Genomic DNA, 54,702 nt, shown 5'->3' with positions numbered 1-54,702 from the left:
AAGGCGTGAACACCTGGATACCGGCCCGTCGGAGGCGGCTGTCACCCACACGAGGGGTGATGGCCGTCTTCGGCACTTTGCGTGAGCACCGCCCGTTCCACGAGTAGCCAGCACCGACAGGAGTGATCGATGACCACAGTCGACAGCCAGCTCGTTGTCCGTACCGCCGCAGGATCCGTCCGAGGCCGCCGCGAGGAGGACCTGACGGTCTTCCGCGGCGTCCCCTTCGCCGCGCCCCCGGTGGGCGAGGCCCGCTTCCAGGCCCCACGCCCGCCCCGGCCGTGGGACGGCGTCCGGGACGCGTACGCCTTCGGACCGCCGCCCCCGCAGGACGCCGGCATCCAGGGGCGCATGGGAGTTCTCGACGGGCCGACGGGCGACGACTGGCTGACGGTGAACGTCTGGACCCCGGAGGCGGACGCCGCCGCCCGGCGCCCGGTGATGGTCTGGATCTACGGCGGCGCCTACAAGCTCGGCCACTCCGGCAGCCCCGGCTACGACGCGCAGCACATAGCCCGCACCGGCGACCTGGTCGTCGTCACCCTCAACTACCGCGTCGGCATAGAGGGCTTCGCCCGAATCGAGGGGGCTCCGGCCAACCGGGGGCTGCTCGACCAGGTGGCGGCGCTGGAGTGGGTGCGGGACAACATCGCGGCGTTCGGCGGCGACCCCGGCCAGGTCACCGTCTTCGGCGAGTCGGCGGGCGGCGGTTCGGTGGCGGCGCTGCTGGCGATGCCCGGCGCGCGGGGCCTGTTCGGGCGGGCGGTCGCGCAGAGCGTGCCCGGCACGTTCTTCTCCGACGAGCTCGCCCGTGACCTCGCGACCGCCATCGCCGCGGAGGCGGGCCTGCGCCCGACGGCCGCCGACCTGGCCGCCGTGGACCCGCGCACCCTGCCCGAGGCCGGAGCGGCGCTCGGCGCCAAGATGGGGCAGCGCGTGGACCGCTGGGGCCGGGCGGCCCCCACGGTCACCCCCTTCTCCCCGGTCGTCGACGGCGAGATCCTGCCGACCACCCCCTGGCGGGCGCTCGCCGAGGGAGCCGCGCGTGACATCGACCTCCTCGTCGGGCACAACGCGCAGGAGTGGCGCCTGTTCATGGTCCTGGGCGGGCTGCGGGACAAGGTGACGGAAGAACAGGCGTCGGGTGTGCTGCGCCTGTTCGGCCCGGGCGGAGGGGAGGCCGCCGAGCGGGCCTACCGCGCCGCCTTCCCGGAGGCGGGCCCGGCCGATCTCTTCGAGCGCGTCCAGTCGGACTGGCTGTTCCACATACCCTCCCTGCGGCTGGCGGAGGCACAGCTGGCGGGCGGCGGCCGGGCGCACGTCTACGAACTGACCTGGCAGGCCCCCGGCGCCGGCGGCACCCTCGGTGCCTGCCACGGCCTGGACATCCCGCTGCTGTTCGGCACCTACGAGGCGGACCTGGGGAACCTGCTGTTCGCGGGCGCGGAGGTGACGGACGAGGCCCGAGCCCTGTCGGAGACCTTCCGCACGTCCTGGACGTCCTTCGCCCGGACCGGCGACCCGGGCTGGCCGGCGTACGACAGCGCGGAGCGGCTGGTCCGGCTGCTGGACGCACAGCCGAGGACGGCCCCCTACCCGGAGGAGACCTCCCGACAGCTGTGGGAGGGCTACGACTTCCCGCCGCTGCCGCTGCTCGGGTGACGGCTCTCGAGAAGAGCCTTGACCTCAAGCCGGGTTGAGTTCCTACGGTCGGTCTCGTCGAAACAGCTGAAGCAGAGACGGAGGGACCGGCCGTGGAGTACTCGCACAACGACGCCGAGCTGATCCAGCAACCCATCGGCTACTGGAGCTGGGCCGCCTACAACGCGGTCGTCACCCGCATCCGGGCCGCCCTCGCCGGGATCGGCGCCACCCAGCCACAGTGGTGGGTCCTCGCGCAGGTGGCACGAGCCGACACCGTCAGAACGCGGGACGAGGTGTCCCGCCTCCTCCAGAACTACCTCGGCACGGGCTCGGAATCCATGGAGGAGGAGATGGACAGGACCATCGTCCTGGGCTGGATCACCGAGGACTCGGAGGGGCGCCTGGGCATCACGGCCGAGGGCAGGGAGTTCTACGCCAGGGCCGCGGCCCTCCAGGACGAGCTGTGGGCGGAGCGGCACGCGGGCATCTCCGACGAGGAGTACCGGACCACCCTCAAGGTGCTGCAGCGATTCATCCACAACACGGGCGGGCACGCCTGGCACCAATAGGTTCCCGTCACCCCGCCTCACCCCGCATCAGGCGCTGCGGGCGAGTAGTTGTACCTCGCGGAACTGGCGGTGGTCGGTGGGTTCGGGTTCGCGGAGTGTTCGGGCGACCTCGGTCAGGCCGGAGGTGCGGAGGATCGCGGTGAGGTGGTCGGGGGACCAGCGGTAGGCCGTGGCCACCCTGTGGTCGTAGGACTGGGTGGGGAGGGCGGGATCGTCGGTGGCCAGGAAGCTGAGCAGCAGATGGCCGCCGGGGGCCAGGACCCGGTGGAACTCCGCGATGACGGCGGGGAGTTCGGGCGGTGGGGTGTGGATGATGGAGGCCCGCGAGAGGATTCCGCCCAGCGTGCCGTCCGCGAGGTCCAGCGCGGCCATCGATCCGGTGTCGAAGCGCAGACCGGGGTGGGCCTCACGGGCCAGCCCGATCATCGCCGGAGAGGCGTCGACGCCGAACGCCTTCAGGCCCAGCCCGGCCAGGTGGGCGGTGATATGGCCGGGACCGCACCCCAGGTCCGCGACCTGGCCGTCGCCGCCGGCACGGACGATCTCGGCGAAGGCGCCCAGGAACGCGCGCTCCAGCGGGCGGTCGCGCAGGGTGTCACGGAACTGCTCCGCGTAGACGGGGGCGATGGCGTCGTACGCCTCACGCGTGGCATCGAGGGAATCGGGTTCGGCCATGGCGTACATGATTGCCGGATCGGGATCTAGAGGTTGCCGAGTGGCTCGATGTCGACCTTCACCGGGGTGCCCCAGATGCGGAGGACCTCGTAGTCGGTGAACTCGTGGACCAGGCGGTAGGCCATCGCGGGGCGGGATCCGCGTCGTTGGGCCGCGAGGTACAGCTCGGCCTCCTGGCGGTCGCGCCTCGGGGTGCCGCAGAGCTGCCACTCCTGGCCGTTCCAGAGTTCCGGCAGCCAGCGCTGCTGGGGCTGGGGGCGGTCGGCGCGGGTGCCGTAGCGGGAGAGCGAGGGGGTCGGGGTGGGGGGTGGGCCCTGGGGGGCGGGGCCGTTGAACTCCGACCGGCGGGCCGACCGGCGGCGGGTCTCGCACAGCAGGCAGAGGTCGGGGGCGGCCTCGTCCACGGGGCCGTTGGGGTGCTCGGCGCAGCGGGTGGTGGGCGCGGTGCCGGTGACGCTTTCGTCCAGCAGCTCCAGGGCACGCCGTAGATCGGCCTTGACCTCGTGCAACCGCGCGTCGGGGGTGTCGGCGGTGAGGGCGTCACCGTGCTCCCCGAGAACCCGGAGGGCACGGCCGAGAGCGGTGAGCTGGGCGTGGTTCATGGCAACCAGGGTAGGGCGGGGCGCCGGAGCGGTGGCTCTCGGCCAAGTTGGGCGCCGCCGGCTGTGATTGTTGACGATTTTGATGACGATCGGGGAGGGGTGGTGATAGCAAAGGGCTTCGGCAAGAGCCGCCTACTGATGAGACGGAAGTGACGCGAGTGAAGCGCAGAACTGTGGTCAAGGGGCTGGGGCTGAGCGCTGCGGCGGCCACCGTGCCCACCGTCGGGGCCGCCACTGTCGCCAGGGCCGCCACCGGATCGTCCTCCCTGGTCTTCGACCCGTCCGCGTACACCGAGCAGACGATCGCCATCAAGGACACCACCGGCACCGTCCACAGCGTGACCTACCGCTTCCACAAGGTCGCGAGCTATGTGGCCGCCCCGGTGGACCCGACCTACCAGTCCCTGAACATCAGCGTCCCGGTGGCGATCGACGGCACGGCCGTGGACGCCTCCGACGCGCCGGTCCTCCTCGCCAACCAGGTCGGCGGTTACCTGCCGTCGTCCGTGGCGAACGCCACCGGGATCGGCGCGACCGGCATGGGCGGCGGCACCAGCCGGCAGGGCCTGGCGCTCGCCGCCGGGTACGTCGTGGTCGAGCCCGGGGCGCGCGGCCGTAGCCTCGTCGACGCGAACGGCACGTACTACGGCACCGCGCCCGCCGCGATCGTCGACCTCAAGGCGGCGGTGCGCTATCTCAAGGCCAACCAGGGCCGGGTGCCCGGGAACACGGCACGGATCGTCTCCTCCGGGGTCAGCGCGGGCGGCGCGCTCTCCGCGCTCCTCGGTGCCTCCGGCGACAGCCCGCTCTACGAGCCCTACCTGGAGGAGATCGGCGCGGCCGACGCGAGTGACGCGATCTTCGCCAGCGGCGACTGGTGCCCCATCACGGACCTGGAGCACGCCGACGCCGCCTACGAGTGGAACTGGGGCGCCAGCCCACTGCCCTCGGGCGCGACGGTGGACGCGGCGATCTCCGCCGACCTGAAGGCGCAGTACACCGACTACCTCGCCGCCCTCCGGCTGCGGGCCCCGGGCTACGGCACCCTCACCGCCCGCAACCTGGACACGTACATCCTGGAGACCTTCATCCAGCCGTCCGCGACGACGTACCTGGCCGCGCTGACGGAGGACGCCCGCGCCGCCTATCTCGCCGCGAACCCCTTCATCACCTGGTCGGGCGGGCGGGCCGGCTTCACCTGGGCGGACTTCCTCACCCATGTCGGCGCGCGCAAGAAGAACGCCCCGTCGTTCGACGCGTTCGACCTGTCCACGCCCGAGTGCAACCTCTACGGCACCGGCACCACCAGGGCCCGTCACTTCACCCTGTACAGCCTCCGTCACGAGGCCGGGAGCAGCGCCCGGCTGGACGCCGACATCCCGGCCAAGCTCGCGCTGATGAACCCGATGCATCACCTCGGCGGCCGGGCCAACCCGCATCGCGCCCGGCACTGGTGGATACGCGTCGGCACCAAGGACAGCGACACCTCCCTGTCCGTCGTCGCCAACCTCGCCACCCGGCTCACCGGTCTCGGCGACCAAGTGAACACGTCCTACTACTGGGACGCGGGCCACGGCGCGGACCTGGACCCGGCCGACTTCGTCAGCTGGATCGGGAAGGTGTCGGGCTACCGGAAGCGGCGGTAGCCGTCACGCGGTCGGTGACGCCGAAGACGTACGTCGCCGCGAAGCCGACCGCGTACCCCGTCAGCAGCCCGCCGGCGTAGATCGCGGCCGTGGTGCCCAGGCCCCTGTTGCCGGCCAGCAGCGGGAACAGGGCCCAGCCGGACGGGCCGATGGCCGTCGCGCCGACCCGGTCGCCGAGCATCGCGAAGAAGCCGACGAAGGCTCCGCCGGCCGCGCCGCCCACGCAGGCGGTGAGGAAGGGACGCCCGAGGGGGAGGGAGACGCCGTAGACGAGGGGCTCGCCGACGCCGAGGAGGCCGGCCGGGAGCGCCGAGCGGATCGTCGTACGCATCGAGGCGGAGTGGCGGAGCCGGATGTACACCGCCACCGCCGCGCCCACCTGGCCCGCGCCCGCCATCGCCAGGACCGGGAGCAGGACCGTGTAGCCCTGCTGTTCGATGAGGGTGGTGTGGATGGGGATGAGGGCCTGGTGGAGGCCGAGCATCACCAGAGGGAGGAAGAGGCCGCCCAGGACCAGGCCCGCGAAGGCGCCGGTCGTCGTCAGCAGCCAGTTCGCGGCCGCGCCGATCGCCGTGGAGACGGCTCCGGCCGCGTACATGATGCCGTAGAGCGTGGCCAGGCCGGTGACGAGGACGGTGACGGTGGGAGTGAGGAGGACGTCCAGGGCGTCCGGGACCCGGCCCCGGCACCAGCGTTCGACGCGGGTCGCGAGCAGGGCGGCGGCGAGGGCGCCGAGGACGCCGCCCTGGCCGGGGGCGAGGGCCACGCCGAACGCCGTCACCTTCGCGACCCCCGGATACACGACGATCGCCGCGACCGCGCCGCCCAGGACCGGCGTGCCGCCGAACTCCTTCGCCGTGTTGTGGCCGACGAAGACGGCGATCAGCGACATGAACGCGGAGGCGAGGGCGGCGAGGGCGGGGGTGAGGCCCGGCAGCAGGCCGGCGTTCAGCAGCAGGCCGTTGAGCCCGGCGAGGACCCCGCAGCCGATCAGGGCGGGGATGAGGGGGACGAACACGGCGGCGACACGGCGGAGGGCCGTTCGCACGGAAGTGGCAGGTTCCCGTGAGGTGATCAGCTTCTCGAAGTCCGCCGTCACCCTCGTCACGACCCCCGGGCCGAGCACCACCTGGTACGTGCCGTCGGCGACCACCACCCCCAGCACGCCGGGCAGCGCCCGCAGTGCCTGTTCGTCGGCCCGGGACGGGTCGGCCAGGCCCAGCCGGAGCCGGGTCATGCAGTGGGCGACGGAGGTGACGTTGGCGGGGCCGCCGACGAGGGGGAGGATCGCGGCGGCGAGACGGTGGGAGCCCGAGGAGGAGGTCTGCACCCGTCGAGCGTGCGGCTCAGTGCCCCGCAGCGGCGAGCGCGGCACGCAGATGACCGCCGGACTCCTCCAGAAGGCGGGCGGCGGTTGCCCCGTCCACCCCGGCGAGCAGCACCAGGACGGCGTTCTTCACCTCGCCGTCGGTGGCCGTGAGGGCCGACTCGACCTTCCGGTCGTCCGCCCCGGTCGCCAGCGAGACGATCCGCCGGGAACGGGCGCGCAGTTTCTCGTTGGAGGCGCGGACGTCGACCATCAGGTTCCCGTAGGTCTTGCCCAGCCGGATCATCGTGATCGTCGACAGCATGTTGAGCACCAGCTTCTGCGCGGTGCCGGCCTTGAGCCGGGTGGAGCCGGTGAGCAGTTCGGGGCCGACGACGACCTCGATGCCGTGCTCGGCGGCGGCCGCCAGCGCGCTGCCCGCGTTGCAGGCGAGGCCGACGGTCAGCGCGCCCCGGGCACGGGCGTACTCCACCGCGCCGATCGCGTACGGCGTGCGGCCGGAGGCGGAGACGCCGACCACGGTGTCGTCGGGGGTGAGGGCGAGGGCCTCCAGGTCGGCGACGGCCAGTTCCCGGGAGTCCTCGGCGCCCTCGACCGACGTGACCATGGCGGCGGGCCCGCCCGCGAGGACGCCGACGACCTGCCCGGGGGCGGTGTTGAAGGTCGGCGGGCACTCGGAGGCGTCGAGCACGCCGAGCCGTCCGGCGGTGCCGGCGCCCGCGTAGACCAGGCGCCCGCCGCGCGCCATCCGTTCCGCGATGGCGTCGATGGCGGCGGCGATCCGCGGGAGCTGCGCGGCGACGGCGGAGGGTACGGCGGAGTCCTCGCCGTTCATGAGCCGGGCGAGGTCGAGGGTGGGGAGGCGGTCGATGTCGGCGAGGTCGGGTCTGAAGGCCTCGGTGGTCAGCGATTCGAGCTGGGAGAGGAGATCACGGGAGGTCATGGGTGGCTCTTTCCAATTCCAACGCGGTCCAGTGCAGACACCTACTGGTTACTGGTCTACCTGTGCCGATGGGCCAGCGCCTCGTACGACGCGGCCAGCGCGGGACCCGCCCGTTCGTAGGTCCGCTGGGCGACCCCCACGAACAGACAGTCCACCACCAGCAGCTGTCCCGTCCGGGACGACATCGCCGCCGGCCTCAGCTCGCTCTCCCGGGCGGTGGACGTGGTCAGCACATGGTCGGCGTACTGCGTCACCGCGCTTTCCGGCCGCCCGGTGATCGCGACGGTCGTGGCCCCGCGTTCGAACGCCACCCGCAGCGGCTCGATGACGTCCCTCGTGGACCCGGAGTGGGTGATGGCCACGGCGAGATCGCCGGCGGCGAGCTGCACGGCGTTGGTCACCGCGAGATGGGTGTCGACGTGGGCGTGCGCGATGAGCCCGATCCGCAGCAGCTTCTGGGTGAGGTCCTGGGCGACGAGGCCGGAGGCGCCGATGCCGTACACGTCGATGCGCCGGGCGCCGGCCGCCGCGGTGACCGCCGCCTCCAGCTGGACGGTGTCGAGGGCGGCGGCGGTGTCGGCGAGGGTCTGCTGCTCGTCGTAGGCGAGTTTCGCGACGACGTCCGGGAGGGAGTCGTCGACGGCGATGTCCGTGGTGAGGGCGGGTGCCCGGCCGGAGCGCTGCTGGGCGGCGAGGCCGGCCAGGGCGAGGCGGAGGTCGCGGTAGCCGGGGTAGCCGAGGACGCGGGCGGTGCGCACGACGGTCGCCTCGCTGGTGCCGGTGCGTTCGGCGAGGCCGGTGACGGTGAGGGCGGCGCAGCCCGCGGGGTCGCCGGCGACCGCTTCGGCGACGCGCTGCATGGAGCGGGTCATCGTCGGTGTGAGGGTACGGATCTTCGAAGCGAGGGCGGCGGGTGTCGGCCTGGTGAAACTTTCCTTCGCTTTCCGGGGCACAGGTGAAAGGTATTTTCGGCCTGGAGTGCGGTCAAGGGTGCGCACAATGGGTGCATGGATCCCGTCAGTGACCCCGTCAGCCCCCTGGAGCAGGCTCTGCACGCCGCCCGCGCCCTCGTCCTCGCCGATCTCGCCGCGGGGGAGGTGGCCGTCGCGGACGTGGTGTCCCTGGTCGAGGACTCCGTCGTGCAGCGGCGCTGGTGGGTGGAGCAGTGGCCGGAGGGCGCGGAGTTCGTGGCCGGGCTGGTGGCGCAGGATGTGCAGGACGCCCTGCTGGAGCGGTACGGGCGCTGGCCGCTGTGCCCGGTCTGCGGTTCGGGCGACCCGCACGCGCTCGACGTCGAGCCGGAACTGGGCCCGGATCCGCAGTGGGTGTGCCACAAGGCGGGGGTGCGGGTCGCGGCGGTGGGCGCGCTGGGCCCGGTGACCGGAGGCGGCTCCCCGTCGTGACGGTCTATATCGATCCGCCGAACTGGCCGGGCCACGGCCGGATGTGGTCCCACCTGGTCAGCGATGTGTCGTACGACGAACTGCACGCGTTCGCCGAGGGGCTGGGTGTGCCCGCGCGCGCGTTCGAGCGGGATCACTACGACGTCCCGTCGCATCGCTATGCCGACGTGGTCGCCGCCGGGGCGGTCGAGGTGAGCAGCCGCGAGGTGGTGCGGCTGCTGCACGGCGCGGGACTGCGGCGGCGCAAGGGCAGCGTCAGTCCATGAGCAGGGCGAGCTCGCCGCGCAGGTTGTAGCGGGCGGTCGCCTCCCACTCCTCCTTGCCGTACGGCGTCCTGAACAGCCGTGGCAGGTCGAGGAGTTGCCGCAGGATCGCGGCGCGGCCGGCGCGGAAGGCGTCGTTCGGGACGAAGTGGTACTCCTCGCGGACGGCGGCGGTGTAGGCGGCGTACGCGGACGGCGGCGCGGCGAGGATCGCGAGGTCGGCGTCGCACAGGACCTGGCCGTCGCGGTCGTCGTCGGCGGGGGCGTGGGTGACGGTGAGCCGGACCAGCCGGGCCACCTCGGCGGTCCGCGCGTCCGGCACGCCGGCCTCGGACAGCGCGCGCTCGGCGAGCCGGGCGGAGCGCTCCTCGTTCTCGGAGCGGTCGGGGTTGTACACGGCGTCGTGGAACCAGGCGGCGAGGCGTACGGCGGCGGGGTCGTCCGCGTGCTCCTCCAGTACGTCGACGTGGTCGAGGACCGCGGTGAGGTGGACCAGCGTGTGGTACCGCCGCTGGGGCTCCTGCCAGCGGGCGAGGAGGTTGTCGACGTAGGGGGCGGGGTCGGGGCCGGCACTGTCCGGGCCGCCCCGGGCCGCTTCCAGGGTGCGGGTGAATCGGGTGCGCAGGGCGTCGGGATCGGCCATGCGTACATTCTCCCTCGCGCTCCCTCCCGTCACGCCGGCCCGGCCCCGAACGACCGGGACGTCGCCGAGCGCGCCGACTGGACGAACGCGCAGGTCGTCGACGAGCTGGAGCGCGGGATGACGCCGGCCGGGCCGGTGATCGCCGGGGCGGGCGGGGCGCTGGACGGGATCGCGCTGGGGGTGGGGGTCCCCCCACGCCTTTGAGGCAGTGGGGGAGGGCGCACGCCGGTGATGTGCGCGAGGCGCTCGGCGAGCCGGGCGCGGCACGAACGCCCGCGCGTTACATCGGCGACGCCCTCACGCTCGTACGGCTGTATGCGGGGCGTCCGACGGCGGGGGCGGCGGGGCAGGGCGTAGTCTTAAATTGGACTAGACCTGTCGGGCCCTCGGGCCCTAGACCTGTAGGGCCTTCGGGCCCGAGCCGCCGAGACTCAGACGAAGATGAATGGGGTCCCATGAGCAAGCGTGCAGTCCTGGAGGTGATCGCCCTCGACGTCGAGGACGCGGTCGCCGCCCAGGCCGGAGGCGCGGACCGCCTCGAGCTGGTCACCGACATGGCGGCCGACGGGCTCACCCCGTCGGCCCGGACCTTCGCCGGGATCAGCGCCGCCGTCGACATCTCGCTGCGCGTGATGCTGCGGCTGACGGACGGGTTCGCGGCCGGTGACCTGGACGGGCTGGTGCGGGCCGCCCGGGAGCTGCGGGCCGCCGGGGCCGAGGAGTTCGTGCTCGGGTTCCTCGACACCGGCGGCGGCGTCGATCTGCGCGCCGTGGAACGGGTGGTGGGGGAGCTGGACGGCTGCGCCTGGACCTTCCACCGGGCGATCGACCGGGCCGCGGACCGGGACGCGCTGCGCAAGCAGCTCGACGGGCTGCCCGGCCTGGACACCTACCTCACGGCGGGCTCGGCGGCAGGCGTCGACGAGGGACTGCCGACGCTGCTCGCCGAGGCGGCGCGGAGCGGGGAACCGGGCTACGAGCAGCAGCTCCTGGTGGGCGGCGGCCTGCGCCTCGACCACGTCCCGCGACTGCGCGCCGCCGGCCTGAACGCCTTCCACATCGGCGGCGCGGCCCGCCCGGAAGGCTGGACCACACCGGTCTCGACGGACGCGGTGGCACGGTGGCGGGCGGCGCTCGACGCGGGGTGAGTTCCCGTCCGCGGGGCGGGTCGCCCGGGCCGCCGCGCGGCGGGAGCGCTCGTCAGCGCACCGGGAAGCCGAAGGAGTAGCCCTGCTCCTTGAGCCGGGGGAGGATCCGGCGCAGGGCCTCGACGGTCTGGGAGCGGTCGCCGCCCGCGTCGTGGAAGAGGAGCGTCGGCCCGTTGGGCAGCTCCCGCTCGACGGTGGCGACGATGGCGTCCGCGCCCGGCCGCTCGAAGTCCTTGGTGTCCACGTTCCAGCCCAGCGGGCGCATGCCCCGGGAGGCGGCCAGCTTGCGGCTGTAGGGGGTGAAGGCCCCGCCGGGCGCCCGGTAGTACATCGGCCGTACGCCCCCGGACGCCTCGGTGATCATGCGTTCGGCGTCGAGTATCTGCTGCGACTGGTAGGCCTGGGACTTGGTGTCCATGGTGGTGTCGTGCGACACCGAGTGGTCGCACAGCCGGTGCCCGGCCGCGACCACCTTCTTCACGAGGTCCGGGTGCGCCTGCGCCTGCGTCCCCACCATGCAGAACGTGGCCTTCACCCCGTACTCCCGCAGCACGTCGAGCATCTGAGGGGTCCACACGGGGTCGGGGCCGTCGTCGATGGTGATGTTGACGCCGCGCGCCCCCTTGTCCGAGGCGTGCACGATGGTCACGTCCACCGGCTTGACGCTTGGCGTGGCCGACGCGGTCGCCCGGGGCGACGAGCCGCCCACGGCACCGGCCTGCGCGGTCCACACCGAGGCACCGGCGGCCAGCAGCGTCACCCCGAGCGCCGCCCCGACCAGCTTGCCGTACCAGCCCCGCCCGCTGTGCCGTGCCATGTCCGCCCCACTCTCCCGCAGTTGCTCGCCGAACCCTGGTCGTCTTCCGACCACATGGCAGGACGAGCAAAAGAGGCTGCGGGATGCGTCCGTTACCGATCAAGGACAATTCCGGGGGACTTCGCGGACAACCCGGCGAGCGGTGGCTGCGTCCGCCGCCGCGGTTACGCCAGCTGCTTCGGCAACGGCGCGGTGTGGGTGATGGTCAGGCCGGAGACCGCTCGGGTCAGGGAGACATAGAGGCGGCGCAGGCCGGTGCGTTCGTCGGGTTCGCCGTCCACCACCGCCTGCGGCTCGTCCAGGACGACGTAGTCGTACTCCAGGCCCTTGGCGAGCGACGCCGGGACCAGGGTGAGGCGGGTCTCGGCGGTGGTCTCCTCGCCGGGGGCCAGGTACGGGATGCCCGCCGCCGTCAGCGCCTCGGTCAGCTCCGGGACGCGGGCGTCGGCCGCGATCAGGCCCGTCGAGCCCTCGTGGCGCAGCAACTCCGCACAGGCGGCGACCACTTCGGTGGCGTCGGCGACCGGGCGCACGGCGAAGAAGCCCGGGTTGTCACGGATCGACGCGACCGGTGTGAGGCCCGGGGCGATGTGCGGAAGGAGACGGGAGGCGTACGTGATCACGTCCGTCGGGACGCGGAAACCGGCCGTCAGCTCCTCGACCACGCCGTCCGTCTTGCCCAGGTGGGCCAGCGCCTCGCCCCAACTCCGCGTCGCCCAAGGCGTGGTGCCCTGCGCCAGATCGCCGAGGACGGTCGCGGAACCGGTCGTGCAGCGGCGGCCGACGGCGCGGTACTGCATCGGGGAGAGATCCTGCGCCTCGTCGAGGACGACATGCCCGAGCGAGTGCGTGCGCTCCACGACGTCCCGTGTCTCGTCGATCAACACCGCGTCCGCAGCGGACCACTTGGCCGACTTCACGCTTCTGACCGGCTTCGCCCACAGGATCGTCTTGCGCTCCTCCTCGTCGAGGAGGCCCTCCGCGTGGACGGCGAGGAACTCCGCGTCCGTGAGCAGCCGCAGGACCAGCTTCGCCGGGTCGACGGCCGGCCAGATCGCCTTCACGGCCGCCTTCACCGCGGTGTTGCGTGCGACCGAGTCCTGCACCCGGTCGTCCGGCGCCTCCCCCGCCCGCTCCATCTGCACCAGCACGGCGTGCGAGATGCGCTGCGGCAGGGCGTCCCGGGCGGCGCCGTAGCGGATGTCCCGGTCGAGCAACTCCCGGACGATGGACTCGAGTTCGTACGCGGGTACGCGCCAGCGACGGGAGCCGCGCACGACGACCACCGGCTCGGTGGGCAGCACGACATGCGAGTAGACCGCCCTCCTCACCACCTCCGCCATCCTCGCGTCGCCCTTGACGACCGCCGCGGCGGCGTCGTCCGCGCCCGTCACCTCCACATGCCCCACGAGGTCGTCGACCGTCGCCTGTCGGACAGTCAACTCGCCCAGGGCCGGGAGAACTTGCTCGATGTAGTGCAGGAACGACCGGTTCGGCCCGATGACGAGCGTGCCGGTGCGCGCCAGCCGCTCGCGATGGGCGTACAGCAAATAGGCGACCCGGTGCAGACCCACGGCGGTCTTCCCGGTCCCCGGCCCGCCCTGCACACACACGGTCGCGCCCAGCTCGCCGCGGACGATCTCGTCCTGCTCCGGCTGGATGGTGGCGACGATGTCCCGCATCGGACCCACACGGGGCCGCTCGATCTCCCGCTGGAGCAGCTTGCTGGTGCGGGCGCTCTCCCCCGGGTCGGAGAGGTGCTCGTCCTCGTACGCGGTGAGGTCGCCGCCGGTGTAACCGAAGCGGCGCCGCAGCCCGACGTCCATCGGGTCCTTCTTCGACGCCCGGTAGAACGGCTGCGACACCGGCGCCCGCCAGTCGATCACCATCGGATCGCCCTCGCCGTCGTGCACATGCCGCCGCCCGATGTAGAACTGCTCCCCCTCGGCGCCCTCCGCCCGCTCCGCGCCGGGGGCGTGCAGGTAGTCGAGCCGGCCGAAGAACAGCGGGGTGTCGCTGAGGTCGGCCAGCGCCTTGACGCGCTCGTCGATCTGCCGGGCGAGCACCTCGGCGTTCACCCAGTTCGCGGTGACGTCACGGATGTCGAGCGACTCGACGTCCTCCCGCATGGCCCGCAGGGCGGCCCGGGAGGACAGCAGATGGGTGCGTTCGCGATCAAGGGGGTTGTCGTGGGCGTGCGTGGACAAGGGGGTGCCTCCGGGCTGCCTGCTGAAGGGTGGCTACGGCGATGCCGTCCGGTTTCCGTCCGGACGGCGGCACTCCGAGGGGGAGGCGGGCAAGAGCGGAGATTGTATGTGAGCGGGGGAAGAGACCGCGAACCGTTTTCCGCCCCCTAGGGGAGGCTCCACCCGCCGGGTGTACTCAAGTAGTACACAAGGTCGGGACCTGGGACCGATGCCCCCTTTACGCCCGTGGACGCACCATGGAGACATGAGTGCAGCGACCTTCACCCCGGCCCCCGGTCGCCCGTCCGGCGCGACCCCCCTGTCCGACGTCCACCGCCACCCCTTCGGCGACGCCCTGCGCGCGATCCGGGTCTTCGCGGGCGCCGCCTTCGACGTCGTCATACTCGGCGAGTACGGCGAGGAAGCCGGCGTCCGCCGTAAGTGACCGGTCAGCTCTCCGCGAGGAGTTCGTCCGCGTCCATGATCCGGTACGCGTACCCCTGTTCAGCAAGGAAGCGCTGGCGGTGGGCGGCGAAGTCCTGGTCGATGGTGTCCCGGGCGACGACCGAGTAGAAGTGCGCCTGATGGCCGTCGGACTTGGGCCGCAGCACCCGGCCGAGCCGCTGGGCCTCCTCCTGCCGGGAGCCGAAGGTGCCGGAGACCTGGATGGCGACCGTCGCCTCCGGAAGATCGATGGAGAAGTTGGCGACCTTCGACACGACCAGGACGCTGATCTCGCCCTCCCGGAAGGCGTCGAAGAGTTTCTCGCGCTGGGTGTTCGAGGTCTCGCCCTTGATCACGGGCGCGTTCAGATGCTCACCCAGTTCGTCGAGCTGGTCGATGTACTGGCCGATGACCAGGATCTGCTGGCCCGCGAAGCGGCGCACGATCGCCTCCGTGACCTTCCGCTTCGTCGCGGTCGTCGCACAGAAGCGGTACTTCTCCTCCGCCTCGGCGGTCGCGTACGCGAGCCGCTCGGAGTCGGTCAGGTTGACCCGTACCTCCACACAGTCCGCCGGCGCGATGTACCCCTGCGCCTCGATCTCCTTCCACGGCGCGTCGAACCGCTTGGGCCCGATGAGCGAGAACACGTCCGACTCCCGCCCGTCCTCCCGCACGAGCGTCGCCGTCAGCCCGAGCCGCCGCCGCGCCTGCAGATCGGCCGTGAACTTGAACACTGGCGCGGGCAGCAGATGCACCTCGTCGTAGACGATCAGACCCCAGTCCCGGGAGTCGAACAGCTCCAGGTGCGGGTAGACACCCTTCCGCTTCGTCGTCAGGACCTGGTACGTCGCGATCGTGACCGGCCGGATCTCCTTCCTCGTCCCGCTGTACTCACCGATCTCCTCCTCGGTCAGCGAGGTCCGCTTCACCAGCTCGTGCTTCCACTGCCGCGCCGAGACCGTGTTCGTCACGAGGATGAGCGTCGTCGACTTGGCCTGGGCCATGGAACCGGCCCCGACCAGCGTCTTCCCGGCCCCGCACGGGAGGACGACCACCCCGCTCCCGCCGTGCCAGAAGTTCTCCACCGCCTGCTTCTGGTACGGCCGCAGCGCCCAGCCGTCCTCGGCGAGCTCGATCGGATGCGCCTCGCCGTCGACATACCCCGCGAGATCCTCGGCCGGCCAGCCCAGCTTCAGCAGCGTCTGCTTGATCTGCCCGCGCTCGGAAGGGTGCACGAGGACCGTGTCCGGGTCGATCCGGGCGCCCACCAGCGGCGCGATCCGCTTGCTGCGCAGGATCTCCTCGAGAACCGGCCGGTCGGTGGTGGTCAGGACGAGCCCGTGGGTGGGGTGCTTGCTGAGCGTCAGCCGCCCGTAGCGGTCCATCGTCTCCGCGATGTCGACCAGCAGCGCGTGCGGCACCGGGTAGCGGCTGTACTTCACGAGCGCGTCCACGACCTGCTCGGCGTCATGGCCCGCCGCCCGCGCGTTCCACAGCCCCAGCGGCGTCACCCGGTAGGTGTGGATGTGCTCGGGCGCCCGCTCCAGTTCGGCGAACGGCGCGATGACCCGACGGCACTCGCCGGCCAGCTCGTGGTCCACTTCGAGGAGCAGGGTCTTGTCGGACTGGACGATTAGGCAGGACACGCATACCTCCGCGTATAGGGATTGTCACAGTGACAGACACCACACCTGCCACGGCTCGGGCCATGCCCCGTGCCCGCCGCCGGAGGGGCGTACCGGCCGACGCGCCGGGGATGCGCGCCGCTATCTATGGTCGCCTATCGCGTGAAACGGCCTGCAATGCATCCTGACCAGGCTCGCCGAGCTGGACGTACGTGATCGTGTTCTTCAAGATCGACCGGCTCGCACGCTCGACGGGTCGACTTCGCGGAGATCATGCGACTCGCCGGGCACCAGACCCGTCGCGCTCGCGTCGGCGACGGAGCCCCTCGACCTTACGTCCGCCATGGGCCGGGCCATGGCGAAGGTGATCGCCGTCTTTGGCGAGCTGGAGTCCGACACCAACAGTATGCGGGTGTCCAGCGCGCACGAGCACCTGCGCCGTGAGGGCCGCTACACCGGCGGCCGGGTTCCGTACGGGTACATGGTCGTCCCCAACCCGAACAGGGCGGGCAGGATTCTCCCGGTCAACGAGGACGAGGCCAAGACGATCAGGAGGAACGTGGCAGGTTCTCGCCAAGAGTTCGTTTATACAGATCATCAACGTGCCCGCCTGCCTCGCCCGCTGCCTCACCTTCCACCTGCCCGACACTGGCCCTGGAGCGAGGACTTCAGCCAGCTGTTCCGCGCAGTGCACGCACCACATGTGGAAAAGGTGGGCAGACAGGGCCCTTTCTGACTCGCCAACGTAGGAGATGGGTTGCAGCAGCACCCGAATCAAGGCATGCCAACTGCCCCGGTACCATCGGCACCGGGGTTCTGATCAGGGCTTTCGTGACTGGACCACCCGGAATGCTGTCCAGGCTGAGGGTGGTCCGGTCTTGTGCGCTACTCCGCGGTGACCCCTCTGTGTTCGGCCCACGCCTGGCATGCGTCGACCATGGCCTTCAACCAGTCCAAGTCGGGCTTCCGGTCGACAGCGGCCCGGTACATCCGCAGGTTGGCGGCAGCGAAGGCATCGACCGCCTGCGGGGCCGCTTCACGCCATGCGGGCAACCGCTCTGCCCACTTCTCGGCACTGCCCGGGGTGTGCTCGGCCGCAACGAGCTGGAGCACCAGGAGGGCAGGATCGATGAACCCCGCGCCCCGGGTCGGCCACGCCCAATCCACGGCCCACACTCGCCGCTTCACCACGATGAAGTTGCTCGGATTGATGTCCGTGTAGAGAAGCGAGTCACCCCGGAACAGCTCGGCCTCCGAGCTGGCCGAGGCGAACCGGTCCCATCGCGTCTCGGTCCAGTCCTGGGCGATCTGGGGGAGGGGCAGCCGACCGATCTCGCCGATCGCGTCGACCACCAGGGCAAGGTCAGGCGAGTCCGGCGCGAAGTCGGACGACCGGCCGTCGACCACTTCGAAGCCCAGAACCAACCAGTCTTCGCCATCCACATCCCACAGCAGAGGCGGTGAGATATGCCCGAGGTAGGCGTTGATCCGCCTCTCCCTGATGAGGGACTCCCGCCGACCGCCCGACCGGTTGCGCATCGCCTTGACGAAGAAGGGGCCCTTGGCGCAGTCGACCACGGCCGTCAGATCAGAGCTGTAGCCGCGCTCGGTCCGGCGGATCGCGGCCACGGAGCCCGTGTGCTCCTCGATCAAGGGGAGGATCGCGGATTCGGGAAGATCGGTGTCCATGTTTCCGTGGTCCGTTCAGTTCCTCGGGGTGCACTCACTTCCGGGTGTCCCCGGAGAGCATTCGTCGTCGGTATCGGGGGTACAGGAGCGAGCGTCGTCGTTGTCCGGGCCGCAGGGGCTGTCCGGGCCGCAGTTGCGGGAGCCGCCGACGTTGCGCCCCGCTCGAATCGTCGCGTTGGCCTGTGCGATCTCGGGGCCGCTGAGGATAGCGCCCAGGGGCGCGTCCTGGACGTTTCCCACGCTCAGCCACGTGGAGAACACGCACGGGGACACCGAGCCGTTCGGACCGATCGACGCGCGCCCGTCCCCGCATCGCCCGCAGAGTCCGTCCGTGCAGGGCTCCTGTCCGTTCGCCCCGCGCCCGAAGGGCCGGACGTGATCGACGCGAACGTTTCGCACGCCCAGGGCCGCGAGCTCCCGCTTGATCTCCTCTCCGGTGTCGGACGGATCGGAGACGATCACGGACACTCGGAGCGGGATGTTTTCCGTCACCGCTTTCACGATGTTCGCTCGGGTGCGGGCGTGACTGTTCCGCCCGGTAAACGCGTTGTGCGCGTCCTCCTGGCCGTAGTACGACGTGGCCAGGCTGACGTGCTCCCGCCGGAGCAGGCTCCACCAGTTCTCGTTCAGGTGGACCATGTTGCTGTACACCTCGACCGCTAGGCCGAGCTCCAGCGCGTGCGCGATCAGGGTTGGCGCGTCGGGGTGCATGGTTACCTCACCCCCGGTGAACTGCACTAGGGGGACGCCGGCCTCGCCGGCTTCGTCGAGTACGCGCGTCCAATCCGCGGTGGTCATCGAGCCGTGCGTTCCGTCCGGGCCGGACTCGTTGTGGCAGTGGCCACAGGCGAGCTGACACTTCCGGGTGAGGTCCAGCCACACAAGACCGGGCGTGCCCGTCTCCACGGTGATCGGCGCCTCTGCGACGACAGTCATGTGCTTCCCTCTCGTTCGTCGTTTCCGATTCGAGGTGTTGCGTATTGCGCCCCGCTCCGGGCGGAGCATGCGCGGTCTGACCGCCAAGAGCGGGAATTCAACGGACGGGCCACTGCCCCCAGTCAGGGAATGGCTTGGACCTCGTCCGTCCGACACAGGAGGCGTTGCGGAAGGCCGGCCCCGAACGGGGACGGGGAGGCCCAGGCTTTGGCACCCCGTTCGGGGCGGCCGGTCTACTGACTGATACCGAGGGCCATGCCGATCACGAGGCCAGGCGACCCGCTGATCACGACGATGAACAGCCTTTGTACCGGCCGAGGGCGCGCATCACAGACCATCCCTGCTGTTGGCGTTCTTGATGGCCAGGTGGACGCTCAGTTCCTCACGAGCTGTCGGCGCCACCACGTTGTGCGGCCGGGCGTCCCACTCGACGCCGCCACTGATGGGCCTTATCTGCACCCGGGCGCCGACCTCGCCCATGACGACGCCGATACGCCCATTGGCCATGTCCTTCGCCAGTTCACCGATGCCTGGTCTGGTCTGCTGATTGCTCGCCATACGCACGAGCATCCTGCCGCTCATCAGGACGTCGGAACCTCCGACAAACCCCACTTCGGGACGTCCCGCGTCGGGTAGAACGTCCCTAGTGCCGTCCCCGAATGTTGGGAGAGATTGGGATGCCGAACGAGAGGCTACGTGCTGCCATGGCGGCCGGCGGCTGGACGTACGCCGCCTTCGCGGACAAGGTCGAAGTCGATCAAAAGTCCGTCGAACGATGGGTCAATTTGGGGCGTACACCGCGCCGTGCTACGGCCATGGTGGCAGCGGAAACGCTAGGAGAAGACGTGCACGCTCTATGGCCCGTGCTACGGCAGGCACGCCCTGCCCGCGCTGTCAGTCCGGAACTTGTAGCTCTCTACGACCAGCGGGCGGACATCCCCGTCTCCACCTTCGTGGACATGCTCGCCCAGGCGCACGAGCACATCGACGTGTTGGTGTATGCCGCCGTCTTCCTGCACGAGGCGTACCCGCGGCTCAACGACCTGCTGCGAGAGCGAGCTGCCGACGGGTGCGCGGTCCGTGTCGCGATCGGCGATCCGGACAGCCTGAATGTCCAACAGCGCGGCACGGAGGAGAAGTTCGGCCACGGGATCGAGTCCCGCTGCCGACTTGCCCTCATGCACTATCGCCCACTTGCCGGGGTATCCGGCATCGAGGTGCGGACCCACGCGACCACGCTCTACAACTCGATCTATCGTGCGGACGACCAGGCGTTGGTCAATGCCCACGTCTGGGGCGTGAACGCCTACGGTGCTCCCGTGTGGCATCTTCGGCGCAGCGGAGACGGCGGCATGTTCGACACCTACGCCAGCAGCTTCGACGCGGTGTGGGAGACCGCCACGCCGGTAACAGAAGGGTGACCATGGCACGGACCGAGTACTACGACGACCCGGCGGCACCGGAGCCGAACAGCTTGGTGGTCGCCGCGTCCGCCGTGGTTACCGACGACGAAGGTCGCGTGCTCCTTCAGCGCCGCCGGGACAATGATCTCTGGGCGCTTCCCGGTGGTGGCATGGAGATGGCCGACTCACTCCCGGGAACGGCTGTGCGCGAGGTGAAGGAGGAAACGGGTCTGGACGTAGAGATCACTGGGCTTGTGGGCACGTACACCGACCCTCGCCACGTCATCGCCTACTCGGACGGCGAGGTGCGCAGACAGTTCAACGTCTGCTTCACCGTCCGCATGGTCGGCGGCCGACTCGCGATCTCGGACGAGTCCACAGAGCTTCGGTTCGTCCAGCCGGAAGAGATCGATCAACTACCGATGCACCACACACAGCGGCTCCGGATCCGTCACTTCCTGGAGCACCGTGATCGGCCCTATCTCGGCTGACTCGAGCTCACTCACGGGCCAGCAGCCCGACGTGAGATGACGAGGGAGGCGAGGCGCGCCTTACGAAACCTGTGGCACCGAGGGAGGGAGGCCGCCCGCGCCGTTTCGGAGCCTCTCTGCCCCTTGCCCTGCGGGCACGCGGGCCTGCACGGCGTCCTGGTGGGGCCCGCCAGAATCGGGCCGGTCACGCCGTTGTGGGCGCCAGTCCTTGCGGCGAAGCCCTGTTGAGTTTGACGGCACCTCTGACGGCAACGACGGCACATAGCCCCACGCGATCGCTGACTTGGACCATCAGACCGAGAGGCCGCTGGCACTCCTCACGGGGTAGCGCCCGATCCTAGGGATCAGAAGGTTGAAGGCTCGAACGCTGCCAACCGCGTGGTCATTCTGAGACTGGCGGTGCCCCCTGGAAGGCGTGCCGGGGCCCACTGCTGTCCGTCGCCTTGGATCGATGGCCGGATTCCCGGCTCGCAGTCAGGCCGGGAGTATGGGTGGTCGGTGTCGTGTCGCGTGCCTCGGCCGTAGGGTCGGTTTTTGGTGGGGAACTGACGTTCTTGCGTCGAAAGCGTGACCTTTCTGGGGGGTGCTCGTTTCCCACGGTGACAGGATCTTGGGGTGGGGCCGGGCGGGGGTGACGGGGTGGGTGAGCTGAGGAGCATCGCGGCGCCGTTCGTCGCGTGCGGTCCGTCCGGTGTGGCCGTGCGGACCCGTCTCAAGCAGCTGACGCCGGGCGAGGAGAAGGTGCTGCGTCTGGTGGGCGCGCATCTGGGGTCGCTGGCCTCGAAGGACCTCAAGGCCCGGTGCCGGGACGGCCTGGAGCATTCCGGTGAGGCGTGGGCGGTGCGCAAGCGGGAGCTGACGCCGCTGTCGTCGTCGCGGTGGGCGGGCAGTATCACCAGGGCCACGCACGATCAGTGGGCGCTGGCCCGCCGTGGCCAGTCGGCGCACATCCAGCACCTGGAAGCCGGCATCCGCACCATCGAGGACCGGCTGTCCCAACCGGTGGGGCGGAAGGGGACCCGTAAAGCGCCCGGGGGCTACCGGTCGCGGCGGGAGTGGCATGCGAAGTCGCGGCGGCTGCGGGTGCTTCAGGACCGACTGGCTGCCGCGTGGGCCGACCGTGAGGCCGGCATGGTGCACGTCGTGCGGGGCGGGAAGCGGCTGGCTCGCGCCCGCCACCACCTGGACGCCGCCCAGCTCACGAAGTCCGCGTGGCGTGGGCAGTGGGAGGCGGAGCGCTGGTTCTGCCAGGCCGACGGCGAGTCCGGCAAGCGCTACGGCAACGAGACCATCCGTATCAGCCCGGACGGGGTGGTGAGCCTCAAGCTCCCGGCCCCGCTCGCGTATCTGGCGAACGCCCCGCACGGCCGCTACGTCCTCGCGAGCAGGGTCGTGTTCGCGCACCGGGGCGGCGAGTGGGCGGACCGGGTCGCAGCCAACCGGGCGGTTGCCTACCGCATCCACTACGACACCGGCCGGGACCGCTGGTACCTGACCGCCTCCTGGCAGATCCCGCCCACCCCCGCCCTCCCCATCGCGGCCGCGCTCACCCACGGCGTGATCGGGGTCGACATGAACGCCGACCACCTGGCTGCCTGGCGCCTCGACAGCCACGGCAATCCGACCGGCAGCCCGCGCCGCTTCTTCTACGACCTGACCGGCACCGCCCAGCACCGTGACGCCCAGGTACGCCACGCCCTCACCCGGCTGCTGCACTGGACCCGAACGTGCGGTGTGAAGGCGGTCGCGGTGGAGGACCTGGACTTCGGTGCGGAGAAGACCCGGGAGAAGCACGGCCGCAGGAAACGCTTCCGGCAGGTCATTTCCGGCATGCCGACCGGGAAGCTTCGCGCCCGGCTCGCCTCGATGGCGGACCAGACGGGTATCGCGGTCATCGCCGTCGACCCGGCCTACACCAGCCGCTGGGGCGCCCAGCACTGGCGGAAGCCCCTGACCAGCACGGTTCGCAAGACCACTCGCCACGATGCTGCTGCCGTGGCGATCGGAAGGCGCGCCCAGGGACACCCGATCCGGCGACGGACGACACCGCCCCCACAGCACCGGAGTGATGCGGTGGGGCATCGGACCGTCCAGGCCGGACCAGGCGTTCCCGAGCGTGAGGGAACCCGCCCCCGCATCCCCGGACCACGGACACGATCTGTGCCGCCCGGACGCGGAGCGAAAGCGGGCAACCAGAACGCCCAACACCGTCCGGGGCGTTCGGCCGAGCACGAGACCTGGCAACAGGACTCACTCCCGCTCAGCCTCTAGGAACGGTCAAACGTCCAGTGTGCCGCATCCCGCAGGCAACCCCGAGCCCGTCTCGGATGTCTTGTCCCCCGGAAGCCGCGCAGCGCGCGCGGCTGGGTGAGGAGCTCACGTGACTTCGGTACGCGTCTGGGGACCCGGTGTCGGGGCCGTGGTGGTGCTGGTGGCGACCGGGGCGTGGGCGCGCGGGTCGACGGGCGCGGAGGTGGACTCCGGGCTGTGGGCGAAGGTACGGCCCGCCGTCGAGGCACGGCTGGTGGCGCAGGCCAAGGGGGACGGGTACGGGGAGAGCGAGCCCGCGCTGAAGGCGCGGTGGTTCTGCCGGGCGGACGCGCTGGAGCTGGCGGAGAGCGGAGACCGGGTTCGGGCCGGCGTCGACACGCTGTGCGTGGAGTACGGGGTGCGCGAGGGCGCCCTCGTCATGTGCGGCGGCGCGCACTTCCCGCAGGTGGTGCGGCTCGAGCGGGACACGGAGAGCGGCGACTACCGCGTCGTCACGCAGGAGGAGCCGCCGGACGGCGCGGGCTACGCCTCCTGGGAGAACGACCACTTCGGCGTCTTCGCCCGCTCCCGGCTCGACGGCGACACGGATCAGTCCGACCTCGACACGAAGGCCCGCGACCACTTCGGCCTGCCGACGGACGCACCGGTGGGCGACTGCTAGTCCTCTAGTCCTCCGCCAGCTCCGCCACCCCCGTGATGCGGTGCAGCGGGTAGGTGCGGACCTCGTCCGCCGTGTGGTCGTACGCCGTCACGAAGCCGCCCTCGACCCGCACCGGGGCGATGACGCGCTGGCTGGCCGTGCCCTCGGCGTTGACGTAGCCGATCCACAGGGCCTCGCCGGTGAGGACGGCGGCCTGCACGGTGGCGAGGGTCTCGGCGGAGGCGGTGCGGGGGAGCGCGCCGGGGGTGAGCGGCGAGGTCTCGCTGGGTTTGCGGGGGGTCGTGGAGGCGAGGTCGCCGGCGCGGATGGCGCGGATCGCGGCCGACAGGAGCGTGGTGTCCGGGACCGGCGGGCCGTCCGGCACCGGTGCGGGGGGCGTGCGGGGCGGGCTGCGGTGGGCGTGGGCGCGGGTGATCAGGACATCGCCCTCGGCGGACTCGGCGGCCGGTGCGTAGCCCATCGCGCGCAGTCCTTCGAGCAGGGCCGCCGGGTCGGCCTGGGCCGCCAGCACGGTCGGGGCGAGCCGGCGCAGCCGCAGGCCGGCGGAGCGTTTGTCGGCGAGGATCTCGTTCAGGATCGTGTCGTCGTCGCAGCGGACGTACGCCGAGGCCGCGCCCACCCGCAGATGGCCGTGCCGGCGCGCCACGTCGTCGATCAGGTAGGTGAGCGGCTGCGGCACCGGCGTACGGGAGTGCTCGGCGAGGAAGGCGTGCAGGTCGGAGGCGCTGCGGCCGGCGTCCAGGGCGCGCCGTACGGAGGCGGGTGTGAAGCGGTAGACGGTCGCGCCGCCCTTGGACTCCACGTCGGCGAGTACCCCCAGCAGCTCGGCGAGCGGGCGCTTCAGCGGGCCGGGGGCGACCGCGGTCAGGTCCGCCTGGAGCAGGACGTGGTCGAGGGGCTCGGGGAGCAGGGGTGTGAGGATCCGGGCGGCGGCAACGGTGGCCACCGCCTGCTCGGCGGGGGAGAGGGGGTCCAGGACGGCGGCCGACGCCCGGTGGTCGCTGTGGTGGACGGGGAGTTTGTCACCAGGGCCTTCCGAGGCCGTCGGCCCGCCGGCCAGTGCCGGTCTCTTCGGCTCCCTCGCCGGTGTTCCTCCGGGCGGAGCCCCCAGCAGCGCCCGGCCCTGTGCCGACAGCGCCCCGCGCCCCGTCACGCCCAGCAGCTCGGCCTCGGTCAGGGTCCAGCGGGCCAGCCGTGAGCGCAGGTCGTCGGTGTCTTGAGGGCCGTGGGGGCCGCGCAGCGGGCGTTCCCAGCGCAGCCGGGCCAGCACCGAGTCCGCCGCCGGGGCCGTGCCCTCCGGCAGGGCCGCCAGCAGGCCCAGCACCCGGTGCCGTACCTCGGGCGCCGCCGAGCGGTCGAGACCGGGGCCGAGCGCCGACAGCGCCCGCTCCTTCACGTCCCGCCCGCCGACCAGCCCCGAGGTCCGGGTCGCCGTCAGCCACACCTCCGCGAGCCGCGCCCACCGCTCGGCCGACGGACGCTCCCGCCAGTCGTCGTACGCCGGGGTCGCCGCGTACCGCTCGTCGGCCTCGCCGTCGGAGGCGATCAGCCCCGCCGCGTAGGCCAGCTCCACCCAGAACGCCGCCACCGGCTCCGGCAGGTCCAGGGCGACCGCCGTCCGCTTCAGGTCCCGGACGCTGAGCCCGCCCGCCCGCAGCACCGCCGGGCCGCCCTCGTCCCAGTCCTTCAGCAGCTCCTCGACGGTCGCCAGCGCGGTGTACGCCTGGCCGGCCGCCGTGCCGTCCACAACCTGTGGACGGTGGGTGGCGGCCGGCTCCACGACGGGCGGCAGCGGCTCGGGCGCACGGTGCGCGCGGCCCTCGCGCAGATGCAGGGCGACCTCCCGGGGCAGCACGACCGTCCCGGGCGCCGTCGGCAGCAGCAGTCCCCGGTCGATGAGCCACCGCAGCCGGGGCGCCGGATCATGGGTGACCTGGCCGTACGGCGGCCCCCACACCAGCCGCTCCAGTACCTCGAGGGACTCCGCCGGGGCCTCGGAGAGCAGCTTCCGCATCCGCCTGCGGTGCGTGAAGAGGGCGGTCAGCGCGTCCACGGCGGACACGGAGTCATGCGTGGACGGCAGCCCCGCGGTCGCCACGATCTCCTGGATCCGGCCCGGCGACATCCCCGCCGTCGACTCCCGCACACTCGGGCCGAGCCCGGTCGGGGACGGGTGCTGCGGCGACGGCGCGAGCAGCTCGCGCGCGGTGCGGACGAGCCGCAGCCGGTCGTCCGCGCCCCAGACGAGCGCCTGCTCGCGCAGGGCCGCCAGGGCCGCGGGGAGCGCGCCCGTCACCTCCGGGTCGTGCGCGTCGCCCGCCATCAGGCCGAGCAGCTCGTCGTACGCCGCCGGGTCGGCGGACACCGCGAGCGCCTCCGCCGTCTGGAGCGCGAACCGGTCGAGCCGCTCCAGCGCGCGCACCACGGAGGCACGGGTGCCGGCGCGGGTGGCGAGCTGGGTGAGGTCGGTGGGGACCGGGGTGATGAGGTCGGGGCGGCTGCGCAGGAGGGCGGCCAGGGAGGCGTCGTCCCTGCCGCGGAGCGCTTCCGCGAGGGACCGGGGGGCCGGGTGGTCCTCGGTGCTCATCTTGCCCACGTTAGCGGGTGCCGTCCCCGGGGGTGCCGTCCTCGGGAGCTGCCGGTCCCCGGACTCCCGGCTCCGGTCGCGCGATAGCGTGTGGTTCCGTGGGGATCGAGAGCGACCAGGTCGTCTACGAGTATCTGAGCCGTGTCGGCGACATCGCGCAGCAACAGCAGTTGTCGTCCGGCACCCGGATGCGGCTCGTCTCCGAGCTGCGCAACGAGATCGACCGGCGCCGGGCGAAGGCACCCGTCGACTCGCCCGCCGCCGTCCGCCGGATCATCGACCGGCTGGGCAGCCCCGACGACGTCGTCGCCGCCGCGGCCGACTCCGGTACCGGTGTGCCGCCGACGCCGACGCCCTCCGTGCCCGTACAGCGAGCCGACGAACAACCGGCGCAGCCGCCGCCGGGCCCGCAGCCGAAGAAGGGCTTCCGGAAGGTCGTCCCCCGGCCCCGCCCGAGCTCGCCGCCCCCGGCCGATCCGGCCCCCGCCGGCGAAGGACCCGGCGTCGAACAGGAGCTCCCCGACTGGTGGCGGCGCGAGCCGGAGCCGTTCGGGCCGGGGACGGACGTGCCCGGCTTCACCGGCGGGATCGAGATCCCGGACATGCTGCGCAAGCCCGGGCCGAAGCCGCCGGAGGAGCCGGAGAAGGAGGACGAGCCCGAGCCCGAGGAGGCCGTCCCCGAGGCCGAAGCCCAAGCCGCCCCGCGCCGCCGGCGCATCCCCTTCCTCCGCGCCGCCAAAACCGGAGGCGGAGGCGAAAGCGGTGGCGGCAGAAGCTGGAGCAACCCCCTCCTCCTGCTGGCCGCCGCCGCCCTCCTCGCCGGCGCGGTCCTCGGCAACCTGCTCGCCCTCGTCGTCGGCTGGGTCGTCGCGTACGCCTCGCGGCGCCTCAGCGAGCGGGAGACGAAGACCGTGGTCTTCTGGCTGCCGGGCTCCGCGGCCGCCGCCGGACTGGTGTGGCTGTGGGGCCGTTCCGAGGGCCGCTGGGGCGACCCCATAGCCGAGGGACACATGAACGACGCCCTCGCCGACACCTGGCCGTGGGTGCTGCGGGGCGCGGCCGTGGCGTCGGCGCTGTTCCTGGTGTGGCGATCGCAACGGCAGAAGTAGTCCCGGAATTGGGGAGAATGAGCGTATGACCGCCACTCCAGCCCCGCTCACCGTCGGCTTCGATCTCGACATGACCCTCATCGACTCCCGGCCCGGCATCCGTGCCTGCTGGGTGGAGCTGTCCGCGCGGACGGGGACGTACGTGGACGCCGATCTCGTGGTCACCCGGCTCGGGCCGCCGCTGTACGAGGAGATGGCGAACTGGTTCCCGGCGGAGGAGATTTCGGCCATGGCCGATCTGTACCGCGAGATCTACCCGGCGTACGCCGTCACCGGCACGCTCGCGATGCCCGGCGCGCACGACGCCGTCGCCGCGGTACGCGCGGCCGGCGGGCGGGCGATCGTCGTCACCGCGAAGTGGGAGCCGAACGCCAAGCTGCACCTGGAGCACCTCGGCATCGAGGCGGACGAGGTCGTCGGCAACCTGTGGGCCGAGCAGAAGGCGCTGGCGCTGCGCGAGCACGGCGCGAGCGTCTACGTCGGCGACCACGTGGGTGACGTACGCGGTGCCCGCACCGCCGAGGCGCTGTCGGTGACCGTGCCGACCGGGCCGTGCGATGCGGAGGAACTGCGCACGGCCGGTGCGGATGTCGTGCTCGACGACCTCACCGCATTCCCCGGCTGGCTGGCCGGCTACCTGGCCGTGCCGCGCGCCTGACGCCGTCCCGCCGCGGCCGAGCGCAGCACACCCGCGCCCGCGACGAGGAAGCCGACGCCCATGAGCATGCTCAATCCGAACATGTACGCGGGAAATGGCCTCGTACCGAGGAGCAGCGGGGCGACCGTGACGAGAGTGGCCACGGCGCCGACGAAGAACACGATGGCACCGGCAAGGATCAGTCGGTCACCGGGAGCGGCGGAATTCGTTTGGGTTTTGTCACGCACCGGACCAGGGTAGTTCCCAGCGCGAAGGAACAACCGGGTGACGTCTTGTCAGCAGCCCGAAGACCATTAGCCTTGGTACCGGCGGGTCATGGTCGACCCGCCCAAGTGCTATCAAGGGCCGTTCCAGAGCTGTTTTCAGAAGCGGTTAGTAGCGGTTTGAAGTAGTCAGAAGCAGTTTTCCGACGAGTACGAGGACGAGGACAGACGTGCCTACCGGCAAGGTCAAGTGGTTCAACAGCGAGAAGGGCTTCGGCTTTCTCTCCCGCGACGACGGCGGTGACGTCTTCGTCCATTCCTCGGTCCTCCCCGCCGGAGTCGAGACACTGAAGCCGGGCCAGCGAGTGGAGTTCGGCGTCGTCGCCGGACAGCGCGGCGACCAGGCACTCTCCGTCGTCATCCTCGACCCCACCCCGTCGGTCGCGGCGGCCCAGCGCAAGAAGCCCGACGAACTGGCCTCCATCGTCCAGGACCTGACGACCCTCCTCGAAAACATCACGCCGATGCTGGAGAAGGGCCGTTACCCCGAGAAGACCTCGGGCAAGAAGATTGCCGGCCTGCTGCGGGCGGTCGCCGACCAACTCGACGTGTAGGCGCCTTCAGGGAAAATCGAGTGCGTCCGGGCCGAGGGGCGGTACGAGCCCCTCGGCCGCCGCGCGTGTCAGCAGACCGCGTACGGCGGCATAACCGTCCTCGCCCAGGTCCGCCGTGAACTCGTTGACGTACAGGCCGATGTGCTGGTCGGCGACCGACGGATCCATTTCCTGGGCGTGTTCCATGACGTACGGGCGGGAGACCTCGGGGGCGTCCCACGCGGCCCGTACCGAGGTCCGGATCGATTCGGCGAGCAGGGTGAGGGTTTCCGCGCCCAGCGCCCGCTTCGCGATGATCGCGCCCAGCGGGATCGGCAGCCCGGTCGTGGCCTCCCAGTGCTCGCCCATGTCGGCGAGCTTGTGCAGCCCGTAGTTCCCGTACGTGAAGCGCGCCTCGTGGATGACGAGTCCCGCGTCGACCTTGCCGTCCCGCACGGCCGGCATGATCTCGTGGAAGGGCAGGACCACGATCTCGCCGACCCCGCCGGGGACCGTGTCGGCCGCCCAGAGCCGGAACAGCAGATACGCCGTGGACGTCTCGCTCGGCACCGCGACCGTCCGGCCGGTGAGGTCGAGCCCCGGCTCGCGCGTCAGCACCAGCGGGCCGCAGCCCCGGCCCAGCGCGCCCCCGCAGGGCAGCAGCGCGTACTCGTCGAGAACGTACGGCAGCACGGCGTACGACACCTTCAGGACATCCAGCTCGCCGCGCTCGGCCATGCCGTTGGTGACGTCGATGTCGGCGAGGGTCACCTCCAGCGCCGGGGCGCCCGGGAGACGGCCGTGCGCGAGGGCGTCGAAGACGAAGGTGTCGTTGGGGCAGGGGGAGTACGCGATCCGCAGCGGTTCACTCGTGGTGGTCATGGGGGTTCCAACTCTCCAGGACGGGTGCGAGCTTCCCGAAGGCAGCCGTCAGCGCGGCCAGCGCCTCGCCGATGCGCCAGGCGGCGCGGTCTCGCGGGCCCACGGGGTTGGAGACCGCGCGGATCTCCAGTACGGGTGTGCCGTGCGCGGCGGCGGCCTCGGCGACCCCGAAGCCCTCCATGGCCTCGGCGAGGGCGCCCGGGTGGCGGGCGCGCAGGACGGCGGCGCGGGCGGCGGTGCCGGTGACCGTGGAGACGGTCAGGACCGCGCCGGTACGGGCTCCGGTGGCGGCCGAGACCTCCCGTACGAGGGACTTCGGCGGACGGTGGGTGACGGTGCCGAAACCCAGCTCCGTGACCGGCAGAAAGCCGCCCGGGCTCTGCGGGCTCTCCGCGCCGAGGTCCGCGGCGGTGATCTCGTCGGCGACGACCAGGGAGCCGACGGGCGCCTCCGGCGGGAAACCGCCGGCGATGCCCGCCGAGACGACCAGGCCGTACGGCGTGCCGTCGAGCGCGGCGGCGGTCAGCGCGGCGGACACGGACGCGGCGGCGAGGGCGGGGCCCACACCGGCGGCGAGGAGGTCGTAGGCCGCGTCGGGACAGTGGAGCGTCACGCCGGGCAGCCGCACCTCCCGGGCGGGCTCCGCGAACGCCCCTGCCACCGCGTCCCGTTCGGCCGGGACCGCGGTGGCCACGAGGATGCGGTCGGGAGACGTGGCTAGTCGTCCTTCTCGAGCTTGAACGACCACAGGCCGGTCGCCGCCTGGCTGTCCTTCTTGCCGTCGCCCGCCTTGATGGTGACGAGCGTCGAGTCGCCCTGGGCGCCGTACTGGGCGTTGAAGAACACGCTGCCCGGGATCGTGCGGTACGTCTTGTTGCTGTCCTCGGTGAGCGGCTGACCGTTCATCAGGATCGTCCAGCGCTTGTCGGCGACATCGGGGTCGACGCCGAAGCGGACCGTCTCGTCGGGGTCGACCTTGATGGACTTGATGTCCTTGTCGGCCAGGCACTTCGTCTGCGCCGCGGACTGGAGGGCGTCCCCCTCGCCGCCGCAGGTCGCCTCGGAGCTGACCGAGGTGCGGCCGACGGTGATCGTGGACAGCGGCGTCGGCTTGTCGCAGGCCGACAGGACGAGCAGTCCGGCGGATACGGCGCCGGCGGCGGCGACGGCGCGGCGGCGTCGCACACGTAGTACATCAGCGGCTTCGCCGCGGGGCAGCGTGGTCATGGGGCGAAGGCTATCGGGCGTGTCCGGCCCGCTCTCTACGCGGGGGGCGGCGCCACCGTGTGTTACGCCACGCGGGGCTTGGCCGCCCCGCCGTGGCGGGCCGAGCCGATCAGTCCCCTGGCCGTGGTCACCCAGCCCAGCGCGATCACGGCGGCGGCCAGACACAGGCCCAGGGTGCCGTTCAGCGGCATCACGATGCCGATCGCGCCGCCCAGCACCCAGGCCATCTGGAGCATCGTCTCCGAGCGCGCGAACGCCGAGGTCCGCACCGTCTCGGGCACGTCCCGCTGGATCAGCGCGTCCAGGGACAGCTTGGCCAGCGCCTGGCAGAAGCCCGCCGTCGCCGCCAGACACGCCACCAGGAACGCGCCGAAGAACACGGCCGCCGTGATCGCCGCACCCAGCACGATCGCCAGCACCGTCACGATGATGATCTCCGGCGCCCGGGAACGCAGCCACGCCCCCACCGCCGTACCGCACGCGTTGCCGACGCCCGCCGCGACCGCCACTATGCCCAGCGACCAGGCCGCGCTGGACCCCGTCAGCGGGTGTTCGCGCAGCAGGAAGGCGAGGAAGAAGGTCAGGAATCCGGACAGCCAGCGCAGCGCGGCGTTGGCGCCCAGGGCGTGCGTGACGGCGATGCCGACCGTCCTGAGGCCCGGGCGCTTCACCGGCCGGAGGTGCGGCCCGTGCAGATGCTCCTCGTCGGCCGCGAGCAGCGCCACGTCCTCGCCCTTGGCCGAGTCCACCTTGGGCGGCAGCCGGAACGACAGGAACATCCCGGCGATGAAGATCACGAAGGCGCCGTAGAGCGGCCAGCGCGGACCGAGCGCCTGCAGCCCGGCGCCGACGGGTGCGGCGACCCCGGTGGCGAGCAGCCCGCCGAGGGTGACCCGTGAGTTCGCCTTCACCAGGGAGAACCGGGGTGGCAGCAGGCGGGGTACCACGGCGCTGCGTACGACGCCGTATGCCTTCGACGCGACCAGCACGCCCAGCGCGGCCGGATACAGCTCCAGGCTGCCCGTGGCGACCGCTCCCGAGATGATCAGCGCGAGCAGCGCCCGGGCGAGCATCGCGCCCGCCATGGCGGCCCGGCGGCCGTGCGGGAGCCGGTCGAGGAGCGGGCCGATCACCGGGGCGAGGACCGTGAAGGGCGCCATGGTGATCGCGAGGTAGAGGGCGACCCTGCCCCGGGCCTCGTCGGTGGGCACGGAGAAGAAGACGGTGGAGGCGAGGGCGACGGTGATCATGACATCGCCGGCGCCGTTGACCGCGTGCAGTTCGATCAGCCGGCCCAGGCCGGACTCCCCGGCGCCATGCGCGTGCGTGGCCTTTCTGATGCCGCGGGCGGTGCCGGTGAACGGCAAGTGCAGGGCACGGCCGACCGAGCGGACGGAGCCGCCGAACCGGCCCGAACCGCTGTCTCCACCAGTTCCGGTGGCACCTTGGGATGCTTTCGCGGTTGCCACCCCGTCATAGTGCCCCGAGAAAGGCGCGACTAGTGCGGTTACCGCGCGGATAACGTGGGTCGGGTGAGGTCAGGTGCGGAGAAACGTCCCGTCGGTGTAGGCCGAACGCTCGCGACCGGGTAGCGTGCGTAGCGCGCCGTGGCGATCGTTCTCGGCCGCGCGCCTCCCAGGCATCCCGCAGAATGGATGACAGCAGGTGCGCCCGAGCGCGAGTGGGCGCGGACGTCGACGCGGTCCTCCGGTCCGCTCCGTCCGCACCCGCCGCCTTCAGGCCGGCGCACCCGAGAGACGGCGTAGGAGAGAAGCGATACCTGTGAGCGCAGCGACCACGCGAAGCCGCACCCCTGACCGCCTGTGCGCCGAGGCAGTCGACCTCGCCCGCGCCGCAGCCGAGGAGGCTGCCGCGCCCGGCGTGGTCGGCGAGCACGCGGGCCTCGTCTCCGAGGGCGACCGGGTCGTCACGCACTACTTCGAGTGCAAGGAACTCGGCTACCGGGGCTGGCGCTGGGCGGCGACCGTGGCCCGCGCCTCCCGCGCCAAGGCCGTGACGCTGGACGAGGTGGTCCTCCTCCCCGGCCCGGACGCCGTCCTCGCTCCCGAGTGGGTGCCGTGGAGCGAGCGGCTGCGCCCCGGCGACATGGGTCCCGGCGACCTCCTCCCCACCGACGCCGAGGACCTCCGTCTGGAGCCCGGCTGGACCGGCGAGGAGGTGCCGCAGCCGAACTCCCCGGTCTCGGCGGAGATGGCCGAGCTGGTGGAGGCCGAGGACGCCGAGATGACCACGGCCCTCCCGCAGACCCCCGCCGTGCCCGCCCGGGGCTCGATCGCGGCGGTCGCGGAGGAGCTGGGCCTGCGTCGCGCCCGCGTCCTGTCCCGGTACGGCCTGCACATCGCCGCCGACCGCTGGGAGGAGTCCTTCGGCGCCAAGACGCCGATGGCCCAGGCGGCCCCGGCGACCTGCGTCAGCTGCGGCTTCCTCACCGCCATCGGCGGCTCCCTCGGCCAGGCCTTCGGCGTCTGCGCCAACGAGTTCTCCCCGGCCGACGGACGCGTGGTGTCGCTGGCGTACGGCTGCGGCGGGCACTCGGAGGCGGCGGTCATGCCGAAACCCCCGCAGGTGGCTCCGCCGGTGATCGACGAGACCAGGGTGGACCCCTTCCCGCTCCGCCCGGCACCGGACTCCGGCTCGGTACCGCCCGCCTTCGACTCCGACGACGAGACGGCGGAACTGGGCCACTCCTAGGCCGGGCAGGGCGGCCTCCTTCCTCGCGGTACCTTCGTCCTCACGCCGATGAGGAGAGTGAACGTGAGCAAGTTCGTGCGGCCGGCACCCGAGGGCGCTGATCCCTTCGGTACGGCCCGCCTGCGCCGCGGGGTCCTGGACGCCTGGGCGACGAGCCCCGCCAGGTTCCGCGAGGACGCCAACGCCGAGGAGGACCTCGTCCTCGGCGGCTACCGTGACCGTCTCGTCGTCGAGCTCGCGCAGAACGCCGCCGACGCGGCGGCCCGCGCCGGTGTCCCCGGCCGCCTGCTGCTCACCCTCCGCGACGGCGTCCTCGTCGCCGCCAACACCGGCGCTCCCCTCGACGCCGCCGGCGTCGAGTCGCTCGCCACCCTCCGCGCCTCCGCCAAGCGGGACGCCCAGCAGGCTGCCGCGGCGGTCGGCCGGTTCGGCGTCGGCTTCGCCGCCGTCATCGCCGTGAGCGACGAGCCCGCCGTCGTCGGACGGCACGGCGGCGTCCGCTGGGACCTCGCCGCCGCCCGCGAGCTGGCCTCCGAGACCGCCCGGCACAGCCCCGGGCTCGGCGACGAGATCCGCCGCCGGGACGGCCATGTGCCCCTTCTGCGGCTCCCCTTCGCCGCCGAGGGCACCGCCCCCGACCCCTACGACACCGCGGTCATCCTCCCGCTGCGGGACGCGGGCGCGGCCGACCTCGCCGAGCGTCTCCTCGCCGCCGTGGACGACGCCCTGATCCTCGCTCTGCCGGGCCTCGCGGAGGTCGTGATCGAGGTGGGCGGCGCGGCCCCGAGGACCCTGCGCCGCACCGCCGACGGCGCTCTGACCGTCGTGGAGGATTCGCGTGACGGGGTCACCCGCTGGCGTACGGCCGCCGCGCACGGGACCCTCGCCCCCGGCCTGCTCGCCGACCGTCCGGTCGAGGAACGGCTGCGCCCGCACTGGTCGGTCACCTGGGCCGTCCCCGTGTCCGAGGACGGCGCCCCGGCGCACCCCCGCACGGCCCCCGTCCTGCACGCCCCCACCCCCAGCGACGAGCCCCTCGGCGTGCCCGCCCTGCTCATCGCGTCCTTCCCCCTCGACACGACCCGTCGGCACGCCGCCCCCGGCCCGCTCACCGACCACCTGGTCCAGCGCGCGGCCGACGTGTACGCCGAACTCCTCGCCGGCTGGCGCCCGGTGACGCCCGGCATCATCGACCTCGTGCCCGGGGCCCTGGGCAAGGGCGAACTCGACGGGGCACTGCGGGCGGCCGTCCTCGACCGCCTCCCGCGCACCGCCTTCCTGCCGCCGGCCGTCACCCCGGCCGCCGTCGAGGACGACGACGAACTCCAGCTCCCCGAGGCCCTGCGCCCCCGCGACGCCGAGGTGGTGGAGGGAGCCGGGGCCGACACCGTACGGGTCCTGGCGGAGGTGCTTCCGACCCTCCTCCCGGCCGGACTCGAACGACGAGTCGAACTGCGCACCCTCGCCGTCGCCCGCATCCCGCTCGCCGACGCCATCGACCGCCTCGCGGGCCTGGAGAAGGACCCGGACTGGTGGTACCGCCTCTACGACAGCCTCGCGGGCGTCGACCCGGACCGTCTCTCCGGCCTCCCCGTCCCGCTCGCCGACGGCCGGACGACCATCGGCCCGCGCCAGGTCCTCCTGCCCACCCCGGACGCGGTGAGCGCCGACCCCGACGTCCTCGCCCGCCTCGGGCTCAAGGTCGCCCACCCGGACGCCGCGCACCCCCTCCTGGAGAAGCTGGGCGCCCTGCCGGCCACCCCCCGGGCGGTCCTGACGACCCCCCAGGTACGGGCCGCCGTGGCCGCCTCCCTCGACGACGACGGCGGCGCGGCCTGGGAGGAGGACACCCCGGACACCGAGGAACTCGCCGACACGGTCCTCGCACTCGTCCGTGACGCGGGCCTGGAGCCGGGCGACGAGCCGTGGCTGGGCGCCCTTGCCCTCCCCGACGAGGACGGCGAACTGGTCCCGGCCGGCGAACTCGTCCTCCCCGGCAGCCCGTTCGCGTCCGTCATCCGCGAGGACGAACTCGCCTCGGTGGACGCCGACCTGGCGGAGAAGTGGGGCGAGGGCCCGCTCGCCGCCGTCGGCGTCCTCGCCGACTTCGCTCTCGTCCGTGCCACGGACGTCGTCCTCGACCCCGACGAACTGGAGCCCCGCGAAGGCGACTTCGCGGAGCCGGACGACGCGGGGCTGCTGGACGCGGTGGACGTCTGGTGCGAGGACATCCTCGACCGCTTCCCGGACTCCCCCGTCCCCCCGGTCGCCACCGAACTCGTCGCCGTCCGCGACCTCGACCTCGTCGACGACGACCGCTGGCCCGAGGCCCTCGCCCTCCTCGCCCAGCCGCCCCTGCGCGACGCCCTCACCCAGCCCGTCCGCATCCTGCTCCCCGACGGCACCCACGAGGTCGTCCGCCCCTACACCGCATGGTGGCTGCGCGGGCACCCGGTCCTCGACGGCCGCCGCCCGGCGGGCCTGCTGGCCTCCGGCGGGGACCCGCTCCTGCACGGCCTGTACGACGAGGCCGACGCGACCGGCTTCGACGACGAACAGGTCCTGCGCGCCCTGGGCGTCCGCACGTCCGTCCCGGCCCTGCTCGACGAGCCGGGCGGCGCGGCGGAACTCCTGGACCGCCTGGCGGACCCCGACCGCCCGGTGGGCTCAGCCCAACTGCACGGGCTGTACAGCGCCTTGGCGTCCCTGGACCCCGAACAGGTGACCCTCCCCGACGAGTTGCGCGCCGTGGTGGACGGCCGGGTGGAGGTCGTGGACGCGGCGGAGGCGGTGGTGGTGGACTCCCCGGACCTGCTCCCCTTCACCTCGGGCGTCCCCCTCCTCCCCGTACGCCCCGCACAGGCGGCGGAGTTGGCGGAACTCTTCCAGGTCCGCCGGCTGAGCGAGTCGGTGACGGGCTCGGTCGACTCCGAGGGCACCGAGCACGACGTACCGGACTCGGTCCGTGTCCTCCTGGGCCCCCGCACCCCGGCCACCTACGTCGAACACGAGGAACTCGTCGTCGACGGCGTGGAGATCGACTGGCGCCTGACGACCGACGGCACCCTGCACGCCGCGACCCTGGAGGGCGTCGCCGCGGGCCTCGCCTGGGCAGCCCGCCAGTGGCCCCGCCGCTTCGAGGTGGCGGCCCTCCTGGAGGACCCGTCCCGCACGGGGGAACTGGCCCGCGACCGCTGGTTCGACTGAGCACCAGGGGCCGCCCTGCCGGGCGGCCCCTGGTCCTTTCGTCAGTCCGCCCCGGGTTCCAGGAAGTAGTCGTACTTCTCCAGGTCGAGCGGGATGCCGGTCAGCTGCTGGAAGCGTTCGGCGTGCTTCTGCCGCAGCGGATAGACCTCGGTCAGGGTGTCGGCAGGGACCCCGAGCAGGTCGGCGAAGGCCTCCGCGCCGGCCGTGGTGACGTCCATGGTCGAGTCGGGGAAGTCGCCGTCCTTCGTGTAGCGGGTGACAAGGATGATCATGGCGTCGCCTTCCAGGCTCGAAAATCTTCACAACTTCGTACAACCATTCACATCCCCCGTGCATCTCATCGAATGGGCCGACAGGCCTCATGATCGCTTCATTCACGGGGGAAAGCCATGCGTATCCGTGCCACCGTCGTCGCCCTCAGCGGCGCACTGAGCCTCTCCGCCCTCGCCGTGCCGGTCGCACAGGCCGGGGACACCGGCTCGGTCGGTCCGGCCGATGCCCACGCGGCCGTGCAGAAGGCGCGGCAGGCGGTTTCCGGGAACAGTGCGTTCTCCAGCGCCGCCGACACTTCTGACCCGCTGGACGTCAAGTTCTCCGGTGTGAAGGTCAACAACGGCAAGCCGATCGTCGTGGGCACCACCAACCACGTGAGCGTCCCAGTGACGTACAAGGTCACGCACGCCGCGGACATCGACTTCACCGCGGACGACGTCTGGAAGGACGTTGCGCTCTACCGGGGTGACTACGACGACGAGGACGGATTCTTCCTGGCCGGCGACGAGTGGCCAGTCTGCACCAAGGTCTCGGCGACGGTGGCCAACTGCAAGGGCACCATAGATATCTACCCGACCGACGAACTGACCAACGCCGACGCCACCGGCTGGAAGGCTGCCGGGTACGTGTTGGACTGGAACGGCCAGGACCCCGATCCCGGCGATGTCGACTGGAGCAAGGTTGGCTACGCCGAGCAGTACCCCCTCGCCACCACCAAGCTCCAGCGCTTCTCCAAGCTCACGGTCAACGCCTCCCCCGAGCCGGTGAAGAAGGGCAAGACCATCACTGTCACGGGCAAGCTGTCCCGGGCCAACTGGGACGACGGCAAGTACCACGGCTACACGGGCCAGGCGGTGAAGCTGCAGTTCCGCAAGAAGGGCAGCACCACCTACACCACCGTGAAGACGATCAAGACCAACTCGACCGGGAACCTGAAGACCACGGTCAAGGCGGCCAAGGACGGCTACTTCCGCTACAGCTTCGCGGGGACGTCGACCACCCCGGCGGTCAGCGCCGCGGGCGACTTCGTCGACGTGAAGTAAGAAGCCCACCGAAGTCTTTCTTACCTCTTTTCGTACAACTCACCACACCTGTCACGGATCTCACTTGCAGAGTCAAGAGACTCCGAACAGCACTCCTCCATCTGGAGTTACGCACATGCGCATACGCGCCCTCGTCGTCGCCGCCACCGGCGCCGTCGCCCTCTCCGCCCTCGCCGTGCCGGCCGCGCAGGCCGCTCCCGCCGCCCCGGCCGGGCCCGCCGTCACCTTCTCCAACATGAAGATCAACGGCGGCAAGAACATCGTGGTCGGCCCCACGTCCAAGGTCACGGTCAGCGCGACCTACACCGTCACGAAGCCCGCGGCCCTCAAGGCCAGCTCGTTCATCACCGGTCCGGGTCTCTACCGGGGCGCCACGGTCGACCCCGACTCGAACCAGAAGATCCTCAGCGGCGACAACGAGGGCACCTGCACGGCGGTGGCGGGGTCCTCGACGGTGCTGAAGTGCAAGGCCACCATCCAGCTCCGGCCGAAGCCCAACGACGTCAACGAGCAGCTCACCAACGCCGACGCGGGCACGTGGAAGATCGCGGCCATCGCCGTCGACACCACCACCTTCGGCTTCACCACCCAGGGCAACCTCGGCACCACCAAGGTTCAGCGCCAGTCCAAGCTCACCACCGACGCCACCCCGGAGCCGGTGAAGAAGGGCAAGACCATCACGGTCACCGGCAAGCTGAGCCGCGCCAACTGGGACACGTACAAGTTCGCCGGTTACTCGACCCAGCCGGTGAAGCTGCAGTTCAAGAAGACGGGCGCCACCGCCTGGAGCACGGTCAAGACCATCAAGACCAGCTCCACCGGTGCCCTGAAGACCACCGTCAAGGCCTCCGCCGACGGCTACTTCCGTTACGTCTTCGCCGGTACGACCACGACCCCGGCCGTGAACTCCGCCGCCGACTTCATCGACGTGAAGTAAGCAGCGCAACCGCTAGACGGGAAAGCGGCGGTCGACCCACTTCCACATGATCTCCAGGGCGACCGCCGCAACCACCGAGATGCCGACCGCGATCCACGGCATCGTCACCCCTACCAGCTTCAGCGCGAAGAACTCCTGGAGCCAGGGGACCATCAGCACCACCACGAACGCCACGCCCATCGAGGCCACCAGCAGCACCCGCCACCAGGTGTAGGGGCGGGCGATGATCGCCAGGACCCACATGGAGATCAGGAACAGGGTGAGGGTCGCGGCGCTGGTCTCCGCGTCCAACGAGCCCTCGCCCACGTACTCGTGACGGGCGATCAGATACGTCACGAAGGTCGCCACGCCCGCCACCACCCCGCCCGGGATCGAGTACCGCATCACCCTGCGCACGAAGTGCGGCCGGGCCCGCTCCTTGTTGGGGGCGAGGGCGAGGAAGAAGGCCGGGATGCCGATGGTGAGGGTGGAGAGCAGGGTCAGGTGGCGGGGGAGGAAGGGGTACTCGACCCCCCAGCAGACCACCAGCAGCGCGAGCAGCACCGAGTAGACCGTCTTCACCAGGAACAGGGTCGCCACCCGCGTGATGTTGCCAATGACCCGGCGGCCCTCCGCCACCACCGACGGCAGCGTCGCGAAGCTGTTGTTGAGGAGCACGATCTGGGCCACCGCCCGCGTCGCCTCCGAACCCGAGCCCATCGCCACGCCGATGTCCGCGTCCTTGAGGGCCAGGACGTCGTTGACGCCGTCCCCCGTCATCGCGACCGTGTGCCCCCGCGACTGCAACGCGCCGACCATGTCCCGCTTCTGCTGCGGGGTGACCCGGCCGAAGACCGTGCCGTCGTCGAGGGCGGCCGCCATTCCCTCCCGCTCGGCGGGCAGCCGGCGCGCGTCCACCGTGCTGCCCTTCAGGCCCAGCTTGGCGGCGACCGCCCCCACCGACACCGCGTTGTCGCCGGAGATGACCTTGGCGTGGACGTCCTGCTCGGCGAAGTAGCGCAGGGTGTCGGCCGCGTCCGGCCGCAGCCGCTGTTCCAGTACGACGAGGGCGAACGGCCGCGCTCCCTTGGCGACGTCGGGATCGTCCAGGCCGCGGGCGGTCCGGACGAGGAGCAGTACGCGCAGGCCCTGCTCGTTCAGCCGTTCCGTCTCGGTGAGGGCCGGGTCGCCGTCGGTCAGCAGGACGTCGGGGGCGCCCAGCAGCCAGGTACCGCTCTCGCCGTTCTCCTCGCTGAAGCTCGCCCCGCTGTACTTGCGGGCGGAGGAAAAGGGCAGCGACCCGGTGCGGCGCCAGTCCTCGCCGTCCGGGTAGGCGTCGATGATCGCCTGGAGGGAGGCGTTGGGGCGGGGGTCGGACGTGCCGAGGGCGCCGAGTACCCGGCGTATGTACGTCTCGTCGGCGCCGTCCAGGGCGCGCAGCTCCGTGACGTCCATGCCGCCCTCGGTGAGGGTGCCGGTCTTGTCCAGACAGACCGTGTCGACGCGGGCCAGGCCCTCGATCGCCGGGAGTTCCTGGACCAGGCACTGCTTGCGGCCCAGCCGGATCACACCGATGGCGAAGGCGACGGAGGTGAGCAGCACCAGGCCCTCGGGCACCATGGGCACGATGCCGCCGATGGTGCGCGCGACGGAGTCCCCGAGATCGTTGTTCTTCACGAACAGCTGGGTGATGACCAGACCGATCGCGGCCGGGACCATCATCCACGTCACGTACTTGAGGATGGTGGAGATGCCGGAGCGCAGCTCGGAGTGGACGAGGGTGAACCGGGAGGCCTCCTCGGCGAGCTGCGCGGCGTAGGCCTCGCGGCCGACCTTCGTGGCGCGGAAGGCGCCGCCGCCGGCGACCACGAAGCTGCCTGACAGGACCTGGTCGCCGGGCCGCTTCACGACCGGGTCGGCCTCGCCGGTGAGCAGCGACTCGTCGATCTCCAGGCCGTCGGCCTCGACACACACCCCGTCCACGACCACCTTGTCGCCGGGGCCGAACTCCATGACGTCGTCGAGGACGAGTTCGGAGGTGGCGACCACGACCGCGGCCCCGTCGCGGCGCACGGTCGGCCGGACCTCCCCGATGACGGCGAGGGAGTCGAGGGTCTTCTTCGCCCGCCACTCCTGGAGGATGCCGATCCCGGTGTTGGCGAGGATCACGAAGCCGAAGAGGCTGTCCTGGATGGGTGCGACCGCGAGCATGATCAGCCACAGGATGCCGATGATGGCGTTGAACCGGGTGAAGACGTTCGCGCGGACGATCTCGCCGATCGACCGGCTGCTGTGCACGGGTACGTCGTTGACCTGACCGCGCGCGACGCGATCCGCGACCTCGGTGGCGGTGAGTCCGGTCGCTGCCGGCCGCTGGGTGGCGGGCGCGTCGATATCCGTCATGGAATCGACGGTACGTGCGGATTTGGGGGTTCACCCATCGAGGACGCCGAAGATCCGACCTGGGGAGGACGGGAATAGTGCGGTGGTTGTAGCGCGACTATTCGTGGGCGGCGGCCCGCTTGATCGCCGCGTCCCGTCTGCGGACGATCCAGATGCCGAGGAGCCCCAGCCCGCCCCCCGCCAGGCAGGTCCACAGCCACCACAGATGACCGTGGTCGTCGAACCAGCCGTAGAAGGGGAGCTGGACGAGGAAGAGGACGAACCAGACGATCGTGCCGCCGGTGATGGTGGCGACCACGGGGCCCTCCAGGGGCTCCGGCGCCTCGTGCTTGAGGGGTCCCGAGAAACCCGAGAAAAACGCGGCCATACCGCACAGCTTACGAGGCGATCAGAGGCGATCACATCTCATGTGAGCCCGTAGAACTTCTCCGTCTCCTCGACGGCGGCCTGGAACCGCTCGTCGAAGTCGTCCCGGATGAGCGTCTGGACGACATAGTCCTGGACGCTCATCCCCCTCTTGGCCGCATGGTGCCGGAGCCGCTCGAGCAGCTCCCCGTCTATCCGCAGGCTGAGCACACTGGTCCCCATGAGTACGAGGGTCGCGGCATGGTTCGGGGTAATGGGTGACGTTCCGCGCTCATATCACCCGTATGAGTGATAAAGGGATTCAGTGGCGGGTCTCACGGGCACTCGGGGTGCGTTCCGGTGGTCTTTAGCGAGAGTAATGAGTTATGTTAAAGACATGCCTGACCTGACCCATGGCGACGACGCTGCCGCCGTGAACTCGCTGAGATCCGCCGTGATGCGGCTGTCCCGCCGGCTCAAGCACCAGCGGGTCGACGAGTCGCTGAGCCCGACCGAGATGTCGGTGCTCGGCACCCTCTCCCTCTGCGGCAGCGCCACGCCGGGAGAACTCGCCCGCAAGGAGCACGTCCAGCCGCCGTCGATGACCCGCATCGTGGCGCTTCTGGAGGCCAAGGGCCTGGTCCGGCTGGAGCCGCACCCCGAGGACCGGCGCCAGAAGGTCGTCACCAAGACCGAGCAGGCCGAGGCCATGCTCGCGGAGAGCCGCCGCAAGCGGAACGCCTTCCTGGCCACCCTGGTCGACGGCCTCGACGAGGACGAGTGGGCGAAACTGCGCGCCGCCGCCCCCGTGCTGGAGAAACTCGCACACCTGTAGGCAATACCGAGGAGGCGACCCTGTTGAGTACGGGACCCGGAGCAGCTTCCGCACCCGCACCGAAGACCCCCGACACCCCGCCCACCCCCCGCTCCGGACCGTCGAGGTCATCGATGTTCAGCTCGCTGAAGGTCCGGAACTACCGTCTGTTCTTCGCCGGCCAGGTCGTCTCGAACATCGGCACCTGGATGCAGCGCATCGCACAGGACTGGCTGGTCCTCAGCCTCACCGGCTCCGCGACCGCCGTCGGCTTCACCACGGCCCTGCAGTTCCTGCCGATGCTCCTCTTCGGCCTCTACGGCGGAGTCCTCGTCGACCGTCTGCCCAGGCGCGGCACGCTGCTCTTCACCCAGACGATGATGGGTGTCACCGGCATCGCGCTCGCCCTGCTCACCCTCTCCGGACACGTCCAGGTCTGGCACGTCTACCTCGCCGCGTTCACCGTCGGCCTCGCGACCGTCGTCGACAACCCGGCCCGCCAGTCCTTCGTCTCCGAGATGGTCGGCCCCGAGCAGCTCCAGAACGCGGTCAGCCTCAACTCCGCGAACTTCCAGTCGGCCCGGCTGGTCGGCCCCGCCGTCGCCGGCGTGATGATCACCGGGGTGGGCACCGGCTGGGCGTTCCTCGCCAACGGCCTGTCCTTCGTCGCCCCCATCGCCGGTCTGCTGCTGATGCGGGCACGCGAGCTGTACGCCGTCGAGCGCGCGCCCCGCGCCAAGGGCCAGCTGCGCGAGGGCCTGCACTACGTCGCCGGCCGCCCCGACCTGATCTGGACGATCACCCTGGTCGGGTTCATCGGCACCTTCGGCTTCAACTTCCCCGTCTACCTCTCCGCCTTCGCCGACGACGTCTTCCACGCCGGCGCCGGCAGCTACAGCCTCTTCAACACCCTCATGGCGGTCGGCTCCCTGGCCGGCGCCCTCCTCGCGGCGCGGCGCGGCACGGCCCGGATGCGGGTGATGATCGCGGCGGCGGTGGCCTTCGGCGCGGTGGAGATCGTCGCCGCGACAGCCCCCACCCTCTGGCTGTTCGCCCTGCTCATGGCCCCGATCGGCATGTTCGGCATGACGATCAACGTCACCGCCAACACCAGCATCCAGATGGGCACCGACCCGGCCATGCGCGGCCGGGTCATGGCTCTCTACATGATGGTCTTCCTCGGCGGCTCCCCCGTGGGCGCGCCGATAGCGGGCTGGATCACCGATGCGTACGGCGTCCGGGCCGGCCTCGCGGTCGGCGGCGCGATCGCCGCGACCGCCGCCCTCACCATCGGCCTGGTGCTGGCCCGCGTCGGCGGCTGGCGGCTGGCGGTGGGCTGGCACGGCGGGCACCCACGGGTGCGGGTCGTCCCGAAGGAGAGCGACAAGCTGGTGAGCGTGGCCTGACCGAGGGGCGCTTGGGGGGGGTGACCGAGGGCGCTTGGGGGGGACTACACCCTCCGGGCCAGCACCTGCCCCGGCCAGTCGCCCTGGCTGGTGTACGCCTCCGTCGGCGTGAACCCGTTCGCCTCGTAGAAGGCGACGAGCTTACGGTCGTCCCCCGCGTAGCAGTCGACCCGCAGCAGGCCGACGCCCGCCCGCCGGGTCTCCTCGGCGGCGTGCGCGAGCAGCGCGGCACCGACGCCGTAGCCCTTGAAGCGGCGGTCGGAGGCGAGCCAGTGGATGTACCGCTCGGGCTCGCCGGGCGGCCGGAGGTGGGAGAGATAGGCGCCGGGCGCGTCGGTGAGGGTCAGTGTCCCTGCCGGTACGCCGTTCGCCTCGGCGATGTACACCGTGCCCTCGTCCGCGTACCGGGCGACCGACTCCACGGTCGTCGGCCGCTCCGACAGCGGCTGTGTCCCCCACTGCCGGGGGCGTCCCTGTCCGACCAGCCACTCCACGCAGCTGTCGAGCATGCCGAGTATCGCGGGGATGTCGTCCGGCCCGCCGTCCCTGATCGTGATCTGCATGCGGCCCATCATGCAGGCGCGGGGAGAATCGGGGCATGAGACTTTTCGCCGCCGTGCTGCCACCGGAGGACATCGCCCACGAACTCGCCGCCGAGGTCGAGCGGTTGCGCGCGCTGCCCGGTGCGGACGGGCTGCGCTGGACCGGCCGCCCCGGCTGGCCCCACGGCGGAGCCGTTAATTGGCACTTCACGCTCGCGTTCTACGGCGAGGTCGACGACGACGTCGTACCGGAGCTGTCGGCACGGCTGGAGCGGGCCGCGCGCCGGAGCGCCCCCTTCGAGCTGGCCGTGCGGGGCGGGGGGCAGTTCGGGCACGGTCGGGCGCTGTGGGCGGGGGCGGCCGGGGATGTGCCCGCCCTGCGTCTGCTGGCCGACCGGGCGGAGGCGGCGGCGCGGAAGGCCGGCCTGGACCTCGGCGAGCACCGCCGCTACAAGGCCCATCTGACGCTGGCCCGCAGCCGGGAGGCGGTGGACGTGGGGCCGTACCTCGACGTGCTGGACGCTTTCGCCGGGCGTACCTGGACGGTGGGGGAGCTGGTGCTGGTGCGCAGCAACCTGCCGCGGTCCGGGGTTCCGGGGGAGCAGCCCCGCTATGAACCGACCGGGCGCTGGGCGCTCGGCGGGGCCGGTTAGGCTCGACCCGTGGACCCGAAGACCCGGAACCGGATCATGGCCGGTGCGCTTGTGTTGTTGTTCGTTGTCGTTGCGGTGGCGTCGGCGGTCGGTAAGTAGGAGCGGGGAGCCGCGGCCGGTCGCGCCCGGGGGCGGAGCCGCGAAGTGACACGGCCCCGCGCCCCTGAGAGTTCTCCGGTGTTTACCAGGCGAATGCCTCCGGCGACGGGCCCGGGCCCGGGAAGATCTCGTCGAGGCCGGTCAGCAGTTCCTCGCTCAGCTCCAGCTCGACCGCGCGGATCGCCGAGTCCAGCTGCTCCGCCGTGCGCGGGCCGACGATCGGGCCCGTCACACCGGGGCGGGTGAGCAGCCAGGCCAGGGCGGCCTCGCCGGGCTCGATGCCGTGCTTCTCCAGCAGGTCCTCGTAGGCCTGGATCTGCGCGCGCCCTGCGGGGCTGGCGAGGGTGTCGGCGGCCCGGCCGCTCGCCCGGCGCCCGCCCTCGACCTCCTTCTTGATCACGCCGCCCAGCAGCCCGCCGTGCAGCGGCGACCACGGGATGACACCGAGGCCGTAGTCCTCGGCGGCCGGGATGACCTCCATCTCGGCGCGCCGCTCGGCGAGGTTGTACAGGCACTGCTCGCTGACGAGCCCGATGGTGCCGCCACGGCGGGCGGCGGCCTCGTTGGCCTGGGCGATCTTGTAGCCGGGGAAGTTGGACGACCCGACGTAGAGGATCTTCCCCTGCTGGACGAGGGTGTCGATCGCCTGCCAGATCTCCTCGAAGGGAGTGGAGCGGTCGATGTGGTGGAACTGGTAGAGGTCGATGTAGTCGGTCTGGAGCCGCTTCAGCGACGCGTCGACGGCCCGCCGGATGTTCAGCGCGGAGAGCTTGTCGTGGTTGGGCCAGGCATCGCCGTCGGCGGCCATGTTGCCGTAGACCTTGGTGGCGAGGACGACCTTGTCGCGCCGTTCGCCGCCCTTCGCGAACCAGTTGCCGATGATCTCTTCGGTACGGCCCTTGTTCTCACCCCAGCCGTACACGTTCGCGGTGTCGAAGAAGTTGATGCCGGCCGCCAGTGCCGAGTCCATGATCGCGTGCGAGTCGGTCTCGTCGGTCTGCGGGCCGAAGTTCATGGTGCCGAGGACGAGTCGGCTGACCTTGAGTCCGGTACGTCCGAGCTGCGTGTACTTCATGACACCCAAGCCAACGTCTTGGAGTGGGCTCTAGGCAAGGGGGATCAGTCGCGGGGGAAGTCGTCGGTCTTGAGGGTGAGGTCGACGACTGTGCCGGTGAGGTCGATGTCGTCGCCGAAGTCGACCTTCGTCCTCGTGACGTAGTCGCCTTCCTTGGGGTGGGTGTAGAGGTAGCACCGGCCCTTGTAGGGGTCGGCGATGAGGTAGACCGGGACTTCGGCGGTGGCATAGGCGAGCTTCTTCGGCCCGTAGTCGTTCGCTGCCGTGTCCTTGGAGATGACCTCGGCCACGAACTCGACGTCCTGGTAGCGCCAGCGTCCCTTGCTGTCCTTCACCGAGCGCTCGGCCATGGCCGCCATGTCGCATGCGAAGCCGTTGAGGTGACCAGGGAAGTCGATACGCACGTCGGATGCGAGCCGCTTGCGAGGGTACTTGTCTCGCAGCTGCTCGAAGACGGCCGAGATGATCTCCCAGTGATTCTGCCACTGCGGTGACATGAAGATGTTTCCCCCGACGATCTCAACCTTCGTTCCCTCGGGGACGGGCATCTTCTCGAGCCACTCGAACATGACGTCCAGAGTCAGCTCGCCGCTCTCCTCGGCCATCGTGATCCTGTCCTCAGTGACGGTCATCGTGGCGCTCCTCCCCGGCGGCCCCATGCACGAGTGCCGCCGCGCAGTACAACGATACGCACGGGACAGGGCCACGCAGCGTTGCAGCCCCCTCCGTATCAGCCCCCGTACGGTCCGCCCAGCCCCCACGCCTGGTCCATCGCGTCCGCGAAGGCCGCCGCCAGTTTGTGTTCGCCGCCCGCGTTGGGGTGGGTGCCGTCGTAGGTGTCGGTGTGGATGTCCCAGGTCTCCGGGACCGAGGCGAGCAGCAGCGGGGACGTGCGCTCGTCGAGGTCGGCGGCCGCCTTCGCCAGGAGTTCGTTGAAGGCGCCGACCTGGGCGGCGAAGGGTTCGTCGTTCGCGGCGCGGACGTTGGGGATCACCGGTAGCCAGACCATGCGGATGCGCGGGTTCACGGTCCGGGCCTCCGCCGCGAAGGCGCGCGCGTTCCGCGCCGTCTGCTCGGCGTCCGTGTAGAAGCCGAGGTCGATCAGGCCCAGGGAGACCAGGAGCACGTCCGCCCGGGAGCGGCGTACCGCGTCCCCGATCAGCGGGACCATGTGCTGCCAGCCCTCGCCCCAGCCGGCCAGATGGCCGCGGGGGAAGTCGGGGTCGGCGTACGCGTACGAGTCGGGGGTGTCCGTCGACTTGTCGTAGAGCGTCTCGCGCGGGCCGACCAGCGTGAACGGGCCGCCGTAGGTCGCGCACAGGTGGTGCCATACGCGGTACCGCCATGTGTGATCGCCCGAGCTGCCGATCGTCATCGAGTCGCCTACGGGCATGAACCTGAGCATCCGCTCATGATGCGGGATCATGACGGATCGCGTGGCGCGACGGTGTGTGAGCCCGGCCACGGCGGCCCCCGCGCCCGTCGCCGCCGGAACAGGCGGGCGGGATGGCAGGCTTGGGAGCATGCGCCGACCCTTCGCCCTTCTCGCCTCGGCCCTGCTCGTGGGCGCTTTCGCCATCCCCGCCGCCGCCGTGCCCGCCTCCGCTGCCGAGGGGGACAAGGGCTTCACCATCGAGGACCCGCGCATAACCGAGTCCAGCGGCCTCGCCGCCTCCCGTCAGCACCCCGGCGTCTACTGGACGCACAACGACAGCGACGACGGGCCGTACCTGTACGCCGTCGACAGCGCGACGGGGAAGACGGTCGCCCGGCTCACCCTCACCGGCATCGGCAGCCCGCGTGACGTCGAGGCCATCTCGATGGGGCCGGACAACCAGATCTACGTCGGCGACATAGGCGACAACCTCGGCGGCAAGTGGCCGTACGTCTGGATCTACAAGCTGCCCGAGCCGAAGAAGCTCACCGACCAGACGATCCGGGCCACGCAGTACGTCGTGACGTACTCGGACGGCGCGCGCGACGCCGAGTCGCTCATCGTCCACCCCAGGACCGGCCGCGTGTACATCATCGACAAGAAGGAGGACGGGGGGCATCTGTACGAGGGGCCGGCGACCCTCACCCCCTCCGCGAAGCCCGGGAAGAACGTCTTCAAGCCGGTCGCGACGGTCGACCTGTGGGCCACCGACGCCGCCTTCTCCCCGGACGGCACCCAGCTCGCCGTACGCGGTTACTTCGGCGGCATCTACTACGACTGGAACGGCGGTGACATCGAGCGCAAGGGCCGGCTCGAGGTGCCGTTGCAGCGGCAGGGGGAGTCCGTCAGCTACTCGGCGGACGGCAGCAAGCTCATGTACGGGAGCGAGGGGACCGGCAGCGAGGTGGTCGCGGAGGACGCTCCCGACGGCGGTTCGGCCGACAAGTCGCCCTCCGGGAGCGGGAGTTCCTCGGACTCGGGCGATTCCGGCGGCTCCTCGGTGGCCTCCGGGGGCGTCAAGCTCGGCGCGCTCGCCGTCGTGGCGGTCGCCGCCGCGCTGTTCGGCTTCCGGCGGTTGCTGCGCCGCGACTGAGCCCGTACGTCACGCCCGCGAGCGGGTGGTGACCAGGACCTCCAGCCCGTCCAGGATCCGCTGGAGCCCGAACTCGAAGTGGTCGAAGGCCGGGCTCCAGGTGTCCTCGGCGAGGGAGGACAGGACCGGGTAGCGGCCCGAGGTCATGACGTTCGCCAGGAACGGGGTCTGGGCCGCGTAGAAGTCGGCGGTCGTCATGCCGGAGGTGCGCTCGGCCGCCTCCTGGTAGACCTGTGTGCGCGCGGCCCCGACGACGTACCCGTCGACCATGATGACCGCCGAGACCAGCTCGGGGTCCTCCAGGCCCATCGGGCGGATGCGGGTGAGCACCTTCTCCATGCCGTCCAGCGCCGCCGGGCCGAGCAGCGGGCGGGACTGGTTGATGTCCAGCAGCCAGGGGTGGCGGCGGTAGAGGGCCAGAGTGCCGCGGGCCATCACCTCCAGGGCGGAGCGCCAGCTGCCGTCGCCGAGGTCGGCGGGGTCCTCGGAGGGGCGCTGGACGCGGTCCAGCATCAGGTCGAGCAGTTCGGCCTTGCCGGGGACGTACCGGTAGAGGGACATCGCGCCCGTGCCCAGCTCCGTGGCGATCCGGCGCATCGACACCCCGGCGATGCCGTCGCGGTCGGCGACCTCGACCGCCACCTCCACGATCCGTTCCAGGGTCAGCCCCGGCTTGGGGCCGCGCCCGGGCCGCCGCCCGGTGTCCCACAGCAGCTCGAGGGTGCGGTTGATGTCCCCGGCGCCGCTGGTCTCCGTACCGCTCGTCATGTGCGCAGCTTAGTTCCGGGAAAAATACTGGGTACGGCGTACGCGTATTCGGGTACGGTGTACCCAGTTACTCAGTCACCAGGGAGGGGAACTGATGACCGACTCATACGCGGTGCGCGCCGAAGGCCTGGAGAAGCGCTACGGCGACAAACGCGCCCTCGACGGCTTCGACCTGGCCGTCCGGGAGGGGACCGTCCACGGACTGCTGGGGCCGAACGGCGCCGGCAAGACCACCGCCGTACGGATCCTGGCCACGCTGGTCCGGCCGGACGGCGGTCGCGCCGAGGTGGCAGGGCTCGACGTGGCCCGCCGGCCGGGCGAGGTACGGGCCCGGATCGGACTCACCGGGCAGTACGCGGCCGTGGACGAGGTGCTCACCGGCCAGCAGAACCTGGAGATGTTCGGGCGGCTGTTCCACCTCGGCGGGAAACGGGCCAGGGCGCGCGCCGCCGAACTGCTCGAACGCTTCGACCTCACCGACGCCGCCGACAAGGGCGTCGGCGACTACAGCGGCGGCATGCGGCGCCGGCTCGACCTCGCCGCATCGATGATCCTCGCCCCGGCCGTCCTCTTCCTCGACGAGCCGACGACGGGACTCGACCCCCGTGGCCGGGGCGAAGTCTGGGACTCCGTCCGGGCGTTGGTGGCGGGCGGCACGACCGTGCTGCTCACCACCCAGTACCTGGAGGAGGCCGACCGGCTGGCCTCCCGCATCACCGTCATCGACCGGGGCCGGGCCATCGCCGACGACACCCCCGACGGCCTGAAGAACGCCGTCGGCGGCGACCGCATCGAGGTCGTGGTCGCCGAGCGGGCCGAGATGCCGGCCGTGGTGAAGGTGGTCGCCCGGGTCGCGGACGGCGAACCCGAGTCGGACGAGGGCGGGTTGCGGGTGCACGCCCCGGTGACCGACCGGGTGGCCGCACTGACCGAGGTGGCCCGCGCCCTGCGCGACGAGGGTGTCCGTGCCGAGGACATCGGACTGCGCAGACCGAGCCTCGACGACGTGTTCCTGCGCCTGACCGGACACCGCACGGAGACCATCGGGACGGAGGAAGCGGCATGAGCGGCACCACTACGGCCGACAGCACCACTACGGCCGACAGCGCCCGGGGCCAGGTGTACTGGCTGCTGTCCGACTGCTGGAACATTGTCCGCCGGGGCCTGACCCACTACCGGCGCCAACCCGTCAACGTGGCCTGGCAGCTGGGCTTCCCGATCGTCTCCGTGCTGCTGTACGGCTATGTCTTCGGCAGCGCGATGACCGTGCCCGGCGGCGGGGACTACCGGGACTTCCTGATGCCGGGGATGTTCGTGATGACGATGGCGTTCGGCTTCATCAACACGGCGACGGTCGTGGTGTACGACTCCATCAGGGGCGTCACCGACCGGTTCCGCTCCATGCCGATGGCGTCCTCGGCCGTGGTCGCCGGGCGCGGGATGACCGATCTCCTGGTCGCCTGCGCCGAGTTGGTCATCATGATGCTCACCGCGCTGGCCATGGGCTGGCGCCCGGACGCGGGCTGGGGCTTCCTCGCCGCGTTCGGTCTCCTGCTGTGGCTGCGGTTCGCGCTGATCTGGGTCGGGGTGTGGCTGGGGCTGCTGGTGCCCAACCCGGAGGCGGCGGGCGGTCTGTTCGCGGTGGCCTTCCCGCTGACCATGATCTCCAGCATCTACGTCGCACCCCAACTGATGCCCGACTGGCTGGGCTTCGTCGCCGCGTGGAACCCGATCTCCTCCACGGCGTCGGCAGCCCGCGAACTCTTCGGCACCCCGGGCGGCGGCGCCGACTCCTGGATCGAACAGCACGCACTGCTGATGGCGGGGGTATGGCCGGTGATCCTGACAGCGATCTTCCTGCCGCTGGCGGTGGGGAGGTTCCGCCGGCTGGGCCGGTGAGGGGAATCCTGGCCCCTGAGGCGTTGCCGTGCACCTTGACGCGGTCATGAAGAGTCAGTTCTCTGGGGGGTGCGTGGTGTATGGGAGCGCTCCCATAGTTCCGGACCCGCGCCCCCGAGAGGACACAACGACATGTTCCTCACCCTCAGAAGGGTGCTGTGCGCACTGAGCGCCGCGCTCCTGCTGCCGCTGGCCGGCGCGCAGACGGCAGACGCCGTGGCCGATCCCGGTGTCGGCTACTGGCACACCAGCGGCCGGCAGCTCCTCGACGCGGCCGGTCAGCCGGTCCGGATCGCCGGGATCAACTGGTTCGGCTTCGAGACCGGCAACTACGTGGTCCACGGCCTCTGGTCCCGCGACTACAAGAGCATGATCGACCAGATGAAGTCGCTGGGCTACAACACCATCCGCATCCCGTACAGCGACGACATCTTCAAGAGCTCGACCGTCCCCAACAGCATCGACTTCAGCAGCGGCAAGAACGCCGACCTCCAGGGCCTCGGCCCGCTCGGCATCCTCGACAAGATCGTGTCGTACGCCGGTCAGGACGGCCTGAAGGTCATCCTCGACCGGCACCGCCCGGACGCCGGCGGCCAGTCGGCCCTCTGGTACACGGCCGCCGTCCCCGAGTCGACATGGATCACCAACCTCAAGTCCCTGGCGGCCCGTTACGCCGGCCAGCCCACGGTCATCGGCATCGACCTGCACAACGAGCCCCACGACCCCGCCTGTTGGGGCTGCGGCGACACCGCCACCGACTGGCGCCTGGCCGCCCAGCGCGCCGGCAACGCGGTCCTCTCCGTCAACCCGGACCTGCTGGTCTTCGTCGAGGGCGTGCAGACCTTCAACGGCGTCTCCGGCTGGTGGGGCGGCAACCTGATGGGCGTGGCCCAGTACCCGGTCCAGCTCAACGTGGCCAACCGGGTCGTGTACTCCGCCCACGACTACGCCACCAGCGTCGCCCAGCAGAGCTGGTTCAGCGACCCCACCTTCCCCGCCAACATGCCCGGGATCTGGGACAAGTACTGGGGCTACATCTTCAAGCAGAACATCGCGCCGGTGTGGGTGGGCGAGTTCGGTACGACGCTCGCCTCGACGGTGGACCAGAAGTGGCTGGCCGCGCTGGTGAGTTACCTCCGCCCGACCTCGACGTACGGCGCCGACTCCTTCCACTGGACCTTCTGGTCCTGGAACCCCAACTCCGGTGACACGGGCGGGATCCTGAAGGACGACTGGCAGACGGTCGACACGGTGAAGGACGGTTACCTGGCGTCGGTCAAGGCCCCGGGCTTCCCCGGAACCGGTACCGGGGGCGGCGGCGGAGGCGGCGGGACCACGGCCTCCTGCTCCGCCGCCTACACGACCACCAGCGACTGGGGCAGCGGCTTCAACGCGGAGGTCAAGGTCACCAACACCGGTACGACGGCGATCGGTTCATGGAAGGTGACCTGGACCTGGAGCGGCGCGCAGCAGATCACCAGCATCTGGAACGCGTCGTACACCCAGACCGCCGCGACGGTGACGGCCGCCAACGCCGCCCACAACGGGGCTGTCCCGACGGGTGGTTCGGCGAGCTTCGGCTTCGGCGGGGCACCGGGAGGCGGCGGAGTGCCGAGCGTGAGCTGCACGGCGACCTGAGCGGCGCGGAGCGCCCGACGCGGTGTCGTGCCGGGCGCCCCGCGACCCCGGACCCCGCACGCGTGACCTCGCCCACGTCGCCCGGCTGTGGCTGCTCGGCACCGACGTCGACGGCTACCTGGACCGCCGACTGGCCCTCCTGCGCACCTTCCTCGACGTGTACGGGCTCGCGGACGCGGACCGTCGGGGCTTCGGCGGGCGCGTCGTCGCCCGGGTCGAGTCCGAGCGCGAGATGCGCGACCGTGCCGGACGCGTCACCGGCCCGGGTCCTGGCTGCATCGTGAGATCGCCTGGCCGGGCGACCATGCCGACGCCGTCGACCGGGGCCCGGAAAGCAGCTGGGCCGTTGTGTATCGAGATATCGTGGTTTGTAGGACCGTCTGGACCGTCTGGACCGTCTGGACCGTCTGGTGAGAGGGGTGGCGGATGGCCGCGGAGGCGGGTCTCGACGCGGATGAACTGATCGAGACGCTCAAGGCTCTCGGGAACCCGGCCCGTCTGCAGATCATGCGGTGGCTGAAGGATCCCGAGGTGCACTTCGCCGAGTACGAGCCCATCGCGGACCGTACCGCTGTCGGGGTGTGCGTGACGCACATTCAGGCAAGGGCCGGGCTCGCTCAGTCGACCGTCTCGAGCTATATGAGCACGCTCGAACGCGCGGGGCTTGTCACCTCCACCCGCGTGGGGAAGTGGACCCACTACCGGCGCGACGAGAGCCGCATCGCCCAGCTCGCGGAATCGATCGGAACCACCATCTGATCGACGCATCGAGGTATGTCGATATGATGGCCTCATGCCGACCACGCCTGCACGCAGCGCCCTGATCGTTCACGCCCACGCCGAGCCCGACTCCTTCAGTTCCGCCCAAGCCGCGACGGCGGTCCGGGCCTTGGGTGAGGCCGGCTACACGGTCGACCATCTGGACCTCTACGCCGAGGGATGGGCGCCCGTTCTGGACCGTGACGAGTTTCCCTCCGCGAGCGTGCCGTTCAAGCCCCAGGCCGAGCAGCTGCGCGCCGTCAAGGACGGGACGCTCGACGCGGTCGTCAGGTCCCATCTTGATCGACTGCTCACCGCCGACCTGCTCGTGCTCTCGTTCCCGCTGTGGTGGTTCTCGATGCCCGCCGTCCTGAAGGGCTGGGTCGACCGGGTCTTCGCGATGGGCGGGGTCTTCGGCGGCGACCACGGACTCTTCGACGAGGCCGCGCTCACCGGGCGGCGAGCGGTGCTGCTGCTCACGACCGGTGGTTCCACCTGGCTTTCGGGCGGGGTGCCCGGTCCTTCGGGGCCGGGGTGAATGCCCGCTCCCGTGGTGCGGGGCAGGGATGGCCGGGTCGCCGTCAGGGCGATCCGGCGTCGTCGTCCGGGATGCCGAGGGTGGCCACGGACGGGCGGTGGCGACGGGACGCCGAGGTCCTGGGGCCCGCGGCTGGCGGCCGGCAGTGGGTGGGGTGGTCACTCGCATGGGTGATGGTGATCGATGTTGTGCGCGGCCGTGGAACGTGTGGCCTACGTTCGCGGCATGGCGCGGTTTCGGATGTACCCGACGGGCGGGCAGGTGCGGCAGATGCTGCTGCACTGCGCGCACGCGAGGTACGTCTGGAACCTTGCCGTCGAGCAGCACGCGCACTGGAAGCCGGGCCGCGGGTCCGCGCCGGGGTTTGCCGAGCAGTGCCGTCAGCTCACCGAGGCCCGGCGCGCCAATGAGTGGCTGGCGGCCGGGAACGCGGACGTGC

The 54,702-nt window shown here is 71.3% G+C and carries 56 protein-coding genes and 2 pseudogenes (1 of these 58 only partly in view); 31 read left to right on the top strand and 27 right to left on the bottom strand.

The annotated features are described in order from the left end of the window. The 3 genes from ACFPIH_RS41675 to ACFPIH_RS41665 form a co-directional block, all read left to right on the top strand. Positions 1-9, top strand: the 3' portion of a protein-coding gene (locus ACFPIH_RS41675; RefSeq protein ID WP_381183132.1) for an MFS transporter. The gene continues 1,464 nt to the left of window position 1, outside the view; the window shows 9 of its 1,473 coding nt (coding positions 1,465-1,473); its start codon lies beyond the left edge, outside the window; its stop codon occupies positions 7-9. Between the two features lie 120 nt (positions 10-129). Further along, on the top strand, positions 130-1,662 hold the full coding sequence (locus tag ACFPIH_RS41670; RefSeq protein WP_381183130.1) for a carboxylesterase/lipase family protein: 1,533 nt from the start codon (positions 130-132) through the stop codon (positions 1,660-1,662). A 92-nt stretch (positions 1,663-1,754) separates the two neighbouring features. Further along, positions 1,755-2,213, top strand: coding sequence for a MarR family winged helix-turn-helix transcriptional regulator (locus ACFPIH_RS41665; RefSeq protein ID WP_381183128.1), 459 nt, complete (start codon positions 1,755-1,757; stop codon positions 2,211-2,213). Positions 2,214-2,240: 27 nt separating this feature from the next. On the opposite strand, the gene ACFPIH_RS41660 is transcribed toward ACFPIH_RS41665, so the two are convergent. Both ACFPIH_RS41660 and ACFPIH_RS41655 read right to left on the bottom strand, forming a co-directional pair. Further along, positions 2,241-2,888: a class I SAM-dependent methyltransferase gene (locus tag ACFPIH_RS41660; protein WP_381183126.1), complete on the bottom strand. Its 648-nt coding sequence runs from the start codon at positions 2,886-2,888 to the stop codon at positions 2,241-2,243. 26 nt (positions 2,889-2,914) lie between these two features. Beyond that, the gene (locus tag ACFPIH_RS41655) at positions 2,915-3,490 is read right to left on the bottom strand and encodes a hypothetical protein (protein WP_381183124.1); all 576 of its coding nucleotides are present in this window, start codon (positions 3,488-3,490) and stop codon (positions 2,915-2,917) included. A gap of 158 nt (positions 3,491-3,648) precedes the next feature. Here ACFPIH_RS41655 and ACFPIH_RS41650 point away from each other — a divergent pair, with 158 nt between their 5' ends. After that, complete coding sequence (locus tag ACFPIH_RS41650) at positions 3,649-5,136, top strand: subtype B tannase (RefSeq protein WP_381183122.1); 1,488 nt, start codon at positions 3,649-3,651, stop codon at positions 5,134-5,136. On the opposite strand, the gene ACFPIH_RS41645 is transcribed toward ACFPIH_RS41650, so the two are convergent. The 3 genes from ACFPIH_RS41645 to ACFPIH_RS41635 are packed head-to-tail and all read right to left on the bottom strand — an operon-like array spanning position 5,093 to position 8,359. Next, on the bottom strand, positions 5,093-6,466 hold the full coding sequence (locus ACFPIH_RS41645; protein WP_381183120.1) for a PTS transporter subunit EIIC: 1,374 nt from the start codon (positions 6,464-6,466) through the stop codon (positions 5,093-5,095). The two genes, ACFPIH_RS41650 and ACFPIH_RS41645, sit on opposite strands and share 44 nt — an antisense overlap. Before the next feature lie 16 nt (positions 6,467-6,482). Further along, positions 6,483-7,406 carry an N-acetylmuramic acid 6-phosphate etherase gene (gene murQ, locus ACFPIH_RS41640; RefSeq protein ID WP_381183118.1) on the bottom strand — a complete coding sequence of 308 codons (924 nt, stop codon included), beginning with the start codon at positions 7,404-7,406 and terminating at the stop codon, positions 6,483-6,485. Between the two features lie 56 nt (positions 7,407-7,462). Beyond that, a complete protein-coding gene (locus ACFPIH_RS41635; protein WP_381183116.1) occupies positions 7,463-8,359 on the bottom strand; it encodes a MurR/RpiR family transcriptional regulator in 897 nt (298 codons plus the stop codon). A gap of 54 nt (positions 8,360-8,413) precedes the next feature. Here ACFPIH_RS41635 and ACFPIH_RS41630 point away from each other — a divergent pair, with 54 nt between their 5' ends. Further along, positions 8,414-8,809, top strand: a complete 396-nt coding sequence (locus ACFPIH_RS41630; RefSeq protein ID WP_381183114.1) for a hypothetical protein — start codon at positions 8,414-8,416, stop codon at positions 8,807-8,809. Further along, on the top strand, positions 8,806-9,075 hold the full coding sequence (locus ACFPIH_RS41625; RefSeq protein WP_381183112.1) for a DUF4031 domain-containing protein: 270 nt from the start codon (positions 8,806-8,808) through the stop codon (positions 9,073-9,075). The genes ACFPIH_RS41630 and ACFPIH_RS41625 overlap by 4 nt, the downstream gene beginning before the upstream one ends. Here ACFPIH_RS41625 and ACFPIH_RS41620 read toward each other — a convergent pair. Beyond that, positions 9,065-9,715 (bottom strand): HD domain-containing protein, encoded by a 651-nt coding sequence (locus ACFPIH_RS41620; RefSeq protein WP_381183110.1) that lies wholly within the window; start codon positions 9,713-9,715, stop codon positions 9,065-9,067. The genes ACFPIH_RS41625 and ACFPIH_RS41620 overlap by 11 nt on opposite strands. Before the next feature lie 39 nt (positions 9,716-9,754). Here ACFPIH_RS41620 and ACFPIH_RS41615 point away from each other — a divergent pair. Beyond that, positions 9,755-10,059 (top strand): annotated as a pseudogene (locus ACFPIH_RS41615) (hypothetical protein); the annotation flags it as partial. 111 nt (positions 10,060-10,170) lie between these two features. Beyond that, positions 10,171-10,863, top strand: a complete 693-nt coding sequence (locus ACFPIH_RS41610; protein ID WP_381183232.1) for a copper homeostasis protein CutC — start codon at positions 10,171-10,173, stop codon at positions 10,861-10,863. Positions 10,864-10,915: 52 nt separating this feature from the next. On the opposite strand, the gene ACFPIH_RS41605 is transcribed toward ACFPIH_RS41610, so the two are convergent. Both ACFPIH_RS41605 and ACFPIH_RS41600 read right to left on the bottom strand, forming a co-directional pair. Next, complete coding sequence (locus ACFPIH_RS41605; protein WP_381183108.1) at positions 10,916-11,680, bottom strand: polysaccharide deacetylase family protein; 765 nt, start codon at positions 11,678-11,680, stop codon at positions 10,916-10,918. Positions 11,681-11,844: 164 nt separating this feature from the next. Beyond that, positions 11,845-13,887 carry a HelD family protein gene (locus tag ACFPIH_RS41600; RefSeq protein WP_381183106.1) on the bottom strand — a complete coding sequence of 681 codons (2,043 nt, stop codon included), beginning with the start codon at positions 13,885-13,887 and terminating at the stop codon, positions 11,845-11,847. A gap of 244 nt (positions 13,888-14,131) precedes the next feature. On the opposite strand from ACFPIH_RS41600, the gene ACFPIH_RS41595 reads away from it, so the two are divergent. Continuing rightward, on the top strand, positions 14,132-14,311 hold the full coding sequence (locus ACFPIH_RS41595) for a hypothetical protein (protein WP_381183104.1): 180 nt from the start codon (positions 14,132-14,134) through the stop codon (positions 14,309-14,311). A 4-nt stretch (positions 14,312-14,315) separates the two neighbouring features. Here the strand turns inward: ACFPIH_RS41595 and ACFPIH_RS41590 are convergent, their stop codons facing one another. After that, entirely contained in the window at positions 14,316-15,956 is a 1,641-nt protein-coding gene (locus ACFPIH_RS41590) for a DNA repair helicase XPB (protein ID WP_381183102.1), read from the bottom strand. 151 nt (positions 15,957-16,107) lie between these two features. Here ACFPIH_RS41590 and ACFPIH_RS41585 point away from each other — a divergent pair, with 151 nt between their 5' ends. Then, entirely contained in the window at positions 16,108-16,671 is a 564-nt protein-coding gene (locus ACFPIH_RS41585; protein WP_381183230.1) for a recombinase family protein, read from the top strand. 149 nt (positions 16,672-16,820) lie between these two features. Here the strand turns inward: ACFPIH_RS41585 and ACFPIH_RS41580 are convergent, their stop codons facing one another. The 3 genes from ACFPIH_RS41580 to ACFPIH_RS41570 all read right to left on the bottom strand — a co-directional run bounded on the left by ACFPIH_RS41580 (position 16,821) and on the right by ACFPIH_RS41570 (position 19,118). Then, the gene (locus tag ACFPIH_RS41580) at positions 16,821-17,624 is read right to left on the bottom strand and encodes a phosphotransferase (protein WP_381183100.1); all 804 of its coding nucleotides are present in this window, start codon (positions 17,622-17,624) and stop codon (positions 16,821-16,823) included. 15 nt (positions 17,625-17,639) lie between these two features. Continuing rightward, positions 17,640-18,530 carry a radical SAM/SPASM domain-containing protein gene (locus ACFPIH_RS41575; RefSeq protein ID WP_381183098.1) on the bottom strand — a complete coding sequence of 297 codons (891 nt, stop codon included), beginning with the start codon at positions 18,528-18,530 and terminating at the stop codon, positions 17,640-17,642. Between the two features lie 357 nt (positions 18,531-18,887). Then, entirely contained in the window at positions 18,888-19,118 is a 231-nt protein-coding gene (locus ACFPIH_RS41570) for a hypothetical protein (protein ID WP_381183096.1), read from the bottom strand. 119 nt (positions 19,119-19,237) lie between these two features. On the opposite strand from ACFPIH_RS41570, the gene ACFPIH_RS41565 reads away from it, so the two are divergent. From ACFPIH_RS41565 to ACFPIH_RS41550, 4 genes and pseudogenes are all read left to right on the top strand, one after another. Continuing rightward, a complete protein-coding gene (locus tag ACFPIH_RS41565) occupies positions 19,238-19,981 on the top strand; it encodes an XRE family transcriptional regulator (protein ID WP_381183094.1) in 744 nt (247 codons plus the stop codon). A 2-nt stretch (positions 19,982-19,983) separates the two neighbouring features. Then, positions 19,984-20,454, top strand: a complete 471-nt coding sequence (locus ACFPIH_RS41560) for an NUDIX domain-containing protein (protein WP_381183092.1) — start codon at positions 19,984-19,986, stop codon at positions 20,452-20,454. 639 nt (positions 20,455-21,093) lie between these two features. Further along, a pseudogene (locus ACFPIH_RS41555) lies at positions 21,094-22,725 on the top strand (nuclease/transposase family protein). A 109-nt stretch (positions 22,726-22,834) separates the two neighbouring features. After that, positions 22,835-23,386 carry a hypothetical protein gene (locus ACFPIH_RS41550; protein WP_381183090.1) on the top strand — a complete coding sequence of 184 codons (552 nt, stop codon included), beginning with the start codon at positions 22,835-22,837 and terminating at the stop codon, positions 23,384-23,386. A gap of 4 nt (positions 23,387-23,390) precedes the next feature. Here the strand turns inward: ACFPIH_RS41550 and ACFPIH_RS41545 are convergent, their stop codons facing one another. Then, positions 23,391-25,973 (bottom strand): helicase-associated domain-containing protein, encoded by a 2,583-nt coding sequence (locus ACFPIH_RS41545; RefSeq protein WP_381183088.1) that lies wholly within the window; start codon positions 25,971-25,973, stop codon positions 23,391-23,393. 98 nt (positions 25,974-26,071) lie between these two features. On the opposite strand from ACFPIH_RS41545, the gene ACFPIH_RS41540 reads away from it, so the two are divergent. Further along, the gene (locus ACFPIH_RS41540; protein ID WP_381183086.1) at positions 26,072-27,082 is read left to right on the top strand and encodes a hypothetical protein; all 1,011 of its coding nucleotides are present in this window, start codon (positions 26,072-26,074) and stop codon (positions 27,080-27,082) included. A 25-nt stretch (positions 27,083-27,107) separates the two neighbouring features. Next, positions 27,108-27,740, top strand: coding sequence for an HAD family hydrolase (locus tag ACFPIH_RS41535; protein ID WP_381183084.1), 633 nt, complete (start codon positions 27,108-27,110; stop codon positions 27,738-27,740). On the opposite strand, the gene ACFPIH_RS41530 is transcribed toward ACFPIH_RS41535, so the two are convergent. After that, the gene (locus ACFPIH_RS41530; protein WP_381183082.1) at positions 27,716-27,967 is read right to left on the bottom strand and encodes a hypothetical protein; all 252 of its coding nucleotides are present in this window, start codon (positions 27,965-27,967) and stop codon (positions 27,716-27,718) included. The genes ACFPIH_RS41535 and ACFPIH_RS41530 overlap by 25 nt on opposite strands. Positions 27,968-28,173: 206 nt before the next feature. Between ACFPIH_RS41530 and ACFPIH_RS41525 the strand changes: the two genes are divergently transcribed. Then, on the top strand, positions 28,174-28,557 hold the full coding sequence (locus ACFPIH_RS41525; RefSeq protein WP_381183080.1) for a cold-shock protein: 384 nt from the start codon (positions 28,174-28,176) through the stop codon (positions 28,555-28,557). Between the two features lie 6 nt (positions 28,558-28,563). Here ACFPIH_RS41525 and ACFPIH_RS41520 read toward each other — a convergent pair whose 3' ends face one another. The 4 genes from ACFPIH_RS41520 to ACFPIH_RS41505 form a co-directional block, all read right to left on the bottom strand. Then, on the bottom strand, positions 28,564-29,418 hold the full coding sequence (locus ACFPIH_RS41520; protein WP_381183078.1) for a 1,4-dihydroxy-6-naphthoate synthase: 855 nt from the start codon (positions 29,416-29,418) through the stop codon (positions 28,564-28,566). Beyond that, the gene (locus ACFPIH_RS41515; RefSeq protein ID WP_381183076.1) at positions 29,402-30,112 is read right to left on the bottom strand and encodes a futalosine hydrolase; all 711 of its coding nucleotides are present in this window, start codon (positions 30,110-30,112) and stop codon (positions 29,402-29,404) included. Before ACFPIH_RS41515 ends, ACFPIH_RS41520 begins: the two co-directional genes overlap by 17 nt. Before the next feature lie 23 nt (positions 30,113-30,135). Then, positions 30,136-30,645: a DUF2771 domain-containing protein gene (locus ACFPIH_RS41510; RefSeq protein WP_381183074.1), complete on the bottom strand. Its 510-nt coding sequence runs from the start codon at positions 30,643-30,645 to the stop codon at positions 30,136-30,138. 62 nt (positions 30,646-30,707) lie between these two features. Beyond that, complete coding sequence (locus tag ACFPIH_RS41505) at positions 30,708-32,114, bottom strand: MFS transporter (protein WP_381183072.1); 1,407 nt, start codon at positions 32,112-32,114, stop codon at positions 30,708-30,710. A gap of 313 nt (positions 32,115-32,427) precedes the next feature. On the opposite strand from ACFPIH_RS41505, the gene ACFPIH_RS41500 reads away from it, so the two are divergent. Next, complete coding sequence (locus ACFPIH_RS41500; protein ID WP_381183070.1) at positions 32,428-33,357, top strand: DUF3027 domain-containing protein; 930 nt, start codon at positions 32,428-32,430, stop codon at positions 33,355-33,357. A gap of 63 nt (positions 33,358-33,420) precedes the next feature. Further along, complete coding sequence (locus tag ACFPIH_RS41495) at positions 33,421-36,564, top strand: sacsin N-terminal ATP-binding-like domain-containing protein (protein WP_381183068.1); 3,144 nt, start codon at positions 33,421-33,423, stop codon at positions 36,562-36,564. A gap of 41 nt (positions 36,565-36,605) precedes the next feature. Here the strand turns inward: ACFPIH_RS41495 and ACFPIH_RS41490 are convergent, their stop codons facing one another. Next, positions 36,606-36,836 (bottom strand): DUF7683 domain-containing protein, encoded by a 231-nt coding sequence (locus ACFPIH_RS41490; protein WP_381183066.1) that lies wholly within the window; start codon positions 36,834-36,836, stop codon positions 36,606-36,608. A gap of 117 nt (positions 36,837-36,953) precedes the next feature. On the opposite strand from ACFPIH_RS41490, the gene ACFPIH_RS41485 reads away from it, so the two are divergent. Together ACFPIH_RS41485 and ACFPIH_RS41480 are read left to right on the top strand one after the other, a co-directional pair. After that, the gene (locus ACFPIH_RS41485) at positions 36,954-37,880 is read left to right on the top strand and encodes a hypothetical protein (RefSeq protein ID WP_381183064.1); all 927 of its coding nucleotides are present in this window, start codon (positions 36,954-36,956) and stop codon (positions 37,878-37,880) included. Positions 37,881-37,995: 115 nt separating this feature from the next. Beyond that, positions 37,996-38,817, top strand: a complete 822-nt coding sequence (locus tag ACFPIH_RS41480) for a hypothetical protein (protein ID WP_381183062.1) — start codon at positions 37,996-37,998, stop codon at positions 38,815-38,817. Positions 38,818-38,829: 12 nt separating this feature from the next. Here the strand turns inward: ACFPIH_RS41480 and ACFPIH_RS41475 are convergent, their stop codons facing one another. From ACFPIH_RS41475 to ACFPIH_RS41465, 3 genes are all read right to left on the bottom strand, one after another. After that, complete coding sequence (locus ACFPIH_RS41475) at positions 38,830-41,199, bottom strand: cation-translocating P-type ATPase (protein ID WP_381183060.1); 2,370 nt, start codon at positions 41,197-41,199, stop codon at positions 38,830-38,832. Between the two features lie 97 nt (positions 41,200-41,296). Further along, a complete protein-coding gene (locus tag ACFPIH_RS41470) occupies positions 41,297-41,566 on the bottom strand; it encodes a DUF2530 domain-containing protein (RefSeq protein WP_381183058.1) in 270 nt (89 codons plus the stop codon). 38 nt (positions 41,567-41,604) lie between these two features. Next, entirely contained in the window at positions 41,605-41,787 is a 183-nt protein-coding gene (locus ACFPIH_RS41465; protein ID WP_359581242.1) for a ribbon-helix-helix protein, CopG family, read from the bottom strand. A gap of 154 nt (positions 41,788-41,941) precedes the next feature. Between ACFPIH_RS41465 and ACFPIH_RS41460 the strand changes: the two genes are divergently transcribed. Both ACFPIH_RS41460 and ACFPIH_RS41455 read left to right on the top strand, forming a co-directional pair. Further along, on the top strand, positions 41,942-42,379 hold the full coding sequence (locus tag ACFPIH_RS41460; protein ID WP_381183056.1) for a MarR family winged helix-turn-helix transcriptional regulator: 438 nt from the start codon (positions 41,942-41,944) through the stop codon (positions 42,377-42,379). A 113-nt stretch (positions 42,380-42,492) separates the two neighbouring features. Next, the gene (locus ACFPIH_RS41455) at positions 42,493-43,764 is read left to right on the top strand and encodes an MFS transporter (protein ID WP_381183054.1); all 1,272 of its coding nucleotides are present in this window, start codon (positions 42,493-42,495) and stop codon (positions 43,762-43,764) included. Positions 43,765-43,808: 44 nt separating this feature from the next. On the opposite strand, the gene ACFPIH_RS41450 is transcribed toward ACFPIH_RS41455, so the two are convergent. Next, on the bottom strand, positions 43,809-44,327 hold the full coding sequence (locus ACFPIH_RS41450) for a GNAT family N-acetyltransferase (RefSeq protein ID WP_381183052.1): 519 nt from the start codon (positions 44,325-44,327) through the stop codon (positions 43,809-43,811). 35 nt (positions 44,328-44,362) lie between these two features. Between ACFPIH_RS41450 and thpR the strand changes: the two genes are divergently transcribed. Beyond that, positions 44,363-44,959 carry an RNA 2',3'-cyclic phosphodiesterase gene (thpR, locus tag ACFPIH_RS41445; RefSeq protein ID WP_381183050.1) on the top strand — a complete coding sequence of 199 codons (597 nt, stop codon included), beginning with the start codon at positions 44,363-44,365 and terminating at the stop codon, positions 44,957-44,959. Positions 44,960-45,140: 181 nt separating this feature from the next. On the opposite strand, the gene ACFPIH_RS41440 is transcribed toward thpR, so the two are convergent. The 3 genes from ACFPIH_RS41440 to ACFPIH_RS41430 all read right to left on the bottom strand — a co-directional run bounded on the left by ACFPIH_RS41440 (position 45,141) and on the right by ACFPIH_RS41430 (position 47,538). Beyond that, positions 45,141-46,133: an aldo/keto reductase gene (locus ACFPIH_RS41440; RefSeq protein WP_381183048.1), complete on the bottom strand. Its 993-nt coding sequence runs from the start codon at positions 46,131-46,133 to the stop codon at positions 45,141-45,143. A 44-nt stretch (positions 46,134-46,177) separates the two neighbouring features. Then, positions 46,178-46,765 (bottom strand): Uma2 family endonuclease, encoded by a 588-nt coding sequence (locus ACFPIH_RS41435; RefSeq protein ID WP_381183046.1) that lies wholly within the window; start codon positions 46,763-46,765, stop codon positions 46,178-46,180. Between the two features lie 98 nt (positions 46,766-46,863). After that, positions 46,864-47,538 (bottom strand): GDSL-type esterase/lipase family protein, encoded by a 675-nt coding sequence (locus tag ACFPIH_RS41430; protein WP_381183045.1) that lies wholly within the window; start codon positions 47,536-47,538, stop codon positions 46,864-46,866. A 118-nt stretch (positions 47,539-47,656) separates the two neighbouring features. Between ACFPIH_RS41430 and ACFPIH_RS41425 the strand changes: the two genes are divergently transcribed. Next, positions 47,657-48,661 (top strand): TolB-like translocation protein, encoded by a 1,005-nt coding sequence (locus ACFPIH_RS41425; protein WP_381183043.1) that lies wholly within the window; start codon positions 47,657-47,659, stop codon positions 48,659-48,661. Between the two features lie 9 nt (positions 48,662-48,670). On the opposite strand, the gene ACFPIH_RS41420 is transcribed toward ACFPIH_RS41425, so the two are convergent. After that, positions 48,671-49,429, bottom strand: coding sequence for a TetR/AcrR family transcriptional regulator (locus ACFPIH_RS41420; protein ID WP_381183041.1), 759 nt, complete (start codon positions 49,427-49,429; stop codon positions 48,671-48,673). Between the two features lie 94 nt (positions 49,430-49,523). On the opposite strand from ACFPIH_RS41420, the gene ACFPIH_RS41415 reads away from it, so the two are divergent. The 6 genes from ACFPIH_RS41415 to ACFPIH_RS41390 form a co-directional block, all read left to right on the top strand. Next, entirely contained in the window at positions 49,524-50,495 is a 972-nt protein-coding gene (locus ACFPIH_RS41415) for an ATP-binding cassette domain-containing protein (protein ID WP_381183039.1), read from the top strand. After that, on the top strand, positions 50,492-51,328 hold the full coding sequence (locus ACFPIH_RS41410) for an ABC transporter permease (protein WP_381183037.1): 837 nt from the start codon (positions 50,492-50,494) through the stop codon (positions 51,326-51,328). The genes ACFPIH_RS41415 and ACFPIH_RS41410 overlap by 4 nt, the downstream gene beginning before the upstream one ends. A gap of 132 nt (positions 51,329-51,460) precedes the next feature. Continuing rightward, positions 51,461-52,966, top strand: coding sequence for a cellulase family glycosylhydrolase (locus ACFPIH_RS41405; RefSeq protein ID WP_381183035.1), 1,506 nt, complete (start codon positions 51,461-51,463; stop codon positions 52,964-52,966). Positions 52,967-53,392: 426 nt separating this feature from the next. Further along, positions 53,393-53,725, top strand: coding sequence for an ArsR/SmtB family transcription factor (locus tag ACFPIH_RS41400; protein ID WP_381183033.1), 333 nt, complete (start codon positions 53,393-53,395; stop codon positions 53,723-53,725). Positions 53,726-53,759: 34 nt separating this feature from the next. After that, a complete protein-coding gene (locus ACFPIH_RS41395) occupies positions 53,760-54,263 on the top strand; it encodes an NAD(P)H-dependent oxidoreductase (protein WP_381183031.1) in 504 nt (167 codons plus the stop codon). A gap of 225 nt (positions 54,264-54,488) precedes the next feature. Next, positions 54,489-54,702 (top strand): helix-turn-helix domain-containing protein (locus ACFPIH_RS41390; RefSeq protein WP_381183029.1); only part of this gene is annotated, 214 nt, incomplete at its 3' end.

Source organism: Streptomyces vulcanius, assembly GCF_042653945.1.
In the GTDB taxonomy this organism is placed as follows: Bacteria; Actinomycetota; Actinomycetes; order Streptomycetales; family Streptomycetaceae; genus Streptomyces; species Streptomyces mangrovi.
This window is presented reverse-complemented; position numbering and strand designations above follow the sequence as displayed.

Bases quoted from the DNA above. Each gene is read 5' to 3' on its own strand.
- ACFPIH_RS41510 (WP_381183074.1), bottom strand. From the start codon at position 30,645: ATGACCACGCTGCCCCGCGGCGAAGCCGCTGATGTACTACGTGTGCGA.
- ACFPIH_RS41405 (WP_381183035.1), top strand. From the start codon at position 51,461: ATGTTCCTCACCCTCAGAAGGGTGCTGTGCGCACTGAGCGCCGCGCTC.
- ACFPIH_RS41610 (WP_381183232.1), top strand. From the start codon at position 10,171: ATGAGCAAGCGTGCAGTCCTGGAGGTGATCGCCCTCGACGTCGAGGAC.
- thpR (WP_381183050.1), top strand. From the start codon at position 44,363: ATGAGACTTTTCGCCGCCGTGCTGCCACCGGAGGACATCGCCCACGAA.
- ACFPIH_RS41485 (WP_381183064.1), top strand. From the start codon at position 36,954: ATGCGTATCCGTGCCACCGTCGTCGCCCTCAGCGGCGCACTGAGCCTC.
- ACFPIH_RS41425 (WP_381183043.1), top strand. From the start codon at position 47,657: ATGCGCCGACCCTTCGCCCTTCTCGCCTCGGCCCTGCTCGTGGGCGCT.
- ACFPIH_RS41605 (WP_381183108.1), bottom strand. From the start codon at position 11,680: ATGGCACGGCACAGCGGGCGGGGCTGGTACGGCAAGCTGGTCGGGGCG.
- ACFPIH_RS41670 (WP_381183130.1), top strand. From the start codon at position 130: ATGACCACAGTCGACAGCCAGCTCGTTGTCCGTACCGCCGCAGGATCC.
- ACFPIH_RS41580 (WP_381183100.1), bottom strand. From the start codon at position 17,624: ATGGACACCGATCTTCCCGAATCCGCGATCCTCCCCTTGATCGAGGAG.
- ACFPIH_RS41420 (WP_381183041.1), bottom strand. From the start codon at position 49,429: ATGACGAGCGGTACGGAGACCAGCGGCGCCGGGGACATCAACCGCACC.
- murQ (WP_381183118.1), bottom strand. From the start codon at position 7,406: ATGACCTCCCGTGATCTCCTCTCCCAGCTCGAATCGCTGACCACCGAG.
- ACFPIH_RS41475 (WP_381183060.1), bottom strand. From the start codon at position 41,199: ATGACGGATATCGACGCGCCCGCCACCCAGCGGCCGGCAGCGACCGGA.
- ACFPIH_RS41465 (WP_359581242.1), bottom strand. From the start codon at position 41,787: ATGGGGACCAGTGTGCTCAGCCTGCGGATAGACGGGGAGCTGCTCGAG.
- ACFPIH_RS41430 (WP_381183045.1), bottom strand. From the start codon at position 47,538: ATGCTCAGGTTCATGCCCGTAGGCGACTCGATGACGATCGGCAGCTCG.
- ACFPIH_RS41545 (WP_381183088.1), bottom strand. From the start codon at position 25,973: ATGAGCACCGAGGACCACCCGGCCCCCCGGTCCCTCGCGGAAGCGCTC.
- ACFPIH_RS41520 (WP_381183078.1), bottom strand. From the start codon at position 29,418: ATGACCACCACGAGTGAACCGCTGCGGATCGCGTACTCCCCCTGCCCC.
- ACFPIH_RS41415 (WP_381183039.1), top strand. From the start codon at position 49,524: ATGACCGACTCATACGCGGTGCGCGCCGAAGGCCTGGAGAAGCGCTAC.
- ACFPIH_RS41450 (WP_381183052.1), bottom strand. From the start codon at position 44,327: ATGCAGATCACGATCAGGGACGGCGGGCCGGACGACATCCCCGCGATA.
- ACFPIH_RS41565 (WP_381183094.1), top strand. From the start codon at position 19,238: ATGCCGAACGAGAGGCTACGTGCTGCCATGGCGGCCGGCGGCTGGACG.
- ACFPIH_RS41655 (WP_381183124.1), bottom strand. From the start codon at position 3,490: ATGAACCACGCCCAGCTCACCGCTCTCGGCCGTGCCCTCCGGGTTCTC.
- ACFPIH_RS41440 (WP_381183048.1), bottom strand. From the start codon at position 46,133: ATGAAGTACACGCAGCTCGGACGTACCGGACTCAAGGTCAGCCGACTC.
- ACFPIH_RS41470 (WP_381183058.1), bottom strand. From the start codon at position 41,566: ATGGCCGCGTTTTTCTCGGGTTTCTCGGGACCCCTCAAGCACGAGGCG.
- ACFPIH_RS41570 (WP_381183096.1), bottom strand. From the start codon at position 19,118: ATGGCGAGCAATCAGCAGACCAGACCAGGCATCGGTGAACTGGCGAAG.
- ACFPIH_RS41480 (WP_381183062.1), top strand. From the start codon at position 37,996: ATGCGCATACGCGCCCTCGTCGTCGCCGCCACCGGCGCCGTCGCCCTC.
- ACFPIH_RS41490 (WP_381183066.1), bottom strand. From the start codon at position 36,836: ATGATCATCCTTGTCACCCGCTACACGAAGGACGGCGACTTCCCCGAC.
- ACFPIH_RS41595 (WP_381183104.1), top strand. From the start codon at position 14,132: ATGAGTGCAGCGACCTTCACCCCGGCCCCCGGTCGCCCGTCCGGCGCG.
- ACFPIH_RS41560 (WP_381183092.1), top strand. From the start codon at position 19,984: ATGGCACGGACCGAGTACTACGACGACCCGGCGGCACCGGAGCCGAAC.
- ACFPIH_RS41400 (WP_381183033.1), top strand. From the start codon at position 53,393: ATGGCCGCGGAGGCGGGTCTCGACGCGGATGAACTGATCGAGACGCTC.
- ACFPIH_RS41395 (WP_381183031.1), top strand. From the start codon at position 53,760: ATGCCGACCACGCCTGCACGCAGCGCCCTGATCGTTCACGCCCACGCC.
- ACFPIH_RS41660 (WP_381183126.1), bottom strand. From the start codon at position 2,888: ATGGCCGAACCCGATTCCCTCGATGCCACGCGTGAGGCGTACGACGCC.
- ACFPIH_RS41455 (WP_381183054.1), top strand. From the start codon at position 42,493: ATGTTCAGCTCGCTGAAGGTCCGGAACTACCGTCTGTTCTTCGCCGGC.
- ACFPIH_RS41620 (WP_381183110.1), bottom strand. From the start codon at position 9,715: ATGGCCGATCCCGACGCCCTGCGCACCCGATTCACCCGCACCCTGGAA.
- ACFPIH_RS41410 (WP_381183037.1), top strand. From the start codon at position 50,492: ATGAGCGGCACCACTACGGCCGACAGCACCACTACGGCCGACAGCGCC.
- ACFPIH_RS41460 (WP_381183056.1), top strand. From the start codon at position 41,942: ATGCCTGACCTGACCCATGGCGACGACGCTGCCGCCGTGAACTCGCTG.
- ACFPIH_RS41435 (WP_381183046.1), bottom strand. From the start codon at position 46,765: ATGACCGTCACTGAGGACAGGATCACGATGGCCGAGGAGAGCGGCGAG.
- ACFPIH_RS41535 (WP_381183084.1), top strand. From the start codon at position 27,108: ATGACCGCCACTCCAGCCCCGCTCACCGTCGGCTTCGATCTCGACATG.
- ACFPIH_RS41630 (WP_381183114.1), top strand. From the start codon at position 8,414: ATGGATCCCGTCAGTGACCCCGTCAGCCCCCTGGAGCAGGCTCTGCAC.